Origin of the sequence: Dermacoccus sp. GAS27A, assembly GCF_044909235.1 — a bacterium.
GTDB classification, from domain to species: Bacteria; Actinomycetota; Actinomycetes; order Actinomycetales; family Dermatophilaceae; genus Dermacoccus; species Dermacoccus nishinomiyaensis.
Map to the genome: position 1 here is coordinate 1 of NZ_JBIYDW010000004.1, position 57671 is coordinate 57671.

The window sequence follows — 57671 nt, forward strand, 5'->3', positions numbered from 1 at the left end:
CCGGTCACATTCCGAACCCGGAAGCTAAGCCCTTCAGCGCCGATGGTACTGCACTCGGTAGGGTGTGGGAGAGTAGGACACCGCCGGACTTCTTCAACAGAAGGGTCCTTGATCTGATGAACGTCGTGTTCCTTGAAGCCCCCGATGGGTGGCTCGGAACCTGAACAGTTCTTGGGTCAAGGGCCCTTCTTTCATGTATGCCCTGGCTGCGCAGTCGTGGTCGACGCCATCGCTCGGTCGTAGCAATGGGTGCCGGCTCGCCCGAGGCGCCGCCCTCGTGCCACGATGTCTATTGCCCGTCCTGAGAAGAGGAAGACATGCCTGACGAGAACACCGAGAACACGCCAGAGCGTCGCGAACGCAGTTCGCGCTGGTCGCAGGGAGGTCGCGAGGCGGCCTCCGGCGAGCGTCGCCCGGCTCGTGACGACAGGGGTTCCCGTGAGCAGCGGGGTCGGTTCGAGCGCGACGATCGTCGCTCGTCAGATGGCGACGAGCGAAGCAGCTATGGACTGGGCAGCGACCGTCGTGACGACCGTAGAGGTGTCCGCCGCGATGAGCGTGGCTACGGTGGCCCGCGTCGGGACGACGAGCGGGGTCGTGACGATCGCCGTTCCTTCGGTCGTGACGATCGTGGGGGTTTCCGTCGGGACGACCGTGGCCGGGACGACCGCAGCTATGGCAGACCGCGGCGGGACGACGAGCGGGCTCGTGAGGATCGTGGGGGTTTCCGTCGGGACGACCGTGGCCGGGACGACCGCCGCTCGTCCGGGCGTGATGAGCGTGGCGGTTACGGACGCGGTTCGGATCGTCGTGACGAGCGGGGTGGCGGTTTCCGTCGGGATGACCGCAGCGACAACCGTGGCGGGTCCACCGGCCGGGGGGACCGCGGTGCCGGCTGGTCGGACGAGCAGTCGTCGATTCGTGGCCCGCGCAGCTGGGACGCGAAGGCCGTGGGGGACGAGCGTCCCCGTCGGAAGCCGGAGCCGGTGCTGCCGGAGGACATCACGGGCTATGAGCTCGACAAGGCGGTGCGTCAGCAGCTGCGAACCCTGAGCAAGGAGAACGCCGAGGGCGTCGCCAAGCACCTCGTCGCTGCCGCCGAACTGCTGGACGAGAACCCGGAGAAGGCGCTCGACCACGCGCAGCACGCCGTGAGCCGGGCCGGCCGGGTTCCGGCAGCGCGCGAGGCGCTCGGTCTGATGCTCTACCGAACGGGCGAGTTCGCCGAGGCGCTGCGTGAGTTCCGGACCGCGCGCCGGCTGTCCGGCTCCGACCACCTGCTGCCGTACATGGTCGACTGCGAGCGTGGCCTGGGGCGCTACGAGCGGGCCCTCGAGCTGGCGAACTCTCCGGAAGCGCAACGCCTCTCTGAGGCCGACAACATCGAGTTGGCCATCGTCGTCTCCGGCGTGCGCCGCGACATGGGACAATCGCGGGCTGCCGTCGTCGGACTGCGCATTCCCGCCCTGCAGAAGGCGACGACGCAGCCCTGGGCCGCTCGTCTGTTCTATGCGTATGCTGACGCGCTGCTCGACCTGGGTGAGCAAGCGGAAGCGCGGGCGTGGTTCGTCAAGGCCGACGCGGCCGACCGTGATGGCGAGACGGACGCCGCCGACCGCATCGACCAGATCGACGGCTTCGAGCTGACCGACCTCGCGCCGGAGGACGAGCAGGACGTCGACCCGCGTCTCGCCGAGCTCGACCTGAGCGCGTTCGGCGCCGTACCGCCGAACGAACCGTCAGCGTCGGTCGGGGAACAGGACCCCCGTGACTGAAGGCCCGCTCGGCCGGTACGACGGCATCGTCTGCGACCTCGACGGCGTCGTCTACGCAGGGCCCGGCGCCATCCCGCATGCCATCGCGAGCCTCCAGAGCGCGCGCGAACATGGGACGCGCGTCGTCTACGCGACGAACAACGCCTCGCGTCCCCCGTCGGCAGTCGCGGCGCATCTGCGTGAGCTCGGGCTGCGTCTGGACGACGAGGACGTCGTCAACTCGTCGATGGCGGCAGCGCACGTGCTGCGCGAGAGTGGCGCGCAGGTGCGTGTCGTCCTGCCGATCGGCGGGGAGGGCGTCGCCCGAGCGCTGAGGGGGGCCGGTTTCGTCTGCGTCGGCGACGACGATGCAGGTGCAGGGACCGGCGACATCGATGCCGTCGTCCAGGGCTACGGGCCGGATGTCCGTGCGACGGACCTCGCGGCCGCAGCGCACGCCGTCAACGGTGGTGCGCGCTGGGTCGCGACGAACACTGACCTGACCTTGCCGACCGAGAAAGGGATCGCACCCGGCAACGGCTCGCTCGTCCAGGCCGTCCGCAATGCGGTGGCGGTCGATCCCGAAGTGGCCGGCAAGCCCATGCCCGTCATGTACGACATGGCGAGTGAGCGCATCGGCGCGGCCGACGCGTCGCGCGTCCTTGCTGTCGGCGACCGGCTCGAGACGGATATCGAAGGCGCGACCCGCGGCGGGTACGACAGCGTGCTCGTGCTCACCGGTGTTCACGGCCTCGCGGACGCAGCCGCGGCACCGAAGGAGCGTCGCCCGACGTACGTGCTCGCGGATCTGCGCGGGTTGACGCAGCCGTACGAGGTCGAGACTGCCGGGGAATGCGGCCCGGGTGCGAGCGTCGCGCGCGTGCGCGGTTTGCTGACGTCCCTGTGGGAGCGCGTCGATGCGGGAGACCTCTCCGCCGAGGACGCGGCGCGCGAGATGCGTCAGGCGTGCGGGTCATGAACGTCGGGGTGCCAGGCCCGGTTGAGCTCGCCCAGCGGGCCGAGGGCCGTCGTGTGATCGCCGGGGACGGCCCGGTCGGTGACACAGAGCTGGACGATGCCGTGAGCCGCCTGCGCGAGAGCGTCGATGCGATGGCCGGTGAGTCGACGGGCGGCAATGGGTCGGTCGGCAGAGTGTCGAATGACAGCGGGTCCGAAAGCTGTGGGCCCGACGTCGACGCCGCCGACGTCATCGCTCGTGCACACGACGTCCATGAGAGCTTGCAGCGACGCCTCGAACAGGCCCAGGCATGAGTGGTGTGCGACTCGACGCCGCCCTCGTGGCGCGCGGCCTCGTGCGTTCTCGCGCCCAGGCGAAGGAGCTGCTCGACGCGGGGAGGGTGCTTGTCGACGGCAAGGTCGAGGCGAAGGCGTCGACCAAGGTGAGCGACACGCAGAACGTCGAGATCGAGGGCGACCTCGACCACTACGTGGGCCGTGCCGCACACAAGCTCCTCGCCGCGTGCGAGGCCTTTCCGGGTGTCGCGACCCGCGTCGCCGGAGCGCACGCCATCGACGTCGGCGCCTCGACCGGTGGGTTCACGCAGGTGCTGCTCGAACGGGGGGCGGCTCACGTCGTCGCTCTCGACGTCGGGCACGGCCAGCTCGCCGAACCGGTCAAGAGCGACCCGCGCGTCACCGATCTCGAGGGCGTCAACGTCCGCGACGTCGTGAGCGCGACGCAGCTCGACGGCTCACCGTTCGCACTCGTCGTCAGCGATCTGTCGTTCATCTCGCTGACGCTGGCGCTGCCCCACATGTCCTTTCTGCTCGCCGACGACGGTGATCTCATCGCGCTCATCAAGCCGCAGTTCGAGGTCGGACGCGAGAGACTGGGCAGGACGGGCGTCGTGACGTCAGTCGAGCAGCGTCGCGAGAGCATCGAGAAGGTGCTCGCGTGCGCGTCCGAACTCGGCCTCGCCGTGCACGGTCTCGCGTGGAGCCCGATGGTGGGCAGCCACGGCAACCACGAATACCTCGTCTGGTTGCGTCGCGCCGCGGTCGGTGGCGCACTCGACGACGCCTCCGCCAACCAGCGAATCCGCGACCTCACGCGAAGGAGCGAGTGATGAACCGCCGCGTCCTGCTCATCGGCCACCCGCGCCGGCCCGAGGCCTACGAGGTCGCCGAGCGACTCGTCGAAGGGCTGACGGCCGCCGGGATCGAGGTCGCGGGCATCGCCGACGAGCTGGCGGCCTTCGGGATCGCGCAGCGGCCGGGCGTCGTCACCGTCGCGCCGGAGGAAGCTGGGGTGGCGTGCGAGCTCGCCGTCGTCCTGGGCGGTGACGGCACGATCCTGCGCGCCGCCGAACTGTCGCGCGACTGCGGGGTGCCGCTGCTCGGCATCAATCTCGGCCACGTCGGGTTTCTCGCGGAGGCGGAGAAGGAGGACGTCGAGCGGATCGTCGCCTGCGTGCGTGAGCGCTCGTGGATCGTCGAGACCCGCGCGACGCTCGAGGTCGTCGCGACCGACGGGCGTGGTGAGGTGGAACTGCACCGCGGGTGGGCGCTCAACGAGGCGAGCATCGAGAAAGCCGCACGAGAGCGCATGCTCGAACTGACCGTCGAGATCGACGGCCGTCCCCTCGCGTCCTGGGGCGCTGACGGCGTCGTCATCGCGACCCCGACGGGGTCGACCGCCTATGCCTTCAGCGCGGGAGGACCGGTCGTGTGGCCGGACACCGAGGCCATTCTCCTCGTGCCGATCTCGGCGCACGCGCTGTTCGCGCGCCCGCTCGTTCTGGGGCCGCGCGCGCAGCTCGCCGTCGAACTCGTGCCTGGTGCGCAAGGGCGCGCCGTGTTGTGGTGTGACGGGCGACGCCCGTTCGACCTGCCCGACGGAGCCCGGGTCGAGGTGCACGCGAGCGACAAGCCCGTGACGCTGGCACGTTTGAGCACGGCGCCTTTTACCGATCGTCTCGTGCGCAAGTTCGACCTGTCGGTCGAGGGCTGGCGCGGCACGCGACGCGCGCACTGAAAAGTTCATCTGTTCGTAAGCGTGTTCGAATCACCATTCGTCGCGTCGTGCCCCTAGGGTGGGAAGCGTGCTGAGGGAAATCCGGATTCGCAACATGGGTGTCATCGCCGACGCGACGCTCGAACTCAGCCCGGGGCTCAACGTGGTCACGGGCGAGACGGGCGCGGGCAAGACGATGGTCGTCAGCGGTCTCGGGCTGCTGCTCGGTGAGCGTGCTGACGCCGATCGGGTGCGCACGGGGGAGAAGTCGGCGCTGGTCGAGGGGTTCCTCGACGTGCCGGGCGAGCACGTGAGCGCGGCCGCGCTGGCCGATGAGTTCGACGTGGAGGCGGGCGACGAGGTGATCCTCAGCCGCTCGGTAGCCGCGACGGGGCGTTCGCGTGCGCAGGTGGCCGGGCGCAGTGTCCCCGCAGGCGTGCTGGCGCGCATCGGGCATGAGCTGGTCGCGGTGCACGGGCAGGCCGACCAATGGCGGCTCAAGCAGCCCGAGGAGCACCGTCAGATCCTCGACGCGTTCGCAGGCCCCGAACTCTCGGAGGTGGCGCAGCGCTACCGCGACGGGTATGTGAGGCTGAAGGCGCTGCGGGCCGAGCGGCGCGAGTTGACGCTCAAGGCGCAGGAGCGCGCGCAGCGGCTCACGATGCTCGAGGCCGGGATCGCGCGCATCGACGAGATCGAGCCGATCGAGGGTGAGGACGTCGAACTCGCGGCGGAGAGTGAGCGGCTCACGCATGCCGAGGATCTCCTGGCCGCCTCGCGTGGTGCGGGTGCGGCCCTGGCCGGCGACGAGTTGTCGCCCGACGAGCCGAATGCGCTGGCGCTCATGGCTGCTGCGCGCAGTGGGCTCGAGTCGGGTGTGACGCTGGACGCCGACCTCGCACCGTTCATCGAGCGGTTGCGGGAGGTGCAGACGCTCACGGCCGACCTTGCCGCGGACGTGGCGCAGTACGCGGCCGCCATCGACATGGATCCGCAGCGATTGCAGGAGGTGCATCAGCGGCGCGCCGCCATCACCCAGCTGCTCAAGGCGTACGGGCCCGAACTCGACGACGTGCTCACGTGGCGTGAACAGGCCGGGCGTGAGGCGCAGGAGCTCGCCGGCTCGGACGATCGCATCGCCGCGATCGACGCCGAGGTCGCGGGGCTCACGCCGAAGGTCGGGGCTGATGCTCTCGCGCTGCACGATCTGCGTCGATCCGCGGCCGAGCGACTGGGTGAGGCTGTCACGCAGGAGCTGCATCACCTCGCGATGGGCTCGGCTCGCCTCGTCGTCGAGGTCTCGATCGCCGAAGCCGACAAGGGCCTCGAATTGCCCGACGGGCGCCTCGTCAAACCCTCGGAGCACGGCATCGACGACGTCACGATCCTGCTGTCGGCCAACCGCGGGATGGATCCGAAGCCGGTGACGAAGGCCGCCTCCGGTGGTGAGTTGTCGCGCGTCATGCTCGCCCTCGAGGTGGTGACCTCGACGGGCAGCGTGCCCACGTTCGTGTTCGACGAGGTGGACGCCGGCGTCGGGGGCGAGGCGGCGCACGACATCGGCGCGCGCCTGGCGCGGCTCGCGCAGAGCGCGCAGGTCATCGTCGTGACGCACCTGGCGCAGGTCGCGGCGTACGCCGACAACCACCTCGTCGTCCACAAATCGCATGACGGCGCCGTCACCGAGAGCGGCGTCGCCGCCGTCACGGGTGACGCGCGCGTCACCGAGATCGCGCGCATGCTGGGTGGCGACACGACAAGCGCGGTCGCGCGCGAGCACGCCGAATCCCTGCTGGCGGCGGCCGGCGCGTCACAGAAGTCGAGCGCATGAACGTTCTCTGGGTTCACATCCATCGTGCGGCAGCCCTGTCGCCCGAACACCTCTCGATGAAGTAGGCTGGCATTCCGTGGTGGATCAGACGACGAAGCATATTTTTGTCACCGGAGGCGTGGCCTCCTCCCTCGGAAAGGGCCTCTCGGCATCCAGTCTCGGCCGTTTGCTGCGTTCGCGCGGCCTGCGCGTCACGATGCAGAAGCTCGACCCCTACTTGAACGTCGACCCGGGAACGATGAACCCGTTCCAGCACGGTGAGGTGTTCGTCACCGAAGACGGCGCAGAGACCGACCTCGACATCGGTCACTACGAGCGATTCCTCGACGTCAACCTGCACGGGCGCGCCAACGTCACGACCGGCCAGGTGTACTCCGATGTCATCGCACGCGAGCGTCGCGGGGAATACCTCGGTGACACGGTGCAGGTCATCCCACACATCACGAACGAGATCGTCGAGCGCATGCGCGCCGAGGCGAACGGCGACGACGCACCCGACATCATCATCACCGAGATCGGTGGCACGGTCGGCGACATCGAGTCCTTGCCGTTCCTCGAGGCCGCACGCCAGGTGCGCCACAACGTGGGGCGCGACAACGTCTTCTTCCTCCACGTCTCGCTCGTGCCGTACATCGGCCCCAGCGGTGAGCTGAAGACGAAGCCGACGCAGCACTCCGTCGCTGCACTGCGTCAGGTCGGCATCCAGCCCGACGGGCTCATCCTGCGCGCCGATCGCGAGATCCCCGAGCCGATCAAGCGCAAGATCTCGCTCATGTGCGACGTCGACTCCGAGGCCGTCGCGGCCGCCGTCGACGCGCCGAGCATCTACGACATCCCGCGCGTGCTGCACTCCGAGGGGCTCGACGCGTACGTCATCCGCCGCCTTGGACTGCCGTTCCGTGACGTCGACTGGGCCCAGTGGGACAAGCTCCTCGACCACGTCCACCGTCCGGCGCACGAGGTCGAGATCGCCCTCGTCGGCAAGTACATCGACCTGCCCGACGCCTACCTTTCGATCACCGAGGCGATGCGCGCCGGCGGTTTCCATCACGACACGAAGGTGAAGATCCGCTGGGTCGCCTCCGACACCTGCACGAGCGACGCGGGCGCGAAGAAGGCGCTGTCGGGTGTCGACGCGGTGCTCGTGCCCGGCGGGTTCGGCGTGCGCGGCATCGAGGGCAAGCTCGGCGCGCTGAAGTGGGCCCGTGAGAACAAGGTGCCGACGCTCGGCATCTGCCTCGGCCTGCAGTGCATGGTCATCGAGTACGCGCGCAACGTCGCGGGCATCGCGGACGCGTCGAGCTCCGAGTTCGACCCCGAGACGTCACACCCCGTCATCGCGACGATGGAGGAGCAGAAGTCGTTCGTCGAGGGCGCCGGCGACCTCGGTGGCACGATGCGCCTCGGCGCCTACCCGGCGAAGCTGCTCGACGGCTCGGTCGTGTCGAACGCCTACGGCACGACGGAGGTGAGCGAGCGTCACCGTCACCGCTACGAGGTGAACAATGACTACCTCGGGCAGGTCACCGACGCTGGCCTCGTCGTCTCGGGTACGCACCCCGAGCTCGGGCTCGTCGAGTTCGTCGAACTGCCGAAGGACGTCCACCCGTACTACGTCTCGACGCAGGCTCATCCGGAGTTCAAGTCGCGACCGCACCGCGCGCACCCGCTGTTCGCGGGGCTCGTCCAGGCCGCGCTGGAGCGACCGAGCAAGTGACGACGTGCGGCTGCTGTTCGGGCCGCGTGTCATGAATCGAGGAGGGCGATGCCGGAGACGGCGCCGCCCTCCTCGGCGTTTCTTGGGACGTCGGCCTGCGACGTAGCGGCCGGGCGCGACCGGGTGCCAGTCCGGTGTGTCAGGATCGGTGGCATGACTTCCATGCACCCCACGATCACCCCCAGCGAACTCGTCGACGACTACACCCCCGCGCCCGTCGTGCGCAGCGACGTCGTCTACGAGGGATGGGTCTGGGACGTCGTCCAGGAGGAAGCCGATCTCGGCGATGCCGGGCGCGTCACCCGTGACTTCGTCCGCCATCCGGGCGCCGTCGCCGTCCTCGCGATGCGCGGCGAACCCGGCGCCGAGGAGGTGCTCGTCATTCGCCAGTACCGGCACCCCATCGGTGCGCAGGAGTGGGAGATCCCGGCGGGGCTGCTCGACGTCGACGGCGAGCCGCCGCACGAGGCGGCGCTGCGTGAGCTCTACGAAGAGGCCGACCTGCGCGCCGGGCGTCTCGACCTGCTCATCGACTACGCCTCGTCACCGGGCGGGCTCTCGGAGCAGCTTCGCGTCTTCCTCGCCCGCGACCTCACCGACGTGTCGGAAGATGACCGGTTCGAGCGCGAGGAGGAAGAACTCGACATGCCGACCGGCTGGGCTCGCCTCGACGACGTCGTCGACGCAGCGCTCGCCGGGCGCCTCCACAACCCGGCGCTGCTCATGTCATGCCTCGCGGCTCGCGCGGCGCGCGACGCGGGCTGGGCACCGTTGCGCGCCCCCGACACCCCGTGGTCGGTGCACCCCGCCTTTGCTCCGAAGCAGTAGCGGGTCAGCGGTAGCCGCCGCGGCGGCGCACCTCGGCGGCGATGCTCTCGCGTGACGCCCCGGTGGCCAGCATCGTCATGACGAGCAGTCGCACCTGCACGGCGCGCAGGTAGCCACCCATGACGACGCCGCGGCGCTGGAGGTCGACCTCCGCGCCGACCGCACCGTACGTCTCGACGAGCGCCGGGCCCGAGAAGGTCCGGCTCGTCATGATGACGGGAATGCGGGCCGCGATGTGTCCGACGCTCTCGGCCCACCACCCGGGCACGTGCCCGGCTCCGAGGCCGGCGATGACGAGCGCGTCGGCGCCCGCGCTCACGGCGTCGAGCGCCCGCGCGGACTGCCCGAGTGCCACCGTCAGGACGGGCACCTCGGCGTCGACGGCGTCAGGCCGGGGGAGGGCCGACAGTCGCGCGGGGCGGTGGAAGAGGTGGGTATGACCTTCGAGGACGCGCCCGATCGGGCCGCAGTCGGGGGAGACGAACGTCGTGAGCGACGACGTGTCGCCCTTCGTCACCGAGCGCGCCGCGTGGATCTCATCGGCGAACACGGCGACGACGCCCAGCTCACGCGCGGCGTCGCTCGCGGCGACGCGGATCGCGGCGAGCATGTTGGCGGCTCCGTCGGCCCCGGCCATCGTCGGGTTGCGCATCGCGCCCGTGACGGCGAACGCGCGCCCGTCGTCCCAGAGCAGGTCGAGCAGGTAGGAGCTCTCCTCGAGCGTATCGGTGCCCTGGACGAGGACGAACCCGTCGGCGTCGGAGGCACTCGCGCGCTGCAGCACCTCGAGCAAGTGCGCCGGGGTGAGCGAACCGCTCTGTTCGCGCGCGATCGTCTCGCCGGTGAGGTCGACGTCAGCTGCGTCGAGGCCGGGGACAGCGGCGATGAGGTCGTCGGCGCCGAGCGTGGGGCGCACTCCGGCGCCGTCATCGGAGGACATGGAGATGGTTCCGCCGAGGAAGTACATCGCGATCCGCTTCGTCATGGCGCACAGGTTATCGTCGTGCCAACGAACCGCCGCGCGCCGATCGCTGCGCGAGCCCGTCACCGAGGAGACCCATGCCTGCTGCGGCCGACCCAAGCGTGCGACCCGGCCCGGACGCCGAGTGTCCCTGCGCCTGGGTGCCCGGGCGCTCGTTGCGCGAATACTGCGGCCCGCTCGTCCTCGACGGCGTGCTCGCGCCGACGCCCGAAGCGCTCATGCGCTCGCGCTACACGGCGTTCGTGCTACGTGACGCCGACCACCTCTGGCGCACCTGGCATCCGCGCACGCGCCCGGCTCAGGTCGGCGACCTCGACGGCGTGACGTGGCTGGCCCTGCGGGTGCTCGACACGGGTGACGGCGGCATGAACGAGGCCGATACGCGCGGCACCGTCACCTTCGAGGCGTCCTACCTCGCCGACGACGGCCGTCGCGGGGTGCTGCGAGAGCACTCGCGCTTCGAACGCCGCGCCGGCCGCTGGTTCTACGTCGACGGGGACGAGCTCGACTGAGCCGCGAAAAACACGGGCGCGTCGCACACGCGGCATCACCTAGAATGAGCAGGTACGCCGTGGCGGCCTGACACCCCGCCCGAGCATCGCCCGTGACGGGCGTGTTCTGCGGCGGACCGCGCGTCCGGCGTCACCGACGAGAGGCCGAAGATCTTTCGGCGAAGGTGTGGTGGCACCGCGACCTGGCCCCCGCCCACACCTCCCGGGCTGCTCCCACGTGGGGCGCCCGGTCGAGCATCGTCCGATCGACGCGTCGCCGCATGGAACGAATCGAGAGGAACATCATGCTTCGAACCCATGAAGCCGGAACCCTTCGCGCAGCCGACGTCGGTGACACCGTCACCCTGACGGGTTGGGTGGCCAAGCGTCGCGACCACGGCGGTGTCGCCTTCGTCGACCTGCGTGACGCCTCGGGCGTCGTCCAGGTCGTCGCACGCGACGAGGTGCTGACGGGAGCCGCGCACGGTCTGCGCTCCGAGTACTGCATCAAGGTGACGGGTGAGGTCGCCGCGCGCGAGCCGAAGGACGTCAACCCGAACCTGCCGACGGGTGAGGTCGACGTCGTCGCGAACGAGATCGAGGTGCTCTCCGAGGCGGCGCCGCTGCCGTTCCAGATCGACGAGCGCATCACCGTCGGAGAGGAGGCGCGCCTCAAGTACCGCTACCTCGACCTGCGTCGCAAGGACCAGGGCGACGCGATCCGTCTGCGCTCGAAGGTGAGCCAGGCTGCGCGCGCCGTGCTCAACGAGCGCGACTTCGTCGAGATCGAGACGCCGACGCTGACGCGTTCGACGCCCGAGGGCGCTCGCGACTTCCTCGTCCCCGCTCGTCTCGCGCCGGGCAGCTGGTACGCGCTGCCGCAGAGCCCGCAGCTGTTCAAGCAGCTGCTCATGGTCGCCGGGATGGAACGCTACTACCAGATCGCGCGCTGCTACCGCGACGAGGACTTCCGCGCCGACCGTCAGCCCGAGTTCACGCAGCTCGACATCGAGATGAGCTTCGTCGAGCAGGACGACGTCATCGAGCTCGGTGAGCAGATCGCGAAGGCCGTGTGGGCGACGATCGGCGTCGACCTGCCGACGCCGTTCCCGCGCATGACGTACGCCGACGCGATGGCGAAGTACGGCTCGGACAAGCCCGACCTGCGCTTCGGCAACGAGCTCGTCGAGTGCACGGAGTTCTTCAAGGACACGACGTTCCGCGTGTTCCAGGCCGAATACGTCGGCGCCGTCGTCATGCCGGGTGGTGCGTCGCAGCCCCGTCGTCAGCTCGACGCGTGGCAGGAGTGGGCGAAGCAGCGCGGCGCGAAGGGCCTCGCGTACGTCCTCGTCCAGGAGGACGGCTCGCTCACCGGCCCGGTGGCCAAGAACCTCACCGAGACCGAGGTGGAGGGCATCGCCGGCCACGTCGGTGCGAAGCCCGGCGACTGCATCTTCTTCGCCGCGGGTGCGACGAAGGCGTCGCGCGCGCTGCTCGGCGCAGCGCGTCTCGAGATCGGCAAGCGCTGCGACCTCATCGACGAGAACGCGTGGAGCTTCCTGTGGGTCGTCGACGCGCCGCTGTTCGAGCCTGCCGCCGACGCTGTCGCCTCGGGGGACGTCGCCGTCGGCTCCGGTACGTGGACGGCCGTGCACCACGCGTTCACGATGCCGAAGGCCGAGTACGTCGACACGTTCGACACCGAACCAGGCGAGGCGCTCGCGTACGCGTACGACATGGTGTGCAACGGCAACGAGATCGGCGGTGGCTCGATTCGTATCCACCGCAAGGACCTGCAGGAGCGCGTCTTCAAGGTCATGGGTCTGAGCGAGGAGGACGCGCACGAGAAGTTCGGCTTCCTCCTCGAAGCGTTCAGCTTCGGTGCGCCCCCGCACGGCGGCATCGCGTTCGGCTGGGACCGCATCGTCTCGCTGCTCGCGGGCACCGACTCGATCCGCGACGTCATCGCGTTCCCGAAGAGCGGCGGCGGCTATGACCCGCTGACGGCCGCGCCCGCCCCGATCTCCGCTCAGCAGCGCAAGGAGGCGGGTGTGGACGCCAAGCCTCAGGTCAAGAGTGAGGCTTCTGCGGACGCCGCATCGCCCGCCGCTCCGGCCGAGGCGTCGCCCAACAAGTCGTGATCGGCTGATCGGCGACCGATCAACGGGTCGAGCCCCTGACGTCGCATGACGTCAGGGGCTCGACCGATTCTGCGCGACGCGCCGGGGGTGCTGGGCCCGACAACGGTTTCAGGGCTTGCCCCTTTCAACCGTAGGGTCGCCACATGCGTGATACGGCTACCGTCCTGTTCGATGCCGACGGTGTGCTGCAGCACGCGCGTCACGGCTGGGTGGGTGCGCTCGACGCGATCGGTGGCGAGGGCTTCGCGTCCGTCGTGTTCGCCCGCGACCTGCCCGCCATGCGGGGCGAGGCGAGGATGCGTGACTGCCTCGTCGCCGCGGCCGAGGAGCACGGGGTCGCGCTCGATCCCGATGACGCGCTGCAGCTGTGGTCGCGTTTCGACATCGACGAAGAGGCGATGGCCGTCGTCGCGAAGGTCAGACGTGCCGGGTACGGCGTGCGTCTCGCAACCAACCAGCAGGACGTGCGCCGTGACCTCATGCGCCGCCGCTACGCCGGAGTGTTCGACGAGGAGTTCTATTCCTGCGAGCTCGGCGCGTGCAAACCGGCCGAGGCGTTCTTCGCGTCGATCATCGACCGGCTGGACGTCCCGGCGCGTCAGATCGTGTTCGTCGACGATTCGGCCCGCAACGTCGCGGCGGCGACGTCCTGCGGCATCCGGGCACATCTGCATGACCCCAGCAGCGGCGCGGCCGGCATGCGCCGGATGCTCGAGGGCGCCGGTGTTCGAATGTGACCGCAAATCGCCGTTGGGGACGGGATTCGCAAAGGGGGACGCGATTCGCGGGGGAGTCAGTCGCGGAGGCCGAAGCGGGCGTGCCAGCGTTTCATCGGGGCGGGGGCCCACCAGTTCCACCGGCCCATGACGGTCATCGTCGCGGGCACGAGGATCATGCGGACGAGCGTGGCGTCGAGAATGATCGACAGGGCGAGGCCCACGCCGATCTGCTTGATGATGACCATCTTCGCCGCCGCGAACCCGAGCATGACGATGACCATGAGAAGTGCGGCGCTCGTCACGATGCGTCCGCTGCGCTGGATGCCGACGGCGACGGCGCGCGCGTCGTCGTCACCATGTTCGTGGGCCTCGACGATGCGAGAGAGCAGGAATACCTCGTAGTCCATCGCCAGGCCGAAACCGAACGCGATGAGGATGACGGGGACGGTCGACTCGATCGCGTCGTTGCTCGTGTAGCCGAGCAGCGATTCGAAGTGGCCGTTCTGGAAGATCCACGTCATCGCTCCGAGGCTCGCGCCGAGGGAGAGGGCGTTGAACAGGAGGGCCTTGAGCGGCAGGACGAGCGATCCCGTCATGAGGAACAGCAGCACGAGCGTCGCGAACGCAACGACGAGCACGACGTAGGGGGCTCGCGCAGCGATGGCGTGCGTGTAGTCGTCGAGCTTGGCCTGCTGGCCCGTCACCCATGTCGGAAATCCTGGGCGGTGAGCGTGCAGGTCGTGGACGACGTGCTGCGTGCGCCCGTTGGAGGGGGTGGCCCCGTCGACTCGCAATCCGACGGCGACCTTGCCGTCGCCGAGGTCACGCACGGGGTTGACCCCGGTGACGTATCCGCGGTGTGCGACATCGCTCGAGACCCACTTCGTCATCGTCGCCACGTCGGTCTCGCCGACGATGCTCACGGCGGGTTCGCCGAGCACAGGGAAGTCGTGGGCGAGGTCGTTCATGAGGGTGCGTTGCGGGTCCGACGTCGGCAGCAACGCGCTCGTCGAGCTCACCTGCCGCATGCCGATCAGCGGCGCGGCCAGCACGAGCAGGACGACGACGACACCGCAGATCGAGATCCACAGATGACGCTGGACGGCGTGGGCGAGGTCGGCGAATCGTCCCTCGTCCGCGTCAGGCTGCACGCGCTTCTTCGCGAGGCGCGCCGCAGCGAGGCGCGCGCAGGCGGGCACGAGCGTCAGCGCCGCCAGGCAGGCGACGGCGACGACGGACAGGCCGGCGAGGCCGATCGCCTTTGTCACCGATGCGGGGAACAGGACGAGCCCTGCGACGGAGATCGCGACCGTAAGCCCGCTGAAGAGAACGGTGCGCCCGGCCGTCGCGATCGTGCGCTGGGTCGCGAGGTCTTTGTCGGCGCTCGTGAGCACCCCGTCGAGGCCGTCGGCCTCGCGCTGCAGCGCGAGGCGCGACAGTTCCTCGCGGAAGCGTCCGACGATGAGCAGGCCGTAGTCGATCGAGAGGCCGAGACCAAGAATCGTGACGATGTTGACGACGGTCGCATCGAGGTCGGTGACGTGGCTGAACCCGAGCAGCGCGAGCAGCCCGCCGGCGATCGCAGCGATCGCGCCGATGAGGGGGAGGCCCGCCGCGATGAATCCTCCGAACACGATGACCATGACGATGAGGGTCAGCGGGAAGGCGATGCCCTCTCCGGTCTTGAGGTCTTCCTGCACCTGATCGGTGATGCGCTTGAGCACTTCCACGGACCCGCCGGTGCGCATGCGCACCCCCGCGGGCATCACCGCTTCGACGGCCTTCGTGACCTGCGCGCTCACGTCCTCCTGCACGCTCTTGTCGAGCCCAGCATCGAGCGTGGCGACGAAGACCATCGACTCGGGTGCGCTCGAGGAACGGTAGGCGGCAGCGACGCGCGGGTCGCGTTTCGCCGCGGGTGAGTACGCCGACTCGACCGCCGACGTGTGCACGACGTCGTCGATCACCTGCTGCACCTTCGCGCCGACAGCCGCTTGCTGTGAACTCGCCACCCCGTCGAGTCGGACGGCGACGCTGCCGCCGGCCTTGTCGCCGGTCAGCAGCATGTCGTTGCCGGTGTGTGCCTCACCCGGCACGAACGGCTCGGCCTGCTGCAGGTGTGCGAAGAGTCCGCCGCCACCGAAGGCGCCGGCCGTCGTCGCAAAGGCCAGGACGACGGCGACGAGCCACGTCAGGACGATGGCCTTGGCGTGACGCGCGACGAAGGCGCCGTAGCCTCGCCCGCTCGGACGCCCGCCGTCGGTCGGCTCGGGCGAATGGCCCGAACCATTTGACGAGGCAGCCGACGAATCGTCGGCCCGAGAGGCCCCGGCGCGCTGTCGCGTGGCGCCCCACCTCATCCGATGACCGCCACGATGACGCTGACGAGCGCGAGTGCCATGAGGGCGGACGGCAGCGGCAGCCAGCGCACGCGACGATCGGTGGGGACGTCGGTCGGGTTGTCCACCGTCTCGGCGTCGAGGGCTTCGCGCAGCGCGCCGGCAGAGCGCGAAGGCTGCGTCAGGGTGCCCGGCATCGGGCGCAGGGACGCGGTCGGCAGGATGCCGAGACGCGCGTCGTCGGTGTTGCGCGCGCCGCGCGCCTTCTGCGAGCCGATCGCCCACACCGTCGTCTTGTGCCCGTCGTTGTCATGGATGACGAGGCTGCCCTTCGACGTGGCGTGCGAGATGCCCGGCCAGGGCAGCGTCACCTCACGCACGACGTTGGAGACGACGACGTCGTCCGCGTCGAAGCGGATGCTCGGGCGCACCATGACGCAGAACGACGCCGCGGCGAGGGCGAAGCCGACGAACGCCATCGTGTGCGGCGAGCGGGCCATGAGGCCGCTGACGACGAGGACGATCCCGATGGCGACCCCGAACCACCCGATGACGACGTTGAACGTCTGACGGATCGCGGTGGGGTGGGGGGAATCGCTCATGGGGTGTCCTTCGAGGCGGGCGGCGCGGTGGCGCGGCTCACTCTAGTCGTGCCTTGTCGGTGGTGGCTGGTTGACTGCAGCCATGAGTGATGACCTGTTCTCGAGCCGCCTCGAAGGTGAACGAACCTCGGGCAGCGCTGGGGCGTCGGCGATGGCGCCGCTCGCGGTGCGCATGCGCCCGCGCACCCTCGAGGAGGTGCGTGGGCAGGGCGATGTGCTCAAGCCCGGGTCGCCGCTGCGGCGTCTCATCGAGGGTCAGGCGGGTGCGGCGGGGCCGATGAGCGCGATCCTGTGGGGGCCGCCCGGAACGGGCAAGACGACGCTCGCGCACCTCGCGGCGAACAGCGCGGAACGCCGGTTCGTCGAGTTGTCGGCGATCACGGCGGGCGTCAAGGACGTGCGTCAGGCGATGGAGGAGGCGGGCCGCCACCTCGCGATGTACGGCCGTTCGACGGTCCTGTTCCTCGACGAGATCCACCGCTTCAGCAAGGCCCAGCAGGACGCGCTGCTGCCCGGCGTCGAGAACCGCACCGTCATCCTCGTCGCCGCGACGACGGAGAACCCGTCGTTCAGCGTCATCGCCCCGCTGCTGTCGCGTTCGGTGCTCGTCACGCTCACCTCGCTCGACGACGCGCAGATCGCGGACGTCATCGGCGCGGCACTCGTCGACGAGCGAGGTCTCGACGAGCGATTCACCCTCGACGACGACGCGCGCGATCACCTCGTCCGCATGGCCGGCGGTGACGCCCGGAGGGCGCTCACGGCTCTCGAGGCGGGCGCCGGGGTGGCGACGGACGCGGGGGAGAAGACCATCACGCTCGCCCACGTCGAGCAGGCGATGGCGGCAGCCGCGGTGCGCTACGACCGCGCCGGTGACCAGCACTACGACGTCGCTTCCGCCCTCATCAAGTCGATGCGCGGCTCCGACGTCGACGCCGCCTTGCACTATCTGGCACGCATGCTCGAGGCGGGCGAGGATCCGCGATTCATCGCGCGGCGCATCGTCATCGCCGCGAGCGAGGACGTGGGGATGGCGGATCCGACGGCGCTGCAGACGGCGGTGGCGGCGATGCACGCCGTCGCGCAGATCGGCATGCCGGAGGCGCGGATCATCCTCGCGCAGGCGGTCGTGCACAACGCGATCGCGCCGAAGTCGAATGCGGCGTACGCGGCGATCAACGCCGCCATCGCCGACGTCCGGGCGGGCCGCGGCGGCGCCGTGCCGCCGCATCTGCGCGGTTCGGGGTACGCCGGGGCGACGCAGTTGGGGCACGGGGCCGGATACACATACACGCACGATGAACCGGACGGCGTCGGCCCGCAGCAGTTCCTGCCGGACGACCTGCTGCCCGATGCGGACTACTACCACCCGACGTCGCGGGGGTGGGAGGAGCGGCTGGGGGAGCGATGGCGACGCCTGCGCGCCGCCATCCGCGGGGGTGAGAGTGCAACGTGATGCAGCTCACTGCGTGATGTTGCAGAATCGCGTGTTTCGTTAACGCGGTGTTACACCTGCGGCCATTCGCGGGTCAAAGGTAACGATCTGGTGACCCTCGTACTTTGAGGCTGGAATCACAATTTCGATGGGGCATGATCTGGGGTGCATGACGAGCTCGGCCAACCGCCGGGCCGCGTGTGACAGGCGGAGCGCGCACCGAGCGCCCCGAGACGGAAGGACGAAGCCTTGGCAATGGTCACCGGCGATCCCGCGCTCGAAGGGATGGGTCCCGATGGGGCCGAACCCCAGACGCCCGAGGAGCCCAAGGCGATCGAAGGTCGTTCGCTTCGTCAGATCGCCGTGTCTCGACTCAAGCGCGACAAGGCCACTCTGGCGGCGATGACCGTCGCAGGTCTCTTCGTCCTCACTGCGATCCTCGCGCCCATCCTCGTCAAGCTGAAGATTCTCGACCCGCTGACCAACCATCAGGACCTCATCAACGCTGATTCGAGTCCCAAGGGTTCCTGGGGCGGCATGAGCGCGGAGCACTGGCTCGGCGTGGTCCCGGGCAGCGGTACCGACACGCTGTCGCGCCTGCTGTACGGCATCACGTTCTCCGTGGTTGTCGGCCTGTGCGCGACGCTCGTCGCCGTCATCATCGGGCTCGTCGTGGGACTGGCATCCGGATTCGCTGGAGGAAAGGTCGACTTCCTCGGCACCCGCCTCATCGACCTCGTGCTGTGTTTCCCGCAGACCCTCATGCTGCTCGCGTTGTCCGGAACCTTCATCGCACGCATCAAGAGCATGGGTGTCTCGGACGACAACGTGGCGGCTGGAATCTACGTCATCCTCGTGCTGGGTCTCTTCGGTTGGCCGACCTTCGCCCGCATCATCCGCGGCCAGGTCATGACCCTGCGCAACCGCGAGTTCGTAGAGGCGGCCCGCAGCCTCGGAGCCACCAACAAGCGGGTGTACTTCACCGAACTGCTACCGAATCTCTGGGCCCCGATCCTCGTCTACGCCACGCTGCTGTTCCCGGCCTTCGTTTCGGCCGAGGCAGCCCTGAGCTACCTCACCGTGGGTATCAAGGCGCCGACCCCGACGCTGGGCAACATCATCACCGACTCGGTGAACTACCTCAACCAGGACCCGCTGTACTTCTTCGCGCCGGTGTTCACGATCGCGGCCCTGGTGCTGAGCTTCAACCTCGTCGGAGACGGTCTGCGCGACGCGCTCGACCCCAAGGCCGACCGCCACTGAGCCAGCCGGCTCACCCCTCATTTTCCTGACCACGTCCGGTCAGGTCAGTTGGATCGCCTCGGCGGATCCTTCTTCATCAAGGAGATGACGATGAACAAGAAGTCGTATTCCATCCTCGCCGTGGCGATCGCCGGCTCGATGAGCCTCGCCGCGTGCGGTGGCGGCTCGAGCGACGACAAGGGCAGCTCGAGTGAAGGTGGCGGCAAGGGCGGCACGCTCTACTACCTGTCGAAGCGTCCTGCTGAGCACCTCGACCCGCAGCGCATGTACATCGGCCGCGACATCGCCGACATGGGCCGCCTCACGTACCGCTCGCTCGTGCAGATGCCGGTCACCGAGGACGCCGCCAAGGCCGACAAGCCGGTGGCTGACCTCGCGACCGACACGGGCAAGATGAGCGACGGCGGCAAGAAGTGGAGCTTCACGCTCAAGGACGGCGTGAAGTGGCAGGACGGCAAGGACATCACGTGTGACGACCTCAAGTACGGCCTGAGCCGCAGCTTCGCGACCGACGTCATCACGGGTGGCCCGAACTACGCGCTCGGCTTCCTCGACGTGCCGCAGAAGGACGGCCTGCCCGTCTACAACGGCCCCTACAAGAAGGCCGGCCAGGCCGACTTCGACAAGGCCGTCACCTGCGATGGCAAGACGATCACGTACAAGTTCAACAAGGCGTGGCCGGACTTCAACCTCGCGGTGGCCTCGCTGCGCGCCTTCGACCCTTACCGCAAGGATCAGGACAAGGGAGACAAGAGCAACTACGCCGTCTTCGCGAACGGCCCCTACAAGCTGCAGGGCACGTGGCAGAAGGGCAAGGGCGGCACGTTCGTCCGCAACGAGAACTACGACGCCAAGACCGACGGCGTGCGCAAGGCTCTTCCGGACAAGATCGTCTTCCAGGAGGGCCTGACGAACGAGGTCATCAACCAGCGCCTCATCGCCGACTCGGGCAACGACAAGAACGCCGTCACGGACCGCGCGGTGCCGCCGTCGATGTACGGCCAGGTCACGGGCAAGATCGCGGACCGCTCGACGAACCCGCAGTCGCCGTACGTCGACTACCTCGTCCCGAACTTCAAGAAGATGACGAACCCGAAGGTGCGTCAGGCACTCCTGGCCGCGACGAGCCAGGACGCTTGGATCAAGGCCGGCGGTGGCGACAAGGCGTACACGAACGCATACTCGATCATCAACCCGGCTCTGACCACGGCCTACGCCAAGAACCCGGCCTTCAAGTACGGCACGGGCGGCAACATCGAAGAGGCCAAGAAGCTCCTCAAGGAAGCCGGCCAGCCGAACCCGTCGATCAAGTTCACCTACTCCGGTGGCACGCCGACGTCGCAGAAGCAGGCTGCTGCGCTCAAGGACACGTGGGAGAAGGCCGGCTTCAAGGTCACCCTGAACGAGCTGACCGACACGTACTACGACGTCATCCAGAACCCGAACGCCGACGGCGACATCTTCTGGGGTGGCTGGGGCGCCGACTGGCCGTCGGCCAGCACGGTCATCCCCGCACTGTTCGACAGCCGCATCAACCTGACGGCGAAGTCGAACGGTCAGGACTACGGCAACTACAAGTCGGACGAGGTCAACAAGATGATCGACGAGGCGGCCAAGGCCACCTCCGTCGACGCCGCAGGCGAGATCTACAAGAAGATCGACAAGAAGCTCGGCGAGGACGTCGCCTACATCCCGCTGGAGAGCCAGAAGTTCTACCTCCTGCGGGGATCCAACGTGACGAACTACATCGACAACCCGGCTACCTCGATGTACCCGGACCTCGGTTCGGTCGGCGTCAAGAAGTGACGGTCTGACTCCTATCACCATCTGGCCGGCGGGCGTCCACAGACGCCCGCCGGCCCGGCCGGTCGCCGGCCACTCAACGAACCCACCCGTTCCCCGTTGGAGAGGACTGCCCGAAAGGGCGGAAGCTCATGGTTGCTTACGTCATCCGCCGACTGTTCTCGGGTCTGATCATGCTGCTCATGGTCACGCTCGTGACGTTCGTGCTCTTCTTCGCTGCCGGCAAGGACCCAGCGAAGCAAACCTGCGGCAAGAACTGCTCGCCCCAGCTCATCGAGCAGAACCGCAAGGCACTCGGGTACGACAAGCCCGTCATCAACCAGTGGACGGACTTCGTCAAGGGAACCGTGACCGGCCGTGAGTTCCCCGCTGACGAGGAACTCAAGCGCAAGGCACCCGAGACGATCGCCAAGTGTGACGCCCCGTGCCTGGGCTACTCGCCCCTCGCGTCCATGAGCGTGACCGACGAGATCAAGCAAGCTTTCCCCATCTCCCTGTCCATCGCGGTCGTGTCGTTCGCGCTGACCCTCGTCATGGGTGTCGGTTTCGGCATCCTCGCGGCGCTGACGAGAGGGGGCATCGTCGACAAGATTCTCGTGGGATCGGCGCTGCTGTTCTATTCGCTGCCCACCTTCGCCATCGGTCTGTTGCTCTACCAGTTCGTCGCGTTGAAGTGGGGCATCGTGCCGGTGCCCGAATACCAGAGCATCGCCGATGGTGGTGTCGGCGGGTGGTTGCAAGGCCTGATCCTGCCGGCGCTCACGCTCGCGCTCTTCACCGCCGCGGGTTATGTCCGCATGACGCGCGCCTACGTCCTCGAGACGATGAGTGAGGACTACCTACGCACTGCCAAGGCCAAGGGCCTGTCCAAGGGCAAGACGCTGTGGAAGCACACGATGCGCGCGGCGATCACCCCGATCATGACGATGGCCGGCATCGATTTCGCCCTGCTCGTCGGCGGCGCGCCCATCACCGAGACGGTCTTCAACTACGACGGACTGGGCAAGCTCGCAGTGACCTCGGCCTCGGCGTCGCCCGACCTGCCGACCACCGTCGGTATCGTCGTCGTCCTGTCGGCGCTCGTCATCGTGGCCAACATCATCGTCGACTGCCTCTACGCCGTGGTCGACCCACGCGTGAAGCTGGCCTGAGGAGAGAGACCATGTTCGACAAGCTCAAGAAGAAGGTCGACGACTCCGTCGTCGGCGAGAAGGCCGAAGCTCTCGTTGACAAGGCCGGCGACGTCGTCGCCACCGCGGCCGCAAAGGTCCCCGGGCACGACGCGGGCCATGGCGTGGGCCGCGAGACGTTCACGGACTCGGGCGCCAAGCCCGGCAAGAAGCAGGTCGACAAGAGTGGCACACCGCTGCTGTCGGTGCGCGACCTCAAGGTGCACTGGCCGACCGATGACGGCATCGTCAAGTCGGTCGACGGCGTGAGCTTCAACCTGTACGAGGGTCAGACGCTCGGCATCGTCGGTGAGTCGGGTTCCGGCAAGTCGGTGACGTCGACGACGATCATGGGCCTCAACCGTGGGACGAACGCCCAGATCTCCGGTGCGATCGACTTCGACGGTGACGACCTGCTCACCATCAAGGAAGACCGCATGCGCGAGCTGCGCGGGCGCAAGATGGCAATGATCTTCCAGGACCCGCTGTCGGCGCTTCACCCGTACTACACGGTGGGCGCGCAGATCATCGAGGCCTACAAGGTGCACCACCCCAAGGCGTCGAAGAAGGAGGCGCGTGAGCACACGATCGACATGCTCGCCCGCGTCGGCATCCCGTCGCCGCAGAAGCGAGTCGATCAGTACCCCCACGAGTTCTCGGGCGGTATGCGTCAGCGGGCGATGACGGCGATGGCGCTCGTCAATGACCCGAAGCTGCTCATCGCCGACGAGCCGACCACGGCACTCGACGTGACGGTGCAGGCGCAGATCCTCGACCTCATGCTCGACCTGCAGCAGGAGTTCAAGTCCGCGATCATCATCATCACCCACGACCTCGGCGTGGTCGCCGACGTCGCGGACGACCTGCTCGTCATGTACGCCGGGCGTCCGGTCGAGAAGGGTGACGTCTACGACACGTTCGCGACGCCGCAACACCCGTACACCGTGGGTCTGCTCAACTCGATGCCCCGTCTCGACGAGGCACGTCGCGAGCAGCTCGACCCCATCCCCGGTAACCCGCCGTCGCTCATCAACCTGCCGAGGGGTTGCTCGTTCGCGCCGCGTTGCGCGTTCAAGTACCTCGTGCCGGGCGATCGCTGCGACACCGAGATGCCCGATCTGCGCCACTTCGGCGACCAGGAAGCCCGCTGCTTCCTGACCGCAGAGCAGAAGGCCGAGCACATGAAGCCCGCGCAGACCCGCACGATCGACGGCGACGACGCGGCTTCCACGACCGGCGCGGCCCACGCCGCGACCGCCGGTGCTGCGGACGCCCACGGCGCGACCAAGGTTGGAGACTGAGCATGACCAACGCAGACACGCACGCGACGAGCGTGACGCCGGGACCCGACGACGCTCTCGCGAGCGCGACCCAGGTCGCCGTCGGAGAAGAGGTGCTGCGCGTCACCGGGCTGCAGAAGCACTTCCCGCAGAAGAAGGCGGGCCTCATCCGGCGCCCCGACAACCCCGTCAAGGCCGTCGACGGCATCGACCTCGTCGTCCACCGCGGTGAGACGGTCGGCCTCGTCGGCGAGTCGGGCTGTGGCAAGTCGACCGCCGGTCGCACGATGCTCAAGCTCCTCGAGCCCACGGGCGGCCGGATCGAGTTCGCCGGTGAGGACATCACCGACTTCAAGGGCGGCGACCTGCGGCGCATTCGTCGTGAACTGCAGATGGTGTTCCAGGACCCGCACGGCTCGCTCAACCCGCGTCACACCGTCGGCAAGATCATCTCGGCGCCGTTCGAGATCCAGGGCGTCAAGCCCGAGGGCGGCGTGAAGAACGCGGTGCAGGAGCTCATGTCGCGCGTAGGGCTCAACCCCGAGCACTACAACCGCTACCCACACGAGTTCTCCGGTGGTCAGCGTCAGCGCATCGGTGTCGCGCGTGCGATCGCCCTCAAGCCGCAGGTCATCGTCTGCGACGAGCCGGTCTCGGCGCTCGACGTGTCGATCCAGGCGCAGGTCGTCAACCTGCTCGAGGAGATCCAGGACAGCGACAAGATGGCGTACGTCTTCGTCGCGCACGACCTGTCCGTCGTGCGTCACATCTCCGACCGCGTCGTCGTCATGTACCTCGGCAAGGTCATGGAGGACGCCGACCGCGACACGCTGTACGAGCGCCCGCAGCACCCGTACACGCACGCGCTGCTGTCGGCCGTGCCGATCCCGGACCCCACGCTCAAGGGCAAGCGCGAGCGCATCCTGCTCAAGGGCGACCTGCCGAGCCCGCAGAACCCGCCGTCGGGTTGCGTGTTCCGCACGCGCTGCCCGAAGGCACAGGATCTGTGCGCTCAGGTCGTGCCCGAGCCCGTCGAGGTCGCGCCCGGCCACCGCGTCGCGTGCCACTTCCCGGAGGTGCGCGCCGACGTCGTGTGACGTCACCCGCTCGAAGCCGTCAGGCCCGCCCCACACCGGGGCGGGCCTGACGGCCGTGTGCACCCCGTAATCTGGTGTCAGCGCGACATGCGCGCTCGAAGAAGGAGATGACGTGGACCTGACGCTCGGACAGATCGCCGGGTTCATCGCGGCCGTCGCGTTCGCCGTGCTCGTGTGGCGCCTCGGCAGTGTCATCGGCAAGGCTGGCGCCGTGCTCGACGAGGCGAGCGCCGCGGTGCGCAAGGTGAGCGACGAGACGTTGCCGCTCATCACGGAGATGACCTCGACCGTCGCAGCCGCGAACACCCAGGTCGAGCGCCTCGACGCAATCACGGCCAACCTCGCGACGATGACGAATAATCTCAACGCCCTGACGTCGCTGACCGTGGCGACGGTCGGGCGTCCCATGCTGAAGGTCGCCTCCGTCGGTTACACCATCAAGACGGCAATGAGCGGAAAGACCCCGGGGACCCGGCGCCGATTCTGAGTGCTGCGCGGCTAGGGTCACCCCATGACCCACATCAGGACCGGCCCCGTCACGGACGACGCTTCCACCAATCCGCTGCTGACGCGCAGCGACCTGCCGTTCGAGTTGCCGCCGTTCGAACGCATCCGCGCCGAGCACTTCGTCCCGGCCTTCGAGCATCTCGAGCAGCAGGTGCGGCGCACCCTCGCGGACATCACGCAGCCGCAGACACCGGCGACGTTCGTCGACGTCGTCGAGCCGTTGGAACGCGATCACGCGGCCACCGAACGCGTGTTGGCGCCGCTTCACACCCTGACCGGTTCTGACACGACACCGCCGTTGCAGGCCCTCGAGGACGAGCTCGCGCCGCGCGTCGCCGCCCTGGCGGACCTCGTCGACGTCGATGCTGCGCTGCTCGAGAAGCTGCGCGAGGTTCGAGCCGGCGACGCCACGATGAGCCCCGAACAGAGCCATATCGTCGAGCGCCGGATCAAGGCGATGACGCTTGCCGGCGCGGCCCTCACCCCGGAGGCTGCCGAGCAGGTCAAGGCGATCAACGGCGAGCTCGCCACACTCGGCGCCGAGTTCGACCGCCGCCTGCTGGCCGACACCGCGGCCCTGGCCGTCGTCGTCGAGGAGCGTTCGGGCCTCGCAGGCCTCGACGACGCCGAGATCGACGCCCTGGCACGGCCCGAGCAGGACGGCGGCGGCTACGTCATCCCTCTCACGTATCCGACGGGACATCCCTACCTCGCGCGTCTGCGTGATCGTGACCTGCGTCGACGCATCATGACGGCGTCGACGGCGCGGTGCAGTCGCGGCGACGAGAACGACACGAGGGAGCTGGTTCGGGACATCGCCCGCCTGCGTGCCCGTCGAGCCGCGCTGCTGGGCTTCGACAGCCACGCCGCGTGGGCGACGGCGGACAGCACGGCCAGGACGCCCGAGGCGGTGCTCGACATGCTCGCTCCCATCGCGCGTGCCGCCGGCGAGAACGCCCGCGCCGAGATCGAGGTGCTAGCCGCCACGGCCCGCGAGGACGGGGTGGACACGATCGAGTCGTGGGATCACGCGTACTACGCCGAGCAGGTCAGAGCGCGAGATCACGACGTCGACCTGGAGGCCCTGCGTCCCTACTTCGAGCTCGAACGTGTTCTCGAGCGGGGCGTGTTCGCCGCGGCCGAGCAGCTGTACGGCCTCACGTTCACCCCGCGAGCCGATCTGCGGGGCTGGAACGCTGACACGCGCGTGTTCGAGGTGCACGACGAGGACGGGGGCGCCGTCGGCCTGTACCTGCTCGATCCGTACGCCCGCCCGAGCAAGCGCGGCGGCGCGTGGATGCATCCGCTCGTCGAGCAGAACGACCTCCTCGGCCAGGCCCCGGTCGTCTGCAACAACCTCAACGTGACGCGGCCGTCGCAGGGGGAGCCCACCCTCATGACGTTCGACGAGGTGGAGACGTTCTTCCACGAGTTCGGCCATGCCCTGCACGGGCTGCTGTCGCAGGTGCGTCACCCGTCGGTCTCGGGGCCCAACGTCGAACGGGACTTCGTCGAGTTCCCCAGCCAGGTCAACGAGATGTGGATGCTGTGGCCGAGCGTCGTCGAGCGCTACGCCCAGCACGTCGAGACGGGGGAGACGCTGCCGGAGGCGGTGCGTGATCGCCTCGAGGCCTCGGCGACCTGTAACCAGGGTTTCGCCACCAGTGAGCTGGTGGGCGCCGCATTGCTCGACTTCTCCTGGCACCTGCTCACCGAGCAGGACGAGGTGCCGTCCGTCGAGCAGATGGCCGAGACGGTACGGCGCCGGTACGGACTGGACATCGACGCCGTGCCCTCCCGCTATGCCGCGCCGTACTTTCAGCACGTCTTCTCCGGTGGGTACTCGGCGGGGTACTACGGCTACCTGTGGTCGGAGGTGCTCGATGCGGACGCATGCGAGTGGTTCGTCGAGAACGGGGGAGCGACGCGCGAGAACGGACGTCGGTTCGCCGAACGGATCCTCGGCGTGGGCGGTAGCGCAGACCCCATGGGGGCGTACGAGAGCTTCCGCGGCCGGGCGCCGTCGCCGGGGCCGATGTTCCGCCGTCGCGGCCTCGAGGCCAGGAGTTCCGGGTCGCGCTGACGTCGGCCAGATGTCGTCCTTGTTTCGTGAGTAACGATGTCGTCACGGGCCGTCCCCCAGCCGTTCATCTTCGGCGCCCACCACATATTCTTCAATGGCCGCTGAAGGAAAGACCTTCCGACCAGCGTTCATCACCGTCTCGTGAAGGAGACACGCCCGCGTGCTTCGCTACATCCTCCGAAAAGCGCTGGGGTGGGTGGTCATGATCTTCGTGGCCACCAACCTGACGTTCTTCCTGGCTTCCTTCTTCCTGAAGCCCGAGTCGAACTATCTGGCGCGGCGACCCCCGCTCAGCCACGACCAGATCGTTCGCTCCCTGGACCAGTACAACCTGAACCCCGACGAATCGGTCTTCACGAAGTGGTGGACGTGGTTCCAGGGCGTGTTCTTCCACTGGGACTGGGGTCAGTCGCCGACGGGTGTCGACGTCAACTCCGAGGTCGCCTACCGGGCCGCCATCAGCGCCCAGCTCGTGCTCGGTGCGACGATTCTCAGTGCGGTCCTCGGCATCGCGCTGGCCGTCTACAGCGCAGCTCGCCAGTACCGCTTCGGCGACCGCGTGGCCCAAGCCACGTCGATCATCACGCTCAACATCCCCCTGCCGGTGGCGGCGCTGTGCGTCGTGTTCCTCGGCATCTGGGCCAACCAGAAGCTCGGTCACACCGTCTTCTACGTCGCCGGTGCGCAAGATCCGAACGTCAGTGGGTTCTGGGCGACGCTCGTCAGCCGCCTGGCACATCTCGTGCTGCCGTCGATCACCCTCATCCTCGTTGGTTACGCCAGCTACCACATGACTCAGCGCACGCTCCTGCTCGACACCGTGGACGCGGACTTCGTGCGCACCGCCCGGGCCAAGGGGCTCACGCGCCAGGAGGCCATCCGCCGCCACGGACTGCGCACGTCGCTCATTCCGACGGCCGCCCAGCTCGCGTTCTCCATCCCGGCGATGTTCACCGGCGCGATCATGACAGAGACGATCTTCGCCTGGAAGGGCATGGGGCAGTACTTCACCCAGACCATCGGGCAGAACGACATCCACGGCACCGTCGCCATCGCGGCGTTCGGCGCCCTCATGACGGCCATCGGCGCGATCCTCGCGGACCTCGCGACCGTCGCCCTCGACCCCCGAGTGCGGGTGAGCTGAGCCATGACGAACGACTTCAACCCCATCGAGCCCGAAAGCGTCGAACAGGCCGCCATCTCGCCGGAGACGGTCCGCGAGACGCGCCTACCGGACGGTTCGCCCACCCCTGAGCTGACCGAGGGCGACCCCAAGCGCGACGGCGCCGCCGCTCCGCTCACCCGCCGAAAGCTCTACATGCGCCGTTTCATGCGCAACAAGGGCGGCGTCCTGGGTCTCGTCATCCTCCTGGGTCTCATCGTGTTCTCGATCGTCGGCGGGTTCTTCACGCAGTGGAACTACACCGACCCCGACTTCCTCACGCTGCAGCAGGGTCCGGGCGGGAGCCACTTCTTCGGCACCAACCAGGCCGGTAATGACACCTACGCCCAGGCCGTCCACGGTCTGCAGCGATCCATCATCATCGGTGTGAGCGTGTCGGCGCTGACGACGATCATCTCGGCGGTCGTCGGAGCCTGGGCCGCCTACGTGGGTGGGCGTCTGGAGAAATTGACCCTCGGTCTCATCCACTTCCTCCTCGTGGTGCCGAGCTTCCTCATCCTGGCGCTCATCTCCACCTACTTCCAGGGCGACTGGCGCGTCCTCATCTTCGTGCTGACCCTCTTCGGCTGGGTGTTCTCGGCCCGCATCGTGTGGACGATCTCGACATCCGTGCGCGAACGCGAATACGTCGCGGCCGCCGAGTTCATGGGAGTGCCGACGACGAAGGTGGTGCTTCGCCACGTCATCCCGAACATCGGGTCGCTGCTCATCGTGAACTTCACCCTCGGCGTCGTCTCCACCATCATGAGCGAGACCGGCCTGTCCTTCCTCGGGTTCGGCATCAAGCAGCCCGACGTGTCGCTCGGTTCGATGCTCGCCGACGGCGCGAATTCGGTCTACTCCGCGCCGTGGCTGTTCGCCTTCCCCTCTCTGCTCCTCGTCATGCTCACCGTCTCGATGGCACTCATCGGTGACGGCTTGCGTGACGCGCTCGACCCGAACTCCAAGGCTGGTGGCAACGCATGAGCACCCCGATCTCCGTCTCCGGTGGCGGCATGCTGGACAAGGCGGGCAGCAGCCCGCTGATCTCGGTCAAGGATCTCGCGGTGTCCTTCCCCTCCGAAGCGGGGCGTGTCGACGCGGTGCGCGGCGTCAGCTTCGACATCGCACGCGGTGAGACGCTCGGCATCGTCGGCGAGTCCGGCTCGGGCAAGTCCGTCACGTCCACGGCCATCATGGGTCTGCTGCCGAGCTACGCGAAGGTTGACGGCAGCATCACCCTCGACGGTGAAGAGCTGCTGGGACGCACCGACAAGGAGATGTCGAAGGTGCGCGGCAAGCGCATCGGCATGGTGTTTCAGGATCCCCTGTCGGCGCTGACGCCGATCTTCACCGTCGGTGACCAGATCGTCGAAGCGATCCTCATCCATCAGGACATCACCAAGGCGAAGGCGTGGGAGCAGGCCGTCGCGCTGCTCGACCTCGTCGGCATCCCCAACCCGAAGACCCGTGCGAAGTCGTTCCCGCACGAGTTCTCCGGCGGTATGCGTCAGCGTGTCGTCATCGCCCTGGCCATCGCGAACAACCCGGACCTCATCATCGCGGACGAGCCGACCACCGCACTCGATGTGACGGTGCAGGCCCAGGTGCTCGAGGTGCTCAAGAAGGCCCAGCGTGAGACGGGCGCCGCCGTGCTCATGATCACGCACGACCTGGGCGTCGTCGCCGGTCAGGCCGACCGTGTCGGCGTCATGTACGCCGGCCGCCTCATCGAGACGGGGACGGCGGACGACGTCTTCGCCGCACCGCGGATGCCGTACACCATCGGCCTGCTCGGGGCCGTGCCCCGCGTCGACGCGACGGGGCGTGAGGCGCTCGCACCGATCAAGGGCACGCCGCCGTTGCTCGTCGACCTCCCGGACGCGTGCCCGCTCATCCCGCGCTGCCCGATCGCGACCGCGGAGTGCGGCAACGGCGAACCAGCCCTGCGTCCCGTCGGCTCCGCGACGCATCGTGCGGCCTGCATCCGCGCCGACGAGATCTCCGGGCGGGGCTTCATCGGCTCCGAACCCATCTTCCCCCGACCCGTCATCGAGGATCCCGCCGCCGGCATCCCCCGCGACGAGCGCGCGAGCGTCCTGCGCCTGGACGACGTGACGAAGACGTTTCCGCTCATGAAGGGCGCCGTGCTCAAGCGTCGCGTCGGCTCGGTCTACGCCGTCGCCGGCATCGACCTCGACCTGCGGGAGGGGGAGACCCTCGGTCTCGTCGGGGAGTCCGGCTCGGGCAAGACGACCACCCTCATGGAGATCATGCGGATGGGTCAGCCCGAGACGGGCGACATCGAGATCGCAGGGCAGAGCATCAAGAACGCCTCGAGGTCGCAGCGCAAGGATCTGCGTCGCGACATCCAGATGGTCTTCCAGGACCCGATGGGTGCCCTCGACCCGCGCATGACGGTGCACGGCATCATCAGCGAACCGCTCGTCGCGCTCGGTGGGTCGAGCAAGCACGAGATCGACGAGCGGGTCGAGGAGCTCATGGCGCTCGTCGGGCTCAACCCGCAGCACTCCGACCGTTTCCCGGCCGCCTTCTCCGGCGGACAGCGTCAACGCATCGGCATCGCCCGTGCGCTCGCCACGAACCCGAAGACGGTCGTGCTCGACGAGCCGGTCTCCGCGCTCGACGTGTCGATCCAGGCCGGCGTCATCAACCTGCTCGCCGAGCTGAAGGCCCGTCTCGGCCTCAGCTACCTCATCGTCGCCCACGACCTCGCCGTCGTGCGTCACATCTCGGATCGGGTCGCGGTCATGTACCTCGGCAAGATCGTCGAGGTCGGTGCCGTCGACGACGTGTTCGAGCGCCCGATGCACCCCTACACCAAGGCGCTCCTGTCCGCCATCCCCGTGCCGGACCCGGTGGTCGAACGTAGCCGTGAGCGGATCCTGCTCACGGGCGACCTGCCCAGCCCGACCTCCTCAGAGCCCGGGTGCCGCTTCGTCTCGCGGTGCCCGTTGTATAAGACCCTCGACGACGCGAAGCAGCAGCTGTGCCGGGACACGACGCCCGAGCTCATGTCTGTGACCGGCGCCGATCATGCCCACGCCTGTCACTTCGCAGGCGGGGCCGACACAAAGGAAGTTCACTCATGAAGTCGATGAAGACGGCGTCCGGCGCCTTCGTTCTCGCCAGCGCTCTGCTGCTCACCGGGTGTTCCGGGGGCTCGTCGGACGACAAGGGCGACGACAGCAAGAAGACGACGAACACCTCGTTGCAGAAGAGCTACAACGAGCAGCCGGCGTCGGCCCTCAAGGATGGTGGCACGTACACCACCGCCACGACCGAGGTCTCTCCGCAGTTCAACCCGTTCCAGCAGGACGGCACCCGCTACACCTCGGACGTGTGGCGCTGGTACAACCCCGTCCTCAAGACGTACGCGGCTGACGGCAGCAAGGTCATCTGGAACAAGGCCTACATCGAGGACGCCAAGAGCGAGGTCAAGGGTGACAAGCTCGTCGTCACCTACACGATGAACCCGAAGGCGAAGTACAACGACGGCTCGCCGATCGACTGGAAGTCCTTCGAGAACACGTGGAAGGCCAACAGCGGCAAGGACAAGGCGTTCCTGCCCAGCTCGACGGATGGCTTCTCGGCCATCGAGTCCGTGGCGAAGGGCAAGGACGACCACGAGGCCGTCATCACGTTCAACCAGCCGGGCGTGTGGTGGGAAGGTCTGTTCGACTTCCTGCTCAACCCGAAGGTGAGCTCCGCGGACCAGTTCAACAAGTTCTACCTGAACAACCCGCACGCCGAGCTCGGCGCGGGCCCGTACAAGATCGAGAAGTACGACTCGAAGGCCGGCACCATCTCGTTCGTCCGTAACGAGAAGTGGTGGGGCGACAAGGGCAAGCTCGACAAGCGCACGTTCATCACGATGGAGGCCTCGGCGTCCATCAACGCGTTCAAGAACGGGCAGATCGACTCGACGAACGCGACGACCAAGGACCGTCTGCAGCAGGTGAAGGATGTTCCCAACACCGAGCTGCGCCGCGGTTCCTCCCCCTCGAACAGCCTGCTCACCCTCAACGGCAAGAGCCCGCTGCTCGCGGACAAGGCCGTTCGCAAGGCCATCATGGAAGGCGTCGACCGCAGCAAGCTCGCCGAGATCGAGTTCAACGGTCTCGACTACAAGGAGGAGCTGCCCGGCTCGTTCCTGCTCTTCAGCTTCCAGAAGGGCTACGAGAACAACGTCTCGACGAAGTTCGACGCCGAGCAGGCGAAGAAGGACCTCGACGCGGCGGGCTGGAAGGCCGGTTCGGACGGCGTCCGTTCCAAGGACGGCAAGAAGCTGACCCTCAGCTACGTCAACCTCGGTGACGACCCGGTCAACAAGGCCCAGGCCACGGCGATGCAGGCGATGCTCAAGGGCATCGGCGTCGACATGAAGATCGACCAGCGCGCCTCGTCGGAGTTCTCGAACGTCATCACGAAGAAGGACTTCGACCTCTTCCCGATGGGCTTCAGCTCCTCCGACCCCTACGGTGTGGCGTACGCCTGCCAGGTGTGGTGCTCGGACTCTGGCCTGAACCAGTCCGGTGTCGCGGACAAGTCGCTCGACCCGAAGTTCAAGGACCTGACGAAGATCGGCGACAAGGACAAGCAGATCGCCGAGGCCAACAAGCTGGAGAAGCAGGCCATGGACCAGTACGGCATCCTGCCGCTGACGAACGGTCCGGTCATCATGGCAACGAAGAAGGGGCTCGCGAACGTCGGTGCGTCCGTGTTCTCCTTCCCGTTCCCGGAGACCATCGGTTGGCAGAAGTGACGTCAGCGCCGATGCGCGCCTGACATGACGGGCGAGGCCCGGTTCCCGCACAGGGGGCCGGGCCTCGTCCGTTCGTTCGCGCGCCGCGGTGCCCCGCACCGCCCGGCCGGTCACGGCGCCGCCATGATGGGGAAATGGCGCGCGCTCGTGGGATGATGGGCGACGCACACCCGTACGACTTCTCACGAATGAGGGCGATTGATGGAAACCGCCGAGATCAGGCGCCGCTGGCTGCAGTTCTTCGAAGGCAAGGGCCACACGGTCGTCCCGAGCGCACCGCTCATCTACGACGACCCGAACCTGCTCTTCGTCAACGCCGGCATGGTGCCGTTCAAGCCGTACTTCCTCGGTCAGGCCACGCCGACGTTCACGCGCGCGACCAGCGTGCAGAAGTGCGTGCGCACGGGTGACATCGAAGAGGTCGGCAAGACGAGCCGTCACGGCACGTTCTTCCAGATGAACGGCAACTTCAGCTTCGGTGACTACTTCAAGGAAGACGCGATCAAGTTCGCGTGGGAGCTGCTCACGACGCACCAGAGCCAGGGCGGGTACGGTCTCGACGCCGACCGTCTGTGGCCGACGGTGTTCGAGAGCGACGACGAGGCCTACGCGATCTGGAAGGACGTTATCGGCGTCGACGCCGCGCGCATCACGCGCCGCGACGCGAACGACAACTACTGGAGCATGGGCGTACCCGGCCCCGGTGGGCCGTGCTCGGAGATCTTCTTCGACCGCGGCGCCGAGTACGGCGTCGAGGGTGGCCCGGCGGTCGACGAGGACCGCTACATGGAGATCTGGAACCTGGTCTTCATGCAGTACGAGCTGTCCGCCGTGCGCAGCAAGGCTGACTTCGACGTCGCCGGCGAACTGCCGCGCCGTAACATCGACACCGGCATGGGCCTGGAGCGCATGGCGTCGGTGCTGCAGGGCGTCGACAACCTCTACGAGATCGACGAGGTCTACCCAGTCCTCGACATGGCCGCCGAGATGACGGGCAAGCGCTACGGCGCGAACTCGGGCCAGTCGGCCGCGAGCAGCCACCCTGACGACGTCCACCTGCGCGTCGTCGCCGACCACGTGCGCAGCTCGCTCATGCTCATCGGTGACGGCGTGACGCCGGGCAACGAGGGGCGCGGGTACGTCCTGCGCCGCATGCTGCGCCGCGCGGTGCGCGCGATGCGCCTGCTCGGCTACGCCGACCCGGCGCTGCCGCACCTGGTCCCGATCTCGATGGAGCGGATGTCGCAGTCGTACCCCGAGCTCAAGACCGACTTCGCGCGCATCTCGCAGATCGCGTACGCCGAGGAGGAGGCATTCCGCCGCACCCTCGTCGCTGGTACGACGATCCTCGATACCGCGGTCGCGAGGGCGAAGCAGACGACGGACCAGCAGGCGGGCGGCGACAAGCCCGTCCTCACCGGCGACCAGGCGTTCAGCCTCCACGACACGTACGGCTTCCCGATCGACCTCACCCTCGAGATGGCGGCCGAGCAGGGAGTCAGCGTCGACGAGGCCGGTTTCCGTCGCCTCATGGACGAGCAGCGTCAGCGCGCCAAGGCCGACGCCAAGGCGAAGAAGGCCGGCCACGGTGACGTCGCCGTCTGGACGCAGCTGCGCGAGGCCGGGGCCACCGAGTTCCTCGCCTACGAGACGCTGCAGGCCGAGGCGAGCGTGCGCGGCCTCGTCGCGAACGGCTCGGCCGTCGAACAGCTCGAGCCGGGTCAGAGCGGCCAGGTCGTGCTCGACCGCACGTCGTTCTACGCCGAATCCGGTGGTCAGATCGCCGACGAGGGCATCATCGTCACGCCCGCCGGTCGCCTCAAGGTCGTCGATGTGCAGCGCCCGGTCAAGGGCCTCATCGCGCACACGGTCGAGGTGCTCGACGGGCCCGTCCGCGTTGGTGAGGGCGTCCAGACGCAGGTCGACCCCGAATGGCGCATCTCCGCCTGCCAGGCGCACTCGGGCACGCACGTCGTGCACGCCGCGCTGCGCGAGGTGCTCGGCCCGTCGGCGCTGCAGAGCGGCTCGTACAACAAGCCCGGTTACCTGCGTCTCGACTTCGCGTGGAACTCGGCCCTGTCGCCCGAGGCGCGCAGCGAGATCGAGGAGGTCTCCAACCTCGCCCTGCGTCGTGACCTACCCGTCGCCGCGCAGTACATGACGCTGCCCGAGGCAAAGGAGTGGGGCGCGATCGCCCTGTTCGGCGAGACCTACGACGAGCAGGTGCGCGTCATCGAGATCGGCGGCCCCTGGTCGCGAGAGCTCTGTGGTGGCACGCACGTCGCGCACAGCTCGCAGATCGGTGCGCTCACGCTCACCGGCGAGTCGTCCGTCGGTTCGGGCGTGCGCCGTCTCGAGGCGTTCGTCGGGATCGACGCGATGCGCTACCTCGCGAAGGAGCGCGCCCTCGTCGCCGACCTCACGTCGATGACGAAGGCGCAGCCGGGTGAGCTCAAGGACAAGATCTCCGAGATGCTGACGCGCATCAAGGACGCCGAGCGCGAGCTCTCGCGCCTCAAGCAGCAGCAGATGGCCGCTGCGGCCGGCTCCCTCGTCGAGCAGGCGAAGGACGTCTTCGGGGTGCGCTTCATCGGTCATCACGACGACGCGATCGACGCCGACGCGGCCCGGGCGATGGCGACGGATCTGCGCGCCAAGCTCGGCGACGCGGCCCCGAGCGTCGTCGCAGTCGGCGGCGTGAGCAAGGGCCGCCCCGTCATCGTCATCGCGACGAACGCGCCGGCACGCGAGTGGCGCGTCAAGGCCGGTGACCTCGTCAAGGTCGCGGCCGGCGTGCTCGGTGGTGGTGGCGGCGGCAAGGCGGACCTCGCACAGGGTGGCGGCCAGGACGCCTCGAAGCTCGGCGCCGCGATCGCCGAGGTCGAGCACGCCGTCGGCCGCACGGTCACGAACTGAAGGTGCGGCGGGCTCGTCATGCGTGAGGGGATCAGGTTGGGCGTCGACGTCGGCACCGTGCGTGTCGGCGTCGCCGTCAGCGACCCTGGCGGCATCATGGCGACGCCCGTCGAGACCCTCGCGCGCGCGAGCGCGAGCGACAAGGACGTGCAGCGCGTGGCCGAGCTCGCGGACGACGCTCGTGCCCTCGAGGTCGTCGTCGGCCTGCCCCTCAACATGAAGGGTGAGGACACCGCGTCGACACAGGCCGCTCGCGCCTGGGCCAACACGCTGAAGCGTCTTCGGCCCGCGCTTCGCGTCATTCTCGTCGATGAGCGTCTAACATCTGTGTCCGCGCACCAATCGCTCCACGCCAGTGGGGTGGCCGGGCGCAAGCACAGGCAGCACGTCGACCAGCAGGCCGCCGTTCTCATCCTGCAGGCCGCACTCGAGACCGAGCGTGGCACCGGAAGGCCGCCCGGCCTCGAGGTGGGGGGCCGCAAGCCCCGTGCGCGACGACGGACAAGCGAAGGTGACACCCACGATGCCTGATTCTCCCCGCGAGCGTCTCTTCGGGAGCGGCAACGACGAGGTCGACCCCAGCCAGAGCGTCCGTCGCGACGGCGAACGCAGCGCACCCACTCGGGCAGAGCTGCCACAGGCGCGACGGCTGCAGTCGCGACGTGAACATCGCGCCCGCGCTGATGCGCAACGCGAGGCCCACGCTCTCCGCCCAGCCGGCGGGAGCGAGGTCGACTACAACCCGAACAAGCGCCGCGGTCTCGTGACCCTGGCGCTCGCGCTCGTCCTCGTCGTCGCCGCCGGATCCTTCGCGTGGCGCACCCTGGGGCTGAGCCTGCCGTCGTTCAGCAGCTCAGGGGGCGACTACTCGGGCACGGGGGAGAACGAGACCGCCGAGGTCAAGATCAACAAGGGTGACGCGGGCAGCACGATCGGTTCAGCGCTCGTCGCGGCCGGGGTGACGAAGTCGACGTCGGCCTTCGTCGAGGCGATGGCGGCGTCACCGAACGTCAACCTGACGCCCGGCGTCTACAAACTCAGGAAGAAGCAGAGCGCCGATTCGGCGCTCTCCGCGCTGCAGGACCCGAAGAACCGCGTCGGCGGCGGCATCGTCATCCAAGAGGGCCTGTGGCAGAGCGAGATCTTCGCGAAGCTGTCGAAGGGCACCGGCCACCCCGTCAGTGAGTACGAGGCCGTGACGCCCGCGCAGCTCGGCCTGCCGAGCACGATGAACGGCAAGCTCGAGGGCTGGCTGTTCCCCTCGACGTACGACTTCGACAAGTCGATGTCGGCGAAGCAGCAGCTGCAGACGATGGTGACGAACACCAAGGAGCAGATCAACTCGCTCAACATCCCGGCCGACCAGATCCAGAAGGTGCTGACGAAGGCCAGCATCGTGCAGGCCGAGTCGCCCAACGCGGCGAACGACGGCAAGGTGGCCCGCGTCATCGACAACCGCCTGTCGAGCGGGATGAAGCTGCAGATGGACTCGAGCGTCCACTACGTCATCCACAAGCGCGGCACGGTGACGACGACCGACGCCGACCGCGCCAACCCGAGCCCGTACAACTCGTACGTGCACGCGGGTCTGCCGCCGACGCCGTACAACAGCCCCGGTCTCGACGCGATCAAGGCCGCCGCGAACCCGACGCCGGGCACGTGGAAGTACTTCGTCGCCGTCAACCTCGACACCGGCGAGACGCTGTTCGCGGACACCTACGACCAGCAGCTCGAGAACGAGAAGAAATTCCAGGCCTGGTGCAAGGCCAACCCCGGACGCGGCTGCTGATGCCCCGCGCACTCGTCGTCGGCTCGCCGATCGACCATTCGCTCTCGCCTACGCTGCACGAGGCGGGGTATCGAGCGGCGGGCCTGGACGACTGGTCGTACGCACGTGCCGAGGTCGTCGCTGATGAGGTGCGCGCATTCGTGGCCAGGCTCGACCACGATGTCGTCGGACTGTCGGTGACGATGCCGTGCAAGGAAGCGGCGTTGGCTGTGGCTGACGAGGCGTCGGCGCTCGCTGGTGACGTCGGCGCGGCCAACACGCTCGTGCGGCGTGACGGTGGTTGGTTCGCCGACAACACCGACGTCCACGGCGTCGTCGAAGCCCTGCGCGCCGCCGGGTGCGCGGGTGGCCGGGGCGCCGTCGTCATCGGCTCGGGCGCGACGGCACGTTCCGTCGTCGCCGCTCTGTCGCGTCTCGGCGTGCGCGAGGTGATGTTCGTCGTGCGCGAGCAGGCGCGCCCCGAGACGCTGGCACTGGCGCGCTCGCTGGGCATGAGCACCCGCGTCGTGCGCGAGGACGACGAGGACGCGGCGTGGGCGGTCGGCATGGCGCTGCTCGTCGTCCAGACGTCCCCGGCCGGGGGCGCGGACGCCCTCGCTGCGCGCGTCGTCGACGCCCCGTCGTTGCGCATCGGCGCGGCCGGCGGGCCGTTCGTCCTCGACGTCGTCTACGCCGATTGGCCGACGGCATTCGCCCGCACGATGAGTGCGCGCGGTGCGACCGTCGTCAGCGGCCTCGACATGCTCGTGCACCAGGCCGCGGCACAGTTCGAGCTGTTCACCGGCCACACTGCCCCCATCGCGGACATGATGGAGGCCGGGCGCGCCGCCGTGAAATGATCGGCCGCATGCTTCGTTGGTTGACCGCAGGTGAATCGCACGGCCCGGCCCTCATGGGCGTCATCGAGGGGCTGCCCGCCGGCGTCGAGGTGACGTCGCAGAACATCTCCGACGCCCTCGCGCGCCGTCGCCTCGGCTACGGGCGCGGCGCCCGCATGAAGTTCGAGCAGGACGTCGTGACGTTCGTCGGCGGCCTGCGTCACGGCGTGACGCTCGGTTCGCCGCTCGCGCTGCAGATCGGCAACAGCGAATGGCCGAAATGGGAGACCGTCATGTCGCCCGATCCGGTCGAGGCATCCGCGTACGAGGCGTCGAACGACGTCAACGCCGAGAAGGAGATCGCGCGCAACAAGCCGTTGACGCGCCCGCGCCCCGGCCACGCCGACCTCGTCGGCATGCAGAAGTACGGCTTCGCCGACGCCCGCCCCGTCCTCGAACGCGCCTCCGCGCGCGAGACCGCGGCGCGCGTCGCCCTCGGTGAGGTCGCCGCGCGCTTCCTCGAGCAGGCCTACGGCATCCGGCTCGTCTCGCACACCGTCGCCGTCGGGACGGCCGCCGTCGCCGACGACTCACCGCTGCCGCACCCCGACGACGTCGCGGCCCTCGACGCCGACCCCGTGCGCACCCTCGACGCCGACGGCTCGGCGCGCATGGTCGCCGAGATCGACGCGGCGAAGAAGGCGGGCGACACGCTCGGCGGCGTCGTCGAGGTCTGCGCCTACGGTCTGCCCCCGGGCCTCGGCTCGCACGTACATTGGGACCGCCGCCTCGACGCGCGCCTCGCCGCCGCGATGATGGGCATCCAGGCGATCAAGGGTGTCGAGATCGGTGACGGGTTCACTACGGCCGCGCGCCGCGGTTCGGCCGCTCACGACGAGATGGTGCGCGGTGACGACGGCGTCATCCGTCGCCAGTCGAACCGTGCCGGTGGCACCGAGGGCGGCATGTCGACCGGTGACGTGCTGCGGGTGCGCGCCGCGATGAAGCCCATCTCGACGGTGCCGCGGGCGCTCGCGACCGTCGACGTCGCGACGGGTGAGGCCGCGACGGCGATCCACCAGCGTTCCGACGTCTGCGCCGTTCCGGCGGCTGGCGTCGTCGCGGAGGCGATGGTCGCGCTCGTACTCGCCGAGGCGTGCGTCGAGAAGTTCGGTGGAGACTCGGTCGCCGAGACGCGGCGCAACCTCGAGAGCTACCTCGCCAACATCCCCGATCTGCTCACGACGTGGGAGTGAGCGCGCCACCGACGCCTGCGGCTGACGCCGAGCGCCACCACCCGCGTCCCCGCGCCGTGCTCGTCGGGCCGATGGCGTCCGGCAAGTCGTCCGTCGGGCGCTCCCTCGCGGCGCGCTGGGGCGTCGAACTGCGCGACAGCGACGCGCTCATCGTCGAACGCCTCGGCTGCTCGATCAGTGACTACTTCGCGACGCACGGCGAGGCCGCGTTCCGCGAGGTCGAGCGCGACGTCATCACCGAGCAGCTCGGCACGTTCGACGGAGTCCTCGCGCTCGGTGGCGGGGCGGTGCTCGACGACTCGACGCGGGCGGCGCTGCGCGAGCACACCGTCGTCTACCTGACCGTCGACGAACGCAACGCCGGCTACCGCATCCGCGGCGACGTGACGCGCCCGATCCTCGCGAACGGTGGCATCGACACGTGGCGGCGCATCTTCGCCGAACGCCGACGGCTCTACGAGGAGGTCGCGACGGTCACCGTCGACACCTCGCGCGGGACGACGGGTGCCTCGGCCACGCGCATCATCGAGGCGCTCGTCGCGGCCGAGCACGAGACACCCGTCTCGACCGGTGGAAAGCGCCCGTTGCCGTCTTCGGTGGCAGCGACGATCGCGCGACGACGCATCCTCGGAGCCACACGAGGCGGCCGGACGCGCCGCGACGAAGGAGAGACGCCATGAGCATCATCAGTGTGGGAACCGCGTATGCCGTGCACATCGGCGAGGGGGTGCTGCAAGACCTCGCGGGCACCGTCCCGGCCGGGGTGGCGCGGGCACTGATCGTCGAGCAGGCGGCGGTGACGGCGATTGCCGACCGCGTCGAAGAAGCGCTGCGTGGCCGCGGCATCGACGTCGTGCGCGAGGTCGTGCCCAACGGCGAGGCTGCCAAGACGATCGAGGTGAGCGCGCGCCTGTGGGGCGTCATGGCGCGAGCCGGCTTCACGCGCACCGACGTCGTCGTCGGCGTCGGCGGGGGAGCGGTGACCGACCTCGCCGGCTGGGTTGCCGCGTCGTGGCTGCGCGGCGTGGGCGTCATCCAGGTGCCGACGACGGTGCTCGCGATGGTCGACGCGGCGGTCGGCGGCAAGACCGGCATCAACATCGCCGAGGGCAAGAACCTCGTCGGCGCGTTCCACGAGCCGCTCGCCGTGTTCGCCGACCTCGCCACGGTGCGGACGCTACCCGAACGCGACGTCGCGGCCGGGCTCGCAGAGGTCGTCAAGTGCGGTTTCATCCGCGACGAACGGATCCTCGAACTCGTCGAGGCCGACCCGGCTGCGTGCCTCGACGTGACGAGCCCGCAGCTCGTGGAACTCGTCGAGCGGGCCATCAGCGTCAAGGCCTCGGTCGTGGCGGCCGACCTCAAGGAATCGAACCTGCGCGAGATCCTCAACTACGGCCACACATTCGCGCACGCCATCGAGCAGCTCGAGAACTACACCTGGCGACACGGTGACGCCGTCGCCGTCGGCTGCGTGTTCGCCGCCGAACTGGCCTGCGCGGCAGGCGTGCTCGGGCGCAACGATGTGGAGCGGCAGCGCGCCGTCATCACCTCGCTCGGGCTGCCGACGACGTACGCGGGCGGTGACTTCGACGAGATGCTCACCGTCATGGGGCGTGACAAGAAGACGCGCGGCACGACGCTGCGCTTCGTCGTCCTGCACGGCATCGGCGACGTCCACCGCCTCGAAGGCCCGACGCGCGAGCAGCTGCGCGCAGCCTTCGACGCGGTGACTGGCTGAGACGCACCGTTCAGCGCGTCGGCTGCTCCTTCTTCGCCGTCTCGCGGTCACCGGCGGCGGTGCCGGCGTTCTCGAAGTCGCCGGCGACCATGATGTCGGTGATCTCGCGCGCCAGTTCGTCGCCGAGGCGCCCCCAGTCGGGCTGGTAGCCGAAGACGTCGGCGAGGCCGGTGCCCTTGCGCATCCCGTCGAGCAATTCGACGTCGTCGGGCGTCAGCAGACCGGGGTGCGCGACGCCGACGGCGTCACTGATCTTCAGCAGGTCCTTGCGCAGCGCGACGAGGTAGTTCGCGAGGCGAACCTTCTTGAGCTCGGGGTCAAGGCCGTGCGCGAGCCACGCGTTCTGCGTCGCGACGCCCGTCGGGCAGGTGTCCTCGTGGCACTTCTGCGTCTGCAGGCAGCCGATCGACAGCATCGCCTCGCGCGCGACGTTGATCATGTCGGCCCCCATCGCGAACGCCTGCGCCGCCGTGATCGGCAGGCCGAGCTTGCCGGAGGCGATGAACACGACGTCGTCGGTGAGGCCGGCCTCCGCGAACAGGGCGTAGACGCGCGAGAAGCCGACGGCCCAGGGGAGCGCGACCGAGTCGGAGAACACGACGGGCGCCGCACCCGTGCCACCCTCGCCGCCGTCGATCGTCACGAAGTCGACTCCGCGGCGCGGGCCGTCGACGCTCGACATCGCTGCCGTCAGCTGCTGCCAGAAACCCATCTCGCCGACGGCCGACTTGATGCCCACGGGCAGGCCGGTGCGCTCGGCGATCCTCTCGACGAGGTCGAGCATCGAGTCGATGTCGTGGAACGCGGTGTGCCGTGACGGCGAGACGACGGTCTCGCCCTGCGGGACGCCGCGGATGTCGGCGATCTCCTTCGTCACCTTCGCGCCGGGCAGGACGCCGCCGAGGCCCGGTTTGGCGCCTTGGGAGAGCTTGATCTCGATGGCCCTGACGGGCGCCGACTCGACGACGGTGACGAGCTTGTCGAGGTCCAAGTGGCCGTCTTCGGCACGGCAGCCGAAGTAGCCGGTGCCGATCTGCAGGATGAGGTCGCCGCCGCTTCGGTGATAGGTGGACAACCCGCCCTCGCCGGTGTTGTGCATCGCCCCGGCGAGTGCGACGCCCTTGTTGAGCGCGGTGATCGCCGCGCCGGAGAGCGAGCCGAAGCTCATCGCGGAGACGTTGACGACCGAGCGCGGACGGAACGCCTTGGCGCGTCCGCGGGCGCCGCCGAGCACCTTCGCACAGGGGATGGCGTGGTCGTCGGTCTCCGCGGCATGCGACTGCGCGAACGTGCGGTGCTTGACGATCGGGTAGCCCTCGTTGCACTCGAGGTCGTTGTCGGTGCCGAAGCCGACGTAGTTGTTGACGCCCTTGGCCGAGCGGTAGATCCAGGCGCGCTGGTCGCGGCTGAACGGGCGCTCCTCGTCGTTGCCGGCGACGATGTACTGCCGCATCTCGGGGCCGATCAGCTCGATCGCGTAGCGCGCGTGGCCGAGGACGGGGAAGTTGCGCAGCAGCGAGTGGTTCTTCTGCGTGAGGTCGTAGGCGGCGACACCGGCCGTGCCGAGTGCGGGCAGGGCGGCTACGAGGCGAGTCCACTTCATGCGCCAAGTATGGCGAGGCTCGACGTGAAATGCATCACGCGCAGGTGTGGAACGTCGATCGGGGGAGGTGCGCTCACACGATAGACTCGATGCTGATGCCCGTGCGCCTGCGCGGGCGATTGTTGACCGGCCGCGCGGATCACCGTCCGCAGCGGCATCACCCGGGTGCGCGTTCACGGGGCCGACGAGCCCTGGCGCTGCCCGATGAACGAAGGCGGATCTCCATGGCGAGCACGAACGACCTCAAGAACGGCATGGTTCTCAAGATCGACAACGGGCTGTGGTCCGTCGTCGAGTTCCAGCACGTCAAGCCCGGCAAGGGCCCGGCCTTCGTCCGCACGAAGCTCAAGAACGTCATGAGCGGCAAGATCGTCGACAAGACGTTCAACGCCGGCGTCAAGGTCGAGACGGCCAACGTCGACCGCTCCGACATGCAGTACCTCTACAAGGACGGCGACGACTACGTGTTCATGGACACGAAGACGTACGACCAGATCAACATCCCGGCCACCGCCGTCGGCGACGCCGCGAACTTCCTGCTCGAGAACCAAGAGGCGATCGTCGCGCAGAACGACGGCACCGTCCTCTACGTCGAGCTGCCTGCGTCCGTCGTCCTGGAGATCACGCACACCGAGCCGGGCCTGCAGGGCGACCGCTCCACCGGTGGCACGAAGCCCGCGACGCTCGAGACGGGCGCCGAGATCCAGGTGCCGCTGTTCCTCGAGCAGGGCACGAAGGTCAAGGTCGACACGCGCGACGGCTCCTACCTCGGCCGCGTCTCCTGATCGATGGGTGCTCGCACCAAGGCGCGCAAGCGCGCCCTCGACCTGTTGTTCGAAGCCGAGCAGCGTGAGATCAACGCGAAGGACCTGCTCGACGAGCGCGTCCTCGCGCCCGTGACGCCGGCTCCGTTGCCGGAGTACACCGCGGTGCTCGTGCGCGGCGTCGTCGACCACTGGCGCACGATCAACGAAGCGCTCGAGACGTACGCACGCGGTTGGACGCTCGATCGCATGCCCGCCGTCGATCGCGCGCTGCTGCGCGTCGCGGCCTACGAGGTGCTCTACGTCGACGACGTGCCCGACGGCGTCGCCGTCTCCGAGGCCAAGAACCTGGCGACCGAGCTGTCGACCGACAACTCGCCGCAGTTCATCGGTGGTCTGCTGACCAAGCTGTCCGAAGTGAAGTCGAGCATCGTCGACTGACGGCCCCGTCCACCGTTCACATGACACGACCCACCCGTTCGCGCGGGTGGGTCGTGTCATGTCGCTCGCATGGGCCTGAGTGCCGCGATAGGCTCGGATCATGCCCGTCGCCTCCCTCTCCGATGTCGAACACGCGCAGCGAGTGCTGTTGTACGGCGTCACGGGATCGGGCAAGTCGACGGCGGCGGCGCGGCTCGGCGCTGCCCTGGGGCTGCCCGTCCACCTCGTCGACGACGAGGTCGGGTGGCTGCCCGGTTGGATCGAGCGTCCGCAGGATGAGCAGCGGGCTCTGGCGCACCAGATGGCGAGCGCACAGGGCTGGGTCGTCGATTCGGCGTACGGCGCCTGGAGGGACGTCATGCTCGAGCGGGCGCAGGTCGTCATCGCGCTCGACTACTCGCGTGCCCTCACCCTCTCCCGCCTCGTGCGCCGCTGCGTCCATCGCCTCACCACTCGCACGCCCGTGTGCAACGGGAACACGGAGAGCGTGCGACAGCTGTTCTCGCGCAACTCCATCGTGCGGTGGCACTTCTCATCGTTCGCGCGCAAACGCGAGCGCATGCGCCGTTGGGAGGCTGCGCCGGAGGGGGTGCCCGTGCTGCGGCTGACGCATCCGCGCGCGTTCGACCGGCTCGTCCAGTCGCTGGAGCTGGACAACATCGGGGCCGCGTCGCGAGAAGCAGCGCTGCGGCACGGCGGCATCGATGACCTGCCCGCCCCGGCCGGTGACGACGCGGCGCGCTTCGTCGAGTTCTGAACGTTCATTCACGGTGTCCGACCTCGGAGACTGCCAAGAGCAGGTCATTAGGCCGAGTGCCGGGGTCCCAACAGGACGACGCCGGTCAGGCGTGGCCGGCGAGGCGCGATAAGGTGGGCAGCGGAATCATCCTTTAACGATCCGTCCTGTGAGGCGGCGAAGGAGGCCTGCGCATGACGCGCGACGCTCTCGGCGTACCCGGTGACGGGGACGTCTCGACATCACGAACCACTCCCGACGACGGCCGCGTGGTCCTGTCGGCCCCCGAGATCGGTCGCGCTCTGCGCCGCATCTCTCACGAGATCCTCGAACGCAACAAGGGCGCGGACGATCTCGTCCTTCTTGGCATCCCGACGCGTGGCGCTCACCTCGCCCGCCGACTGGCCGACGCGCTCAAGGACGTCGAAGGCATCGACATCCCCGTCGGCACGCTCGACGTCACGATGTACCGCGACGACCTGCGTGCCAACCCCGCCCGCGTGGCGCATCAGAGCGACATCCCCGCAGCCGGCATCGACGGGCGCACCGTCGTCCTCGTCGACGACGTGCTCTTCTCCGGACGCACCGTGCGCGCAGCCCTCGACGCGCTCGGTGACCTCGGGCGCCCCAAGGCCGTCCGCCTCGCCGTCCTCGTCGACCGCGGCCACCGCGAACTGCCGATCCGCGCTGATCACGTCGGCAAGAATCTGCCGACGGCGACGAGCGAGCACGTGCGCGTACGCGTCGCCGAGACCGACGGCAGCGACGAGGTGCGCATCAGCGGCCCCGCCGCGCCGCAGCAGCGAAAGGACGCGTCGTGAAGCACCTCCTGTCGGCCGCAGACCTCACCCACGACGACGCCGAGATGATCCTCGAGACGGCCGCCGCCATGCACGACGTGCAGAACCGCGAGGTCAAGAAACTGCCCGCGCTGCGCGGACGCACCGTGGTCAACCTGTTCTTCGAGGACTCGACGCGCACCCGCAGCTCCTTCGAGATCGCCGGGAAATGGCTGTCTGCGGACGTCATCAACGTCAGTGCGAAGGGCTCGAGCGTCAGCAAGGGCGAGTCGCTACGCGACACCGTGATGACGGTCGCGGCCATGGGCGTCGACGGCCTCGTCATCCGCCACAACCGCAGCGGAGCGCCGCTGCAGGTGAGCCAGTGGGTCGACTGCATGGTGGTCAACGCCGGCGACGGCACCCACGAGCACCCGACGCAGGCGCTGCTCGACGCCTACACGATGCAGGCGCAGCTCGGCACGCTCGAGGGCAAGCACGTCGCGATCGTCGGTGACCTCACGCACAGTCGCGTCGTGCGCTCCAACCTCATCCTGCTCAAGACCCTCGGCGCGCACGTCACGCTCGTCGCGCCGCCGACGCTCATGCCGTCCGGCATCGCCGCCTGGGCTGCGCGCGACGGCTTCGACGTCAGCTACGACCTCGACGCCGTGCTGCCGCACGTCGACGCCGTCATGATGCTGCGCGTGCAGCGCGAACGCATGTCCGGCGGCTACTTCCCGACGCCGCGCGAGTACACCGTCGGGTATGGCCTGACGCGCGACCGCCTCGCGCTGCTGCCGCAGCATGCCGTCATCTGCCACCCGGGCCCGATGAACCGCGGCCTCGAGATCAGCCCCGACGCCGCCGACGAAGCACGCTCGAAGGTGCTCGACCAGGTGAGCGCCGGCGTCGCCGTGCGCATGAGCGTCCTGTACCACCTGCTCGCCTCGAACTCGACGGAAGGAGCTCAGGCATGAGCGACCACGCAGGCCCCGTTCTCATCACCGGCGCCGACGTCGTCGGCACCGGCGCGGCCGACATCCTCGTGCGTGACGGCGCCATCGCCGAGATCGGTACGAACCTCGACGCCGCCGGCGCGACGCGCGTCGACGCCGACGGACTCGTCGCGCTGCCCGGCCTCGTAGACCTCCACACCCACCTGCGCGAACCGGGCCGCGAGGACGCCGAGACGATCGCGACGGGTTCGGCGGCTGCCGCCGCCGGCGGCTTCACGTCCGTATTCGCGATGGCCAACACGAACCCCGTGACGGACACCGCCGAGGCCGCGGAGCGCATCGCCGAACTCGGGGAGCGCGTCGGGCTCGTCGACGTCCACCCCATCGGCGCCGTGACGAAGAACCTCGCCGGCGAGGAACTCGCCGAGCTCGGCCTCATGGCCCGCTCGCGCGCCGCCGTCCGGGTCTTCTCCGACGACGGCAAGTGCGTGCACGACAGCCGCCTCATGCGTCGCGCGCTCGAGTACGTCAAGGCGTTCGACGGCGTCGTCAGCCAGCATGCGCAGGACCCGAACCTCGCGGACGGCCAGGCCTGCTGCCACGAGGGTGAGATCTCCGGACGTCTCGGTCTGCCCGGTTGGCCCGGCGTCGCGGAGGAGGTCATCGTCGCGCGTGACGTCATGCTCGCGCGCCACACCGGCAGCCGCGTCCACGTCGCGCACGCGTCGACGGCGGGCACCGTCGAGGTGCTGCGCTGGGCGAAGTCGCTCGGCATCGCCGTGACCGCGGAGGCCACCCCACACCACCTCATGCTGCCGACGGACCTCGTCGAGAGCTACGACCCGGTCTACAAGGTCAACCCGCCGCTACGCCCGAGCGAGGACATCGAGGCCGTGCGCGAGGCGCTCGCCGACGGCACGATCGACATCGTCGCGACCGACCACGCGCCGCACGCGCGCCACGACAAGGAGCACGCGTTCGCGGACGCCGTGTTCGGCATGCTCGGCCTCGAGCAGGCGCTCGCCGTCGTCCACACGACGATGGTCGCCACGGGCCGCATGACGTGGCAGCAGGTCGCCGATGCGATGTCGACGAAGCCCGCCGCGATCGCCCGGCTGGGCTCGCACGGCCAGGGCCTCGTCGCCGGCGCACCCGCCAACATCACGCTCTTCGACCCGTCCGTCACCGTCACGGTGAACAAGGACGACTCGAAGTCGCTTTCCCGCAACAACCCCTGGCACGGCCGCACGCTCGAGGGCGCTGTGGTCTCGACGTACCTGCGCGGACGTCGCACCTTCCACGACGGAGAGGTTCAGCAGTGAACGACACCACCCCCGCCACGACGAAGCGCGCCAGTGCGTTCGTCTCGCGCGAACCGGCCTGCCTCGTCCTCGAGGACGGCCGCATCTTCCGCGGCCGCAGCTACGGCGCGATCGGCATGACGTTCGGTGAGGCCGTGTTCTCGACCGGCATGTCCGGCTACCAGGAGACGCTGACGGACCCGAGCTACCACAAGCAGGTCGTCGTCATGACGGCCCCGCACGTCGGCAACACGGGCATGAACGACGAGGACTACGAGTCGGGCAAGATCTGGGTGGCCGGCTACGTCGTGCGCGACCCCGCCCTCCGCCCGTCGAACTGGCGCTCGGTGCGCACCCTCGAGGACGACCTCGCCGAGCAGGGCATCGTCGGTATCTGCGACATCGACACACGCGCCCTGACGCGCCACCTGCGCGAGCGCGGCGCGATGCGCGTCGGTGTGTTCTCGGGTGCGGACGCCGCGAACAGCGACGCCGACCTGCTCGACGCGGTGAAGAACGCCCCGCAGATGGAGGGCTCCGAGCTCGCATCCGAGGTCGCGACGAAGGAGGCATACGTCGTCGAGGCGAAGGGTGAGAAGAAGTTCACCGTCGCGGCCGTCGACCTCGGTATCAAGTCGAACACGCCGCGGATGATGAGCGAGCGGGGCATCGAGGTGCACGTGCTGCCGGCGACGGTGGCGCTCGACGACATCACGGCGATCAACCCCGACGGCGTGTTCTTCTCGAACGGCCCCGGCGACCCGGCGACGGCGCCGCAGGTCGAGCTGCTGCGCGACGTGCTCGCGGCCGGCATCCCGTACTTCGGCATCTGCTTCGGCAACCAGCTGCTCGGGCGCGCGCTCGGGTTCGGCACGTACAAGCTGAAGTACGGCCACCGCGGCATCAACGTGCCGGTGCTCGACAAGGCGAGCGGCACCGTCGAGATCACCGCGCAGAACCACGGCTTCGCCGTCGACGCCCCGATCGAGGGATCGACGCAGGCGCCCAGCGACGCCGAACACGGCACGAGCTTCGGGCGCGTCGAGGTCTCGCACGTGTGCCTCAACGACGACGTCGTCGAAGGCCTGCGTTGCCTCGACATCCCGGCGTTCTCCGTCCAGTACCACCCCGAAGCCGCGGCCGGCCCGCACGACGCGGCATATCTGTTCGACCGCTTCGTCGAGATGATGAGCGACAACCAGAAGGTGAACGCCTGATGCCCAAGAACACCGACATCAAGAGCGTCCTCGTCATCGGCTCCGGCCCGATCGTCATCGGTCAGGCCGCCGAGTTCGACTACTCGGGGACGCAGGCCTGCCGCGTCCTGCGCGAGGAGGGCCTGCGCGTCATCCTCGTCAACTCGAACCCGGCGACGATCATGACCGACCCGGAGACGGCCGACGTCACGTACGTCGAGCCGATCACGCCGGAGATCGTGGAATCGATCATCGCCAAGGAGCGCCCGGACGCGGTGCTCGCGACTCTCGGTGGTCAGACCGCGCTCAACACCGCGATCGCGCTGCACAAGAACGGCGTCCTCGAGAAGTACGGCTGCCCGCTCATCGGCGCCAACGTCGAGGCGATCGAGCTCGGCGAGGACCGTGAGAAGTTCAAGGGCGTCGTCGAGCGCTGCGGCGCCGAATCGGCCAAGAGCCACATCTGCCACACGATGGACGAGGTGCTCGCCGCCGCCGACGACCTCGGCTACCCCGTCGTCGTGCGCCCGTCGTTCACGATGGGCGGCCTCGGTTCCGGCTTCGCCTACGACGAGACCGACCTGCGCCGTATGGCCGGCGCGGGCCTGCAGGCGAGCCCCGTGACCGAGGTGCTGCTCGAGGAGTCGATCCTCGGGTGGAAGGAGTACGAGCTCGAGGTCATGCGCGACCACGCCGACAACGTCGTCGTCGTCTGCTCGATCGAGAACTTCGACCCGATGGGCGTGCACACCGGTGACTCGATCACCGTGGCGCCCGCTCTGACGCTCACCGACCGCGAGTACCAGCGCATGCGCGACGTCGGCATCGCCGTCATCCGCGAGGTCGGCGTCGATACCGGTGGCTGCAACATCCAGTTCGCCATCAACCCGGCCGACGGGCGCATGATCGTCATCGAGATGAACCCGCGCGTGTCGCGTTCCTCGGCGCTCGCGTCGAAGGCGACCGGCTTCCCGATCGCGAAGATCGCCGCGAAGATGGCCATCGGTTACTCGCTCGACGAGGTGCCGAACGACATCACCGCCGAGACCCCGGCGAGCTTCGAGCCGACGCTCGACTACATCGTCGTCAAGGTGCCGCGCTTCGCGTTCGAGAAGTTCCCCGCCGCCGACCGCACGCTGACGACGACGATGAAGTCCGTCGGCGAGGCGATGGCGCTGGGCCGCAACTTCACCGAGGCGCTGCAGAAGGCGCTGCGCTCGATCGAACGCAGCGACGGCCAGTTCCACTGGGATCCGGCGAGCGAGGTGACGAGCCGCGACGAGGCACTCGAGATCCTCGAGCGCTCCAAGCAGCCGACGGACGGACGCATCGTCCTCGTGCAGCAGGCGCTGCGCGCGGGCCTCAGCGTCGAGGAGGTGCACGAGGCGACGAAGATCGACCCGTGGTTCCTCGACCAGATGCAGCTCATCAACGACGTCGCGTCCGAGATCGCGGCGGCGCCCCAGCTGACGCCCGACCTGCTGCGCCTGGCGAAGAAGCACGGTTTCTCCGACTCCCAGATCGCGCAGCTGACGGGCATGAAGCAGGACGTCGTGCGCGGCGTGCGTCATGCCCTCGGCGTGCGCCCGGTCTACAAGACGGTCGACACGTGCGCCGCCGAGTTCGCTGCCCAGACGCCGTACTACTACTCCTCCTACGACGAGGAGAGCGAGGTGCTGCCGCGCGAGAAGCCGGCCGTCATCATCCTCGGATCGGGCCCGAACCGCATCGGTCAGGGCATCGAGTTCGACTACTCGTGCGTGCACGCCTCGTTCGCGCTGCGTGACGCCGGGTACGACACGATCATGGTCAACTGCAACCCCGAGACCGTCTCGACGGACTACGACACGAGCTCGCGCCTGTACTTCGAGCCGCTGACGCTCGAGGACGTGCTCGAGGTCGTCCACGCCGAGAGCGAGGCCGGCCCGATCGCGGGCGTCATCGTCCAGCTCGGCGGTCAGACGCCGCTCGGGCTCGCGAAGGCGCTCAAGGACGAGGGGGTGCCGATCGTCGGCACCTCGCCGGAGGCCATCGACCTGGCGGAGGACCGCGGCGCGTTCGGGCGCGTGCTCGCCGAGGCGAAGCTGCCCGCGCCGCGTCACGGCATCGCCTTCTCGGCCGAGGAGGCCATCGAGGTCGCCCGCGAGATCGGCTACCCCGTGCTCGTGCGCCCGAGCTACGTGCTCGGCGGGCGCGGCATGGAGATCGTCTACGACGACGAGACGCTGCGCGGCTACGTCACGCGCGCGACGACGGCGTCGCCGGAGCACCCCGTGCTCGTGGACCGCTTCCTCGACGAGGCGATCGAGATCGACGTCGACGCGCTCTTCGACGGCGAGGACATGTACCTCGGCGGCATCATGGAGCACGTCGAGGAGGCCGGCATCCACTCCGGTGACTCCGCGTGCGTCCTGCCGCCCGCGACCCTCGGCACCGAAGAGCTCGAGCGCGTGCGCGCCTCGACGCTGGCGCTCGCGCAGGGCATCGGCGTGCGCGGCCTGATGAACGTGCAGTTCGCGCTCGCGCAAGACGTGCTCTACGTCCTCGAGGCCAACCCGCGCGCCTCGCGCACCGTCCCGTTCGTCGCGAAGGCGACGTCTGTGCCGCTCGCGAAGGCCGCGGCGCGCGTCATGCTCGGCGCCTCGATCGCCGACCTGCGCACCGAAGGGCTGCTACCGCCGAGCGGCGACGGCGCCAAGCTGCCGATGGACGCGCCCGTCGCCGTCAAGGAGGCCGTGCTGCCCTTCCAGCGCTTCCGCACCGCCGAGGGGCAGGTCGTCGACTCGCTGCTCGGGCCGGAGATGCGCTCCACGGGTGAGGTCATGGGCATCGACGCCGACTTCGCCACGTCGTTCGCCAAGGCGCAGCTCGGCGCAGGGCAGGGGCTGCCGACGTCAGGCACCGTGTTCGTCTCGTGCGCGAACCGCGACAAGCGCGCGATGCTGTTCCCGATCAAGCGTCTCGTCGACCTCGGCTTCGAGATCCTCGCGACGCCCGGGACGTCGGATGTGCTGCGCCGCAACGGAATCGCCTCGACCGTGGTGCGCAAGCACTCCGAAGGCCCCGGGCCGGACGGGGAGAAGACGATCGTGTCGCAGATCCTCGACGGCGAGGTCGCGATGATCGTCAACACGCCGTCCGGGTCGGATGCACGCGCTGACGGCTACGCGATCCGCGCGGCAGGGACGTCGATGAACGCGCCGATCCTCACGACGGTGCAGGAGCTCGCGGCCGCCGTGCAGGCCATCGAGGCCAGCATGCACGGCTCGTACGCGGTGAAGTCGCTGCAGGAGCACGCACGCGACCTCGACATGTACGGCACGCGCTGAGGCAGGTCGACATCGCCGGATCGACGCCGGTGACGGCTGCGACGACCTCGGGTGACGAGGGTGCCGTGAGTGGCTCCCGAGAGCCCAAGGACGTCGTCGCCGTCACCGGTGAACTCATCTCGACGCGACGTGTCGGCGCGTTCGTCGCGCACACGTTCGTCGCGGCGGGCATCGCCGAACTCGCGCGACCGGGGCAGCTCGTCTCGCTCGCCGTCGGAGACGACGCCTCCGCCATCGTGACGCGCCGTGCCCTGCCGCTTCGCTCGGTGACGCCGAGCGGCACGTACGGCGGCACCGTCGAGGTCGTCGTCGACCCCGATGCGGACGCCGGTTCGGCGTGGCTGGCTGCGCGGCGCCTGCACGACGAGGTGAGCATCCTCGGCCCGCTCGGACGGGGTTTCCCGATTCCGACGAACCCGGTGCCCGTCGTCGTCGCAGCGGTCGGGGCGGGCGCGGCGTCGACCGTGTGGCTCGTCGAGACGCTGCGCCGCGCGGGCTGCCAGGTACCGCGGGTCGTCATCGGCGGTGAGGACGAGCGTCGGCTGCTCGGCGTCATCGAGGCGCGACGGCTCGTCGGCAGCGTCACGACGGTGGTGCCCGACGCGGGCGCGGGGGAGGACCTCGCGTATCGCGTGCAGGTGGCGCTGGATGCAACGCTGCGTCAGCACGAGACGGCCCTCGTGTATGCGAGCGGCGACGTGACGTCCTTGGCCGCGATCACCGCTGCGGCGCAACGGCATTCGGTTCCCGTGCAGGCCGCGTTCGGCGTGCCGATGCCCTGTGGAACCGGGTTGTGCAGGGCGTGCGCGCTGCCCGTCGCGAACGCGGCCGGGGAGGTGACGCCCGTGCGTTGCTGCACCGAAGGGCCCGTCCTGCCCGCCGATCGGATGGCGTGGGCGCAGTTGCTCGAGGTCTCGGCATGAGCGGGGCACTCTCGACGACGCTGGGGTTGAACAAGCTCGACTCACCCTTCATCGCGGCTTCTGGGTGTGCGGGGTACGGGCACGAACTCGTGCGCTGGGGTGGGCTCGGCGCGTTCGGTGCGCTCGTCACGCCGTCGCTGACGGTGGAGGCGCAGGACGCGTCGCGCGAACGCGTCATCGTCGAATCGCCGTCAGGGATCGTGCACCCGCACGACACGCCCAACGTCGGCGCGAACTCGCTCAGCGCGACGCGTCTGCCGTGGGAGGTGACGGCGCCGACACCCGTCATCGTCTCCATCGCGGGTGCGACGAGCGGCGACTTCGCCGACGCGGCCGCGGCCGTACGGCGACGGACGGCGCTGCGTGGGGTGCTCGGCGTCGAGGTCAATCTCTCGGTCGCCAACGAGGCGAACAACGGGCGAGCGTTCGCCGGCGACGAGTACGCAGTGACGAAGGTGATCGCGCGCGTGCGGGAGCACCTGCCGCGCAACGTCATGCTCGCGGCGAAGCTGACGCTCGGTACCGACCTCGTCGAGTTGTCGCGCGCCTGCCTCAAGTCGGGTGCTGACGCACTCGTGCTCGGGCACGCTCCGGTCGCCTCCAGCATCGACGTGACGACGCTGCGCCCGCGCGCGGGCACCCGTGCTGCGATGGCCGGGCCGGCGTTGCTGCCGCTGACGGTCGGTGGCGTGTTCGAGGTGACGGCCGCCATGGTGGCCGGTCGGTTGCCGACGGCACCCATCATCGCCGGGGGAGGTATCGCGAGCGTCGACGCCGTCGTGCAGGCGCTCGCCGCGGGAGCTTCGGCCGTCCAGGTGGGTTCGGCGCTCTTCCGCGATCCACGCGCCGGGGTGACGCTGCGGGACGGGCTTGCCGGTTTCCTCGCCGAGCGCGATCTCACCGTCGCCGGGCTCGTCGGGGCGGCGCATGCGTGACGTGACGCGCCGTGTGGTCGTGCACGACAGCGACCGCCACGCCATGGAAGCGCGTGCATTCCGCGTGCGATCGACGGCGGTTCGGCTCGTGCGTGACGCCGGCAAGCATGTCATCCAGGCGCGCTGGGCCTCATCCTCGAACGGCCCACGGCGGCCGGGCTCGTGCGCGAGGCAGCCAGGGCCGAAGTCCTTTCCTGTTCATGTTTCGTCTTCACGGAGGTTCCCATGACCACATCTGCTGAACCCGCTGCACTTGACGGTGCCGGTTTCGGCGCTCGGCTCGCGGCGACGCAGGCGCGCTTCGGGCCGGCGTGCGTCGGCATCGACCCGCACCGCTCGCTCGTCGAGTCGTGGGGGCTCGATTACTCCTACTCCGGTGTCGAGCGGTTCGCGCTGACGTGCGTCGAGGCGTTCGGTGGGCGGGTCGCATCGGTGAAACCGCAGTCCGCCTTCTTCGAGGTGTTCGGCGCGCGGGGGGTGGCGCTGCTGGAGCGCGTGACCGCGCAGCTGCGCGCGGCGGGAACGCTCGTCGTCCTCGACGTGAAGCGCGGCGACATCGGCACGACGATGACGGCGTACGGCGAGGCGTTCCTCGGCAAGGATGCGCCGGAACCCGCGGATGCCATCACCGTGAGCCCGTACCTCGGATACGAGTCGCTGCGGCCGGCGCTCGATCTCGCGCGTGACACCGGGCGCGGCGTGTTCGTGCTCGCGCTGACGTCGAACCCGGAGGGTGCGGGCGTGCAGCACGCCGTCACGCCGGGCGGCACCGTGGCGGGCGACATCGTGGCCGCCGCGACGCGCGACAACGCCGACGCGGCAGCGCGAGGGGAGTGGGGCCACGTCGGGTTCGTCATGGGCGCGACGATCGGTTCGGCCCTCGACGACCTCGGTCTGGGTGGCGCTCTCGCTGCCTCGAACGCGCCGATCCTCGCGCCCGGTTTCGGCGCACAGGGCGGCACCGTCGAGTCGATGCGATCGGTGTTCGGCGAGTCCATCTCACGCGTCATCCCGACGACGTCACGCGACGTCCTCAAGGCTGGCCCCTCCGTCGACGGGCTCGTCGCCGCCGTCGAGCGCACGCGTGAGTCGGTGGCCGGCCTCCGCTGAGCGGAGACAGGCATCGCGAGGCGCCCGGGCCGACTTGTGCCGGCGCTCCCCAGACGGTGCAGAACCGCACCGATTGGCAGATCGGCGGCGTCGGTGCGACCTGAGATGACGCTCGTGTGGTGCGCGCACCCATGTGAAAGGATGAGCGAACCGCTGATCGGGGCGGGCGTTGACGAAAGGGCATGGCGGTGAGTGCACGACTGGTCGTTCTGGCCGGGCCGACGGCTGTCGGCAAGGGGACGGTGGCCGCGTACATCCGTGAGCACTATCCCGAGGTGTGGCTGTCGGTGTCCGCGACGACGCGCCCGCCACGTCCGGGTGAGGTGGACGGTGTTCACTACTACTTCATGACGGACGACGAGTTCGCCGAGATGGCCGCGAACGGTGGTTTCCTCGAGCACGCCATCGTCCACGGTCGGGCGTCGTACGGCACGCCGAAGGCGCCCGTGGAGCAGGCCATCGCCGACGGCCGCCTCCCGCTGCTCGAGATCGACCTGCAGGGCGCGCGTCAGGTCAAGCAGAACGCCCCCGATGCGTTCTTCGTCTTCCTCGCGCCGCCGAGCTGGGACGAACTCGTTCGCCGACTCGTCGGCCGCGGCACCGAAACCCCCGAAGAGCGTGAGCGCCGCCTCCAGACCGCGAAGGTCGAACTTGCGGCGCAGAGCGAGTTCGACCACGTCATCGTCAACGACGATGTTCGGCGTGCCTCCGAAGAACTCGTATCATTGATGAGAACACCTGAACACTGAGGCACGTTCGCCTGCCCGCTCGCCGCGCATCACGCGCAGCGACGGCGGCCACGCGCCCCGAGGAGAAGAGTGACACATGTCCGGAACGAAGGCCGAGCCCATCGGCATCACCAACCCGCCCATCGACGACCTGCTCGAGATCGCGGACAGCAAGTACGCCCTCGTCACGTACGCGAGCAAGCGCGCCCGTCAGATCAACGGCTACTACAGCCAGCTCGCCGACGGCCTGCTCGACAACGTCGGCCCGCTCGTCGACGCCCAGCCGCAGGACAAGCCGCTCTCCATCGCGCTGCGCGAGATGAACGAGGGCCTGCTCTCCATCGAGAAGCTCGAAGCCTGAGTCGATCTCGCACATGCGCATCGTTCTCGGTGTGACAGGGGGCATCGCTGCCTACAAGGCGGCGTTGCTCCTTCGCCTTTTCACAGAAGCCGGCCACGACGTGACGGTCGTGCCCACCGCGTCAGCGCTCGAGTTCGTCGGCGCCCCGACGTGGGAGGCACTCTCCGGCAAGCCCGTGCAGACAGGCGTGTTCGAGAACGTCGCGCAGGTTCCGCACGTCCGGCTCGGGCAGAACGCCGACCTCGTCGTCGTCGCCCCCGCGACGGCCGACGTCCTCGCCAAGGCCGCGGCTGGCATGGCGAACGACCTGCTCACCAACACCCTGCTGACGGCGCGCTGCCCCGTCGTCATGGCGCCGGCGATGCACACCGAGATGTGGCTGCACCCCGCGACGCAGGCGAACGTCGCGACGCTGCGCTCGCGTGGCGCGACGATCGTCGAGCCCGCGTCCGGGCGGCTGACGGGCGCCGACACCGGCGCCGGGCGCCTGCCCGACCCCGACGTCATCCGTGACGCGGCCCTCGCGGCTGCGGCGAGCGGAGAGCGACGTGGCGGCGCCACCGCGGGTGGCTTGGGCGAGACCACCGGGCGCGAGGAGGACGCCGTCACCCCGTCAGGCGCTCTGGCCGGCCGGACCGTGCTCGTCACCGCCGGCGGCACGCGCGAGGCCATCGACCCGGTGCGTTACCTCGGCAACCGCAGCAGCGGCAAGATGGGTTTCGCCATCGCGGCGGCGGCCGCCGATCGCGGCGCCGACGTCACGTTCGTCACGACGATGCAGCCCCCGGCCGACCTCGCGCAGCGCGTCCGCGTCGTCAGCGTGGAGAGCGCCCTTCAGATGCGTGACGCGGTGCTCGCGGCGACGCCCGACGTCCTCGTCATGGCGGCCGCGGTCGCCGACTTCCGTCCCGACCACGTCGCGGACGCCAAGATCAAGAAGATCCACGGCGACGACTCGGCGCCCGTCATCACCCTCGTACGCAACCCGGACATCCTCGCCGAGGCGGTGCGTCAGCGTGATGC

General features: G+C 68.9%; 48 protein-coding genes and 1 rRNA gene (1 of these 49 running past the window's edge). 45 read left to right on the forward strand and 4 right to left on the reverse strand.

Annotated features, from left to right (window positions below):
- The 9 genes from rrf to ABH936_RS05200 all read left to right on the forward strand — a co-directional run.
- Nucleotides 1-89 (forward strand): 5S ribosomal RNA (gene rrf / locus ABH936_RS05160); the annotation flags it as partial.
- A gap of 861 nt (nt 90-950) precedes the next feature.
- Complete coding sequence (locus ABH936_RS05165) at nt 951-1775, forward strand: tetratricopeptide repeat protein (protein WP_404602767.1); 825 nt, start codon at nt 951-953, stop codon at nt 1773-1775.
- Nucleotides 1768-2733 carry an HAD-IIA family hydrolase gene (locus tag ABH936_RS05170; protein WP_404602768.1) on the forward strand — a complete coding sequence of 322 codons (966 nt, stop codon included), beginning with the start codon at nt 1768-1770 and terminating at the stop codon, nt 2731-2733. Before ABH936_RS05165 ends, ABH936_RS05170 begins: the two co-directional genes overlap by 8 nt.
- On the forward strand, nt 2730-3026 hold the full coding sequence (locus ABH936_RS05175) for a hypothetical protein (RefSeq protein WP_404602769.1): 297 nt from the start codon (nt 2730-2732) through the stop codon (nt 3024-3026). Before ABH936_RS05170 ends, ABH936_RS05175 begins: the two co-directional genes overlap by 4 nt.
- Nucleotides 3023-3841, forward strand: coding sequence for a TlyA family RNA methyltransferase (locus ABH936_RS05180; protein WP_074039492.1), 819 nt, complete (start codon nt 3023-3025; stop codon nt 3839-3841). The genes ABH936_RS05175 and ABH936_RS05180 overlap by 4 nt, the downstream gene beginning before the upstream one ends.
- A complete protein-coding gene (locus ABH936_RS05185; protein WP_074039489.1) occupies nt 3841-4749 on the forward strand; it encodes an NAD kinase in 909 nt (302 codons plus the stop codon). Before ABH936_RS05180 ends, ABH936_RS05185 begins: the two co-directional genes overlap by 1 nt.
- A gap of 67 nt (nt 4750-4816) precedes the next feature.
- Nucleotides 4817-6559, forward strand: a complete 1743-nt coding sequence (recN, locus tag ABH936_RS05190; protein ID WP_074039578.1) for a DNA repair protein RecN — start codon at nt 4817-4819, stop codon at nt 6557-6559.
- A gap of 79 nt (nt 6560-6638) precedes the next feature.
- Entirely contained in the window at nt 6639-8276 is a 1638-nt protein-coding gene (locus ABH936_RS05195) for a CTP synthase (RefSeq protein WP_241724425.1), read from the forward strand.
- Nucleotides 8277-8429: 153 nt separating this feature from the next.
- Nucleotides 8430-9104: an NUDIX hydrolase gene (locus ABH936_RS05200; protein ID WP_241724426.1), complete on the forward strand. Its 675-nt coding sequence runs from the start codon at nt 8430-8432 to the stop codon at nt 9102-9104.
- A 4-nt stretch (nt 9105-9108) separates the two neighbouring features.
- Here the strand turns inward: ABH936_RS05200 and ABH936_RS05205 are convergent, their stop codons facing one another.
- Nucleotides 9109-10089, reverse strand: a complete 981-nt coding sequence (locus tag ABH936_RS05205; protein WP_404602770.1) for an asparaginase — start codon at nt 10087-10089, stop codon at nt 9109-9111.
- Nucleotides 10090-10163: 74 nt separating this feature from the next.
- Here ABH936_RS05205 and ABH936_RS05210 point away from each other — a divergent pair, with 74 nt between their 5' ends.
- The 3 genes from ABH936_RS05210 (at nt 10164) to ABH936_RS05220 (ending at nt 13455) form a co-directional block, all read left to right on the forward strand.
- Nucleotides 10164-10598, forward strand: coding sequence for a YchJ family protein (locus ABH936_RS05210; protein ID WP_404602771.1), 435 nt, complete (start codon nt 10164-10166; stop codon nt 10596-10598).
- Between the two features lie 284 nt (nt 10599-10882).
- Nucleotides 10883-12718, forward strand: a complete 1836-nt coding sequence (gene aspS, locus ABH936_RS05215) for an aspartate--tRNA ligase (protein WP_038571052.1) — start codon at nt 10883-10885, stop codon at nt 12716-12718.
- A 143-nt stretch (nt 12719-12861) separates the two neighbouring features.
- Nucleotides 12862-13455 carry an HAD family hydrolase gene (locus ABH936_RS05220; protein WP_038568532.1) on the forward strand — a complete coding sequence of 198 codons (594 nt, stop codon included), beginning with the start codon at nt 12862-12864 and terminating at the stop codon, nt 13453-13455.
- A 56-nt stretch (nt 13456-13511) separates the two neighbouring features.
- Here ABH936_RS05220 and ABH936_RS05225 read toward each other — a convergent pair whose 3' ends face one another.
- The gene (locus ABH936_RS05225) at nt 13512-15797 is read right to left on the reverse strand and encodes an MMPL family transporter (protein WP_051805935.1); all 2286 of its coding nucleotides are present in this window, start codon (nt 15795-15797) and stop codon (nt 13512-13514) included.
- Nucleotides 15794-16378 (reverse strand): hypothetical protein, encoded by a 585-nt coding sequence (locus tag ABH936_RS05230; protein WP_038568529.1) that lies wholly within the window; start codon nt 16376-16378, stop codon nt 15794-15796. The genes ABH936_RS05225 and ABH936_RS05230 overlap by 4 nt, the downstream gene beginning before the upstream one ends.
- Nucleotides 16379-16460: 82 nt before the next feature.
- Here ABH936_RS05230 and ABH936_RS05235 point away from each other — a divergent pair, with 82 nt between their 5' ends.
- The 19 genes from ABH936_RS05235 (at nt 16461) to aroB (ending at nt 41483) form a co-directional block, all read left to right on the forward strand.
- Nucleotides 16461-17834 carry a replication-associated recombination protein A gene (locus tag ABH936_RS05235; protein ID WP_038568528.1) on the forward strand — a complete coding sequence of 458 codons (1374 nt, stop codon included), beginning with the start codon at nt 16461-16463 and terminating at the stop codon, nt 17832-17834.
- Nucleotides 17835-18068: 234 nt separating this feature from the next.
- Entirely contained in the window at nt 18069-19076 is a 1008-nt protein-coding gene (locus ABH936_RS05240; RefSeq protein ID WP_051805934.1) for an ABC transporter permease, read from the forward strand.
- Between the two features lie 90 nt (nt 19077-19166).
- On the forward strand, nt 19167-20882 hold the full coding sequence (locus ABH936_RS05245) for an ABC transporter substrate-binding protein (RefSeq protein WP_404602772.1): 1716 nt from the start codon (nt 19167-19169) through the stop codon (nt 20880-20882).
- Nucleotides 20883-21010: 128 nt separating this feature from the next.
- Nucleotides 21011-22030 (forward strand): ABC transporter permease, encoded by a 1020-nt coding sequence (locus tag ABH936_RS05250; RefSeq protein ID WP_074045229.1) that lies wholly within the window; start codon nt 21011-21013, stop codon nt 22028-22030.
- A gap of 11 nt (nt 22031-22041) precedes the next feature.
- Nucleotides 22042-23349 (forward strand): ABC transporter ATP-binding protein, encoded by a 1308-nt coding sequence (locus tag ABH936_RS05255; protein WP_338810881.1) that lies wholly within the window; start codon nt 22042-22044, stop codon nt 23347-23349.
- Nucleotides 23350-23351: 2 nt separating this feature from the next.
- Nucleotides 23352-24425, forward strand: coding sequence for an ABC transporter ATP-binding protein (locus ABH936_RS05260; RefSeq protein ID WP_082740807.1), 1074 nt, complete (start codon nt 23352-23354; stop codon nt 24423-24425).
- 112 nt (nt 24426-24537) lie between these two features.
- On the forward strand, nt 24538-24912 hold the full coding sequence (locus tag ABH936_RS05265; protein WP_083607112.1) for a DUF948 domain-containing protein: 375 nt from the start codon (nt 24538-24540) through the stop codon (nt 24910-24912).
- A 24-nt stretch (nt 24913-24936) separates the two neighbouring features.
- The gene (locus ABH936_RS05270; RefSeq protein ID WP_074045231.1) at nt 24937-27015 is read left to right on the forward strand and encodes a M3 family metallopeptidase; all 2079 of its coding nucleotides are present in this window, start codon (nt 24937-24939) and stop codon (nt 27013-27015) included.
- Nucleotides 27016-27175: 160 nt separating this feature from the next.
- Complete coding sequence (locus tag ABH936_RS05275; RefSeq protein WP_074039476.1) at nt 27176-28159, forward strand: ABC transporter permease; 984 nt, start codon at nt 27176-27178, stop codon at nt 28157-28159.
- Nucleotides 28160-28162: 3 nt separating this feature from the next.
- Nucleotides 28163-29164 carry an ABC transporter permease gene (locus ABH936_RS05280; RefSeq protein ID WP_083607114.1) on the forward strand — a complete coding sequence of 334 codons (1002 nt, stop codon included), beginning with the start codon at nt 28163-28165 and terminating at the stop codon, nt 29162-29164.
- Nucleotides 29161-31290: a dipeptide ABC transporter ATP-binding protein gene (locus ABH936_RS05285; protein WP_404602773.1), complete on the forward strand. Its 2130-nt coding sequence runs from the start codon at nt 29161-29163 to the stop codon at nt 31288-31290. The genes ABH936_RS05280 and ABH936_RS05285 overlap by 4 nt, the downstream gene beginning before the upstream one ends.
- Nucleotides 31287-32963 carry an ABC transporter family substrate-binding protein gene (locus ABH936_RS05290; RefSeq protein WP_404602774.1) on the forward strand — a complete coding sequence of 559 codons (1677 nt, stop codon included), beginning with the start codon at nt 31287-31289 and terminating at the stop codon, nt 32961-32963. The genes ABH936_RS05285 and ABH936_RS05290 overlap by 4 nt, the downstream gene beginning before the upstream one ends.
- Nucleotides 32964-33164: 201 nt before the next feature.
- The gene (gene alaS, locus ABH936_RS05295) at nt 33165-35879 is read left to right on the forward strand and encodes an alanine--tRNA ligase (protein ID WP_404602775.1); all 2715 of its coding nucleotides are present in this window, start codon (nt 33165-33167) and stop codon (nt 35877-35879) included.
- Between the two features lie 18 nt (nt 35880-35897).
- The gene (ruvX, locus tag ABH936_RS05300; RefSeq protein WP_038568518.1) at nt 35898-36410 is read left to right on the forward strand and encodes a Holliday junction resolvase RuvX; all 513 of its coding nucleotides are present in this window, start codon (nt 35898-35900) and stop codon (nt 36408-36410) included.
- The gene (gene mltG, locus ABH936_RS05305; protein ID WP_404602776.1) at nt 36403-37668 is read left to right on the forward strand and encodes an endolytic transglycosylase MltG; all 1266 of its coding nucleotides are present in this window, start codon (nt 36403-36405) and stop codon (nt 37666-37668) included. Before ruvX ends, mltG begins: the two co-directional genes overlap by 8 nt.
- Complete coding sequence (locus tag ABH936_RS05310) at nt 37668-38507, forward strand: shikimate dehydrogenase (RefSeq protein ID WP_062258150.1); 840 nt, start codon at nt 37668-37670, stop codon at nt 38505-38507. Before mltG ends, ABH936_RS05310 begins: the two co-directional genes overlap by 1 nt.
- Before the next feature lie 8 nt (nt 38508-38515).
- Entirely contained in the window at nt 38516-39742 is a 1227-nt protein-coding gene (gene aroC, locus ABH936_RS05315) for a chorismate synthase (RefSeq protein WP_006943800.1), read from the forward strand.
- Complete coding sequence (locus ABH936_RS05320) at nt 39739-40422, forward strand: shikimate kinase (RefSeq protein ID WP_131941123.1); 684 nt, start codon at nt 39739-39741, stop codon at nt 40420-40422. Before aroC ends, ABH936_RS05320 begins: the two co-directional genes overlap by 4 nt.
- Nucleotides 40419-41483: a 3-dehydroquinate synthase gene (gene aroB / locus ABH936_RS05325; protein ID WP_259877977.1), complete on the forward strand. Its 1065-nt coding sequence runs from the start codon at nt 40419-40421 to the stop codon at nt 41481-41483. The genes ABH936_RS05320 and aroB overlap by 4 nt, the downstream gene beginning before the upstream one ends.
- A gap of 10 nt (nt 41484-41493) precedes the next feature.
- Here the strand turns inward: aroB and ABH936_RS05330 are convergent, their stop codons facing one another.
- The gene (locus ABH936_RS05330) at nt 41494-43086 is read right to left on the reverse strand and encodes an FMN-binding glutamate synthase family protein (RefSeq protein WP_259877976.1); all 1593 of its coding nucleotides are present in this window, start codon (nt 43084-43086) and stop codon (nt 41494-41496) included.
- Nucleotides 43087-43310: 224 nt separating this feature from the next.
- Here ABH936_RS05330 and efp point away from each other — a divergent pair, with 224 nt between their 5' ends.
- The 14 genes from efp to ABH936_RS05400 form a co-directional block, all read left to right on the forward strand.
- A complete protein-coding gene (gene efp, locus ABH936_RS05335) occupies nt 43311-43871 on the forward strand; it encodes an elongation factor P (RefSeq protein WP_006943829.1) in 561 nt (186 codons plus the stop codon).
- A gap of 3 nt (nt 43872-43874) precedes the next feature.
- Entirely contained in the window at nt 43875-44291 is a 417-nt protein-coding gene (gene nusB / locus ABH936_RS05340) for a transcription antitermination factor NusB (protein ID WP_006943739.1), read from the forward strand.
- A 100-nt stretch (nt 44292-44391) separates the two neighbouring features.
- Nucleotides 44392-45048: a hypothetical protein gene (locus ABH936_RS05345; RefSeq protein WP_006943811.1), complete on the forward strand. Its 657-nt coding sequence runs from the start codon at nt 44392-44394 to the stop codon at nt 45046-45048.
- Between the two features lie 173 nt (nt 45049-45221).
- Nucleotides 45222-45848, forward strand: coding sequence for a bifunctional pyr operon transcriptional regulator/uracil phosphoribosyltransferase PyrR (gene pyrR, locus ABH936_RS05350; RefSeq protein ID WP_006943833.1), 627 nt, complete (start codon nt 45222-45224; stop codon nt 45846-45848).
- Nucleotides 45845-46786, forward strand: coding sequence for an aspartate carbamoyltransferase catalytic subunit (locus tag ABH936_RS05355; RefSeq protein ID WP_006943772.1), 942 nt, complete (start codon nt 45845-45847; stop codon nt 46784-46786). The genes pyrR and ABH936_RS05355 overlap by 4 nt, the downstream gene beginning before the upstream one ends.
- The gene (locus tag ABH936_RS05360) at nt 46783-48087 is read left to right on the forward strand and encodes a dihydroorotase (RefSeq protein ID WP_038568505.1); all 1305 of its coding nucleotides are present in this window, start codon (nt 46783-46785) and stop codon (nt 48085-48087) included. Before ABH936_RS05355 ends, ABH936_RS05360 begins: the two co-directional genes overlap by 4 nt.
- Nucleotides 48084-49283, forward strand: coding sequence for a glutamine-hydrolyzing carbamoyl-phosphate synthase small subunit (carA, locus tag ABH936_RS05365; RefSeq protein WP_404602777.1), 1200 nt, complete (start codon nt 48084-48086; stop codon nt 49281-49283). The genes ABH936_RS05360 and carA overlap by 4 nt, the downstream gene beginning before the upstream one ends.
- A complete protein-coding gene (gene carB, locus ABH936_RS05370; RefSeq protein WP_038568502.1) occupies nt 49283-52591 on the forward strand; it encodes a carbamoyl-phosphate synthase large subunit in 3309 nt (1102 codons plus the stop codon). Before carA ends, carB begins: the two co-directional genes overlap by 1 nt.
- A gap of 65 nt (nt 52592-52656) precedes the next feature.
- Complete coding sequence (locus ABH936_RS05375; RefSeq protein WP_404602778.1) at nt 52657-53514, forward strand: hypothetical protein; 858 nt, start codon at nt 52657-52659, stop codon at nt 53512-53514.
- On the forward strand, nt 53511-54449 hold the full coding sequence (locus ABH936_RS05380; RefSeq protein WP_404602779.1) for a dihydroorotate dehydrogenase: 939 nt from the start codon (nt 53511-53513) through the stop codon (nt 54447-54449). The genes ABH936_RS05375 and ABH936_RS05380 overlap by 4 nt, the downstream gene beginning before the upstream one ends.
- A gap of 225 nt (nt 54450-54674) precedes the next feature.
- Entirely contained in the window at nt 54675-55559 is an 885-nt protein-coding gene (gene pyrF, locus ABH936_RS05385) for an orotidine-5'-phosphate decarboxylase (protein ID WP_404602780.1), read from the forward strand.
- A gap of 182 nt (nt 55560-55741) precedes the next feature.
- Nucleotides 55742-56308: a guanylate kinase gene (gmk, locus tag ABH936_RS05390; RefSeq protein ID WP_404602781.1), complete on the forward strand. Its 567-nt coding sequence runs from the start codon at nt 55742-55744 to the stop codon at nt 56306-56308.
- Nucleotides 56309-56384: 76 nt separating this feature from the next.
- A complete protein-coding gene (gene rpoZ, locus ABH936_RS05395; RefSeq protein WP_006943764.1) occupies nt 56385-56648 on the forward strand; it encodes a DNA-directed RNA polymerase subunit omega in 264 nt (87 codons plus the stop codon).
- A 13-nt stretch (nt 56649-56661) separates the two neighbouring features.
- On the forward strand, nt 56662-57671 hold the 5' portion of the coding sequence (locus ABH936_RS05400; RefSeq protein WP_404602782.1) for a bifunctional phosphopantothenoylcysteine decarboxylase/phosphopantothenate synthase. It continues 304 nt past the right edge of the window; 1010 of the gene's 1314 nt are visible here — the first part of the coding sequence; its start codon is at nt 56662-56664; its stop codon lies beyond the right edge, outside the window.

Excerpts from the sequence above, each read along its gene's own strand:
- ABH936_RS05175 (WP_404602769.1), top strand. The coding sequence starts at position 2,730 with ATGAACGTCGGGGTGCCAGGCCCGGTTGAGCTCGCCCAGCGGGCCGAG.
- ABH936_RS05180 (WP_074039492.1), top strand. The coding sequence starts at position 3,023 with ATGAGTGGTGTGCGACTCGACGCCGCCCTCGTGGCGCGCGGCCTCGTG.
- ABH936_RS05185 (WP_074039489.1), top strand. The coding sequence starts at position 3,841 with ATGAACCGCCGCGTCCTGCTCATCGGCCACCCGCGCCGGCCCGAGGCC.
- ABH936_RS05200 (WP_241724426.1), top strand. The coding sequence starts at position 8,430 with ATGACTTCCATGCACCCCACGATCACCCCCAGCGAACTCGTCGACGAC.
- ABH936_RS05205 (WP_404602770.1), bottom strand. The coding sequence starts at position 10,089 with ATGACGAAGCGGATCGCGATGTACTTCCTCGGCGGAACCATCTCCATG.
- ABH936_RS05210 (WP_404602771.1), top strand. The coding sequence starts at position 10,164 with ATGCCTGCTGCGGCCGACCCAAGCGTGCGACCCGGCCCGGACGCCGAG.
- aspS (WP_038571052.1), top strand. The coding sequence starts at position 10,883 with ATGCTTCGAACCCATGAAGCCGGAACCCTTCGCGCAGCCGACGTCGGT.
- ABH936_RS05220 (WP_038568532.1), top strand. The coding sequence starts at position 12,862 with ATGCGTGATACGGCTACCGTCCTGTTCGATGCCGACGGTGTGCTGCAG.
- ABH936_RS05225 (WP_051805935.1), bottom strand. The coding sequence starts at position 15,797 with ATGAGGTGGGGCGCCACGCGACAGCGCGCCGGGGCCTCTCGGGCCGAC.
- ABH936_RS05230 (WP_038568529.1), bottom strand. The coding sequence starts at position 16,378 with ATGAGCGATTCCCCCCACCCCACCGCGATCCGTCAGACGTTCAACGTC.
- ABH936_RS05235 (WP_038568528.1), top strand. The coding sequence starts at position 16,461 with ATGAGTGATGACCTGTTCTCGAGCCGCCTCGAAGGTGAACGAACCTCG.
- ABH936_RS05240 (WP_051805934.1), top strand. The coding sequence starts at position 18,069 with ATGGTCACCGGCGATCCCGCGCTCGAAGGGATGGGTCCCGATGGGGCC.
- ABH936_RS05245 (WP_404602772.1), top strand. The coding sequence starts at position 19,167 with ATGAACAAGAAGTCGTATTCCATCCTCGCCGTGGCGATCGCCGGCTCG.
- ABH936_RS05250 (WP_074045229.1), top strand. The coding sequence starts at position 21,011 with ATGGTTGCTTACGTCATCCGCCGACTGTTCTCGGGTCTGATCATGCTG.
- ABH936_RS05255 (WP_338810881.1), top strand. The coding sequence starts at position 22,042 with ATGTTCGACAAGCTCAAGAAGAAGGTCGACGACTCCGTCGTCGGCGAG.
- ABH936_RS05260 (WP_082740807.1), top strand. The coding sequence starts at position 23,352 with ATGACCAACGCAGACACGCACGCGACGAGCGTGACGCCGGGACCCGAC.
- ABH936_RS05270 (WP_074045231.1), top strand. The coding sequence starts at position 24,937 with ATGACCCACATCAGGACCGGCCCCGTCACGGACGACGCTTCCACCAAT.
- ABH936_RS05280 (WP_083607114.1), top strand. The coding sequence starts at position 28,163 with ATGACGAACGACTTCAACCCCATCGAGCCCGAAAGCGTCGAACAGGCC.
- ABH936_RS05285 (WP_404602773.1), top strand. The coding sequence starts at position 29,161 with ATGAGCACCCCGATCTCCGTCTCCGGTGGCGGCATGCTGGACAAGGCG.
- ABH936_RS05290 (WP_404602774.1), top strand. The coding sequence starts at position 31,287 with ATGAAGTCGATGAAGACGGCGTCCGGCGCCTTCGTTCTCGCCAGCGCT.
- alaS (WP_404602775.1), top strand. The coding sequence starts at position 33,165 with ATGGAAACCGCCGAGATCAGGCGCCGCTGGCTGCAGTTCTTCGAAGGC.
- ruvX (WP_038568518.1), top strand. The coding sequence starts at position 35,898 with ATGCGTGAGGGGATCAGGTTGGGCGTCGACGTCGGCACCGTGCGTGTC.
- mltG (WP_404602776.1), top strand. The coding sequence starts at position 36,403 with ATGCCTGATTCTCCCCGCGAGCGTCTCTTCGGGAGCGGCAACGACGAG.
- ABH936_RS05310 (WP_062258150.1), top strand. The coding sequence starts at position 37,668 with ATGCCCCGCGCACTCGTCGTCGGCTCGCCGATCGACCATTCGCTCTCG.
- aroC (WP_006943800.1), top strand. The coding sequence starts at position 38,516 with ATGCTTCGTTGGTTGACCGCAGGTGAATCGCACGGCCCGGCCCTCATG.
- aroB (WP_259877977.1), top strand. The coding sequence starts at position 40,419 with ATGAGCATCATCAGTGTGGGAACCGCGTATGCCGTGCACATCGGCGAG.
- ABH936_RS05330 (WP_259877976.1), bottom strand. The coding sequence starts at position 43,086 with ATGAAGTGGACTCGCCTCGTAGCCGCCCTGCCCGCACTCGGCACGGCC.
- efp (WP_006943829.1), top strand. The coding sequence starts at position 43,311 with ATGGCGAGCACGAACGACCTCAAGAACGGCATGGTTCTCAAGATCGAC.
- nusB (WP_006943739.1), top strand. The coding sequence starts at position 43,875 with ATGGGTGCTCGCACCAAGGCGCGCAAGCGCGCCCTCGACCTGTTGTTC.
- ABH936_RS05345 (WP_006943811.1), top strand. The coding sequence starts at position 44,392 with ATGCCCGTCGCCTCCCTCTCCGATGTCGAACACGCGCAGCGAGTGCTG.
- pyrR (WP_006943833.1), top strand. The coding sequence starts at position 45,222 with ATGACGCGCGACGCTCTCGGCGTACCCGGTGACGGGGACGTCTCGACA.
- ABH936_RS05360 (WP_038568505.1), top strand. The coding sequence starts at position 46,783 with ATGAGCGACCACGCAGGCCCCGTTCTCATCACCGGCGCCGACGTCGTC.
- carB (WP_038568502.1), top strand. The coding sequence starts at position 49,283 with ATGCCCAAGAACACCGACATCAAGAGCGTCCTCGTCATCGGCTCCGGC.
- ABH936_RS05380 (WP_404602779.1), top strand. The coding sequence starts at position 53,511 with ATGAGCGGGGCACTCTCGACGACGCTGGGGTTGAACAAGCTCGACTCA.
- pyrF (WP_404602780.1), top strand. The coding sequence starts at position 54,675 with ATGACCACATCTGCTGAACCCGCTGCACTTGACGGTGCCGGTTTCGGC.
- gmk (WP_404602781.1), top strand. The coding sequence starts at position 55,742 with ATGGCGGTGAGTGCACGACTGGTCGTTCTGGCCGGGCCGACGGCTGTC.
- rpoZ (WP_006943764.1), top strand. The coding sequence starts at position 56,385 with ATGTCCGGAACGAAGGCCGAGCCCATCGGCATCACCAACCCGCCCATC.